Source organism: Nocardia sp. NPDC003482 (assembly GCF_053588115.1).
Window position 1 is genome coordinate 1 of record NZ_JBSFPI010000027.1, and the last position, 54,619, is coordinate 54,619.

The 54,619-nt window shown below is 70.8% G+C and carries 59 protein-coding genes and 1 pseudogene (1 of these 60 cut by a window edge); 30 read left to right on the top strand and 30 right to left on the bottom strand.

Going from position 1 to position 54,619, the window contains the following annotated elements:
• The 8 genes from ACWDSJ_RS32005 to ACWDSJ_RS32040 form a co-directional block, all read right to left on the bottom strand.
• Positions 1–1,487 (bottom strand): NADH-quinone oxidoreductase subunit G (locus ACWDSJ_RS32005; RefSeq protein ID WP_450036365.1); only part of this gene is annotated, 1,487 nt, incomplete at its 3' end.
• A complete protein-coding gene (gene nuoF / locus ACWDSJ_RS32010; RefSeq protein ID WP_450036366.1) occupies positions 1,487–2,791 on the bottom strand; it encodes an NADH-quinone oxidoreductase subunit NuoF in 1,305 nt (434 codons plus the stop codon). The genes ACWDSJ_RS32005 and nuoF, both read right to left, overlap by 1 nt.
• Positions 2,788–3,480 (bottom strand): NADH-quinone oxidoreductase subunit NuoE, encoded by a 693-nt coding sequence (nuoE, locus tag ACWDSJ_RS32015; RefSeq protein ID WP_387370050.1) that lies wholly within the window; start codon positions 3,478–3,480, stop codon positions 2,788–2,790. The genes nuoF and nuoE overlap by 4 nt, the downstream gene beginning before the upstream one ends.
• Positions 3,477–4,781 carry an NADH dehydrogenase (quinone) subunit D gene (nuoD, locus tag ACWDSJ_RS32020; RefSeq protein ID WP_450036368.1) on the bottom strand — a complete coding sequence of 435 codons (1,305 nt, stop codon included), beginning with the start codon at positions 4,779–4,781 and terminating at the stop codon, positions 3,477–3,479. The genes nuoE and nuoD overlap by 4 nt, the downstream gene beginning before the upstream one ends.
• The gene (locus ACWDSJ_RS32025) at positions 4,781–5,509 is read right to left on the bottom strand and encodes an NADH-quinone oxidoreductase subunit C (RefSeq protein WP_450036369.1); all 729 of its coding nucleotides are present in this window, start codon (positions 5,507–5,509) and stop codon (positions 4,781–4,783) included. The genes nuoD and ACWDSJ_RS32025 overlap by 1 nt, the downstream gene beginning before the upstream one ends.
• Entirely contained in the window at positions 5,506–6,060 is a 555-nt protein-coding gene (locus ACWDSJ_RS32030) for a NuoB/complex I 20 kDa subunit family protein (protein ID WP_387370044.1), read from the bottom strand. The genes ACWDSJ_RS32025 and ACWDSJ_RS32030 overlap by 4 nt, the downstream gene beginning before the upstream one ends.
• Positions 6,061–6,079: 19 nt before the next feature.
• Positions 6,080–6,460: an NADH-quinone oxidoreductase subunit A gene (locus tag ACWDSJ_RS32035; protein WP_387370042.1), complete on the bottom strand. Its 381-nt coding sequence runs from the start codon at positions 6,458–6,460 to the stop codon at positions 6,080–6,082.
• A gap of 276 nt (positions 6,461–6,736) precedes the next feature.
• The gene (locus tag ACWDSJ_RS32040; RefSeq protein WP_450036370.1) at positions 6,737–7,630 is read right to left on the bottom strand and encodes a LysR family transcriptional regulator; all 894 of its coding nucleotides are present in this window, start codon (positions 7,628–7,630) and stop codon (positions 6,737–6,739) included.
• 91 nt (positions 7,631–7,721) lie between these two features.
• Between ACWDSJ_RS32040 and ACWDSJ_RS32045 the strand changes: the two genes are divergently transcribed.
• Positions 7,722–8,906 (top strand): MFS transporter, encoded by a 1,185-nt coding sequence (locus ACWDSJ_RS32045; RefSeq protein ID WP_450036372.1) that lies wholly within the window; start codon positions 7,722–7,724, stop codon positions 8,904–8,906.
• A gap of 6 nt (positions 8,907–8,912) precedes the next feature.
• Here the strand turns inward: ACWDSJ_RS32045 and ACWDSJ_RS32050 are convergent, their stop codons facing one another.
• The gene (locus ACWDSJ_RS32050) at positions 8,913–9,323 is read right to left on the bottom strand and encodes an Rv3143 family two-component system response regulator (protein ID WP_450036374.1); all 411 of its coding nucleotides are present in this window, start codon (positions 9,321–9,323) and stop codon (positions 8,913–8,915) included.
• A gap of 179 nt (positions 9,324–9,502) precedes the next feature.
• On the opposite strand from ACWDSJ_RS32050, the gene ACWDSJ_RS32055 reads away from it, so the two are divergent.
• Both ACWDSJ_RS32055 and ACWDSJ_RS32060 read left to right on the top strand, forming a co-directional pair.
• Positions 9,503–9,931, top strand: a complete 429-nt coding sequence (locus ACWDSJ_RS32055; RefSeq protein ID WP_450036375.1) for a CBS domain-containing protein — start codon at positions 9,503–9,505, stop codon at positions 9,929–9,931.
• A gap of 366 nt (positions 9,932–10,297) precedes the next feature.
• Complete coding sequence (locus ACWDSJ_RS32060; protein ID WP_450036376.1) at positions 10,298–10,996, top strand: GAF and ANTAR domain-containing protein; 699 nt, start codon at positions 10,298–10,300, stop codon at positions 10,994–10,996.
• A gap of 164 nt (positions 10,997–11,160) precedes the next feature.
• Here the strand turns inward: ACWDSJ_RS32060 and ACWDSJ_RS32065 are convergent, their stop codons facing one another.
• Complete coding sequence (locus ACWDSJ_RS32065) at positions 11,161–11,922, bottom strand: ANTAR domain-containing protein (protein WP_450036377.1); 762 nt, start codon at positions 11,920–11,922, stop codon at positions 11,161–11,163.
• 177 nt (positions 11,923–12,099) lie between these two features.
• Between ACWDSJ_RS32065 and ACWDSJ_RS32070 the strand changes: the two genes are divergently transcribed.
• Complete coding sequence (locus tag ACWDSJ_RS32070) at positions 12,100–12,777, top strand: GAF and ANTAR domain-containing protein (RefSeq protein ID WP_450036379.1); 678 nt, start codon at positions 12,100–12,102, stop codon at positions 12,775–12,777.
• Between the two features lie 87 nt (positions 12,778–12,864).
• Positions 12,865–13,422, top strand: coding sequence for a sigma-70 family RNA polymerase sigma factor (locus tag ACWDSJ_RS32075; protein ID WP_450036380.1), 558 nt, complete (start codon positions 12,865–12,867; stop codon positions 13,420–13,422).
• A 239-nt stretch (positions 13,423–13,661) separates the two neighbouring features.
• Here the strand turns inward: ACWDSJ_RS32075 and ACWDSJ_RS32080 are convergent, their stop codons facing one another.
• From ACWDSJ_RS32080 to ACWDSJ_RS32090, 3 genes are all read right to left on the bottom strand, one after another.
• A complete protein-coding gene (locus ACWDSJ_RS32080; RefSeq protein WP_450036382.1) occupies positions 13,662–14,354 on the bottom strand; it encodes a hypothetical protein in 693 nt (230 codons plus the stop codon).
• Between the two features lie 10 nt (positions 14,355–14,364).
• On the bottom strand, positions 14,365–15,003 hold the full coding sequence (locus ACWDSJ_RS32085) for a hypothetical protein (RefSeq protein WP_450036383.1): 639 nt from the start codon (positions 15,001–15,003) through the stop codon (positions 14,365–14,367).
• 168 nt (positions 15,004–15,171) lie between these two features.
• A complete protein-coding gene (locus ACWDSJ_RS32090) occupies positions 15,172–16,128 on the bottom strand; it encodes an aldo/keto reductase (protein WP_450036385.1) in 957 nt (318 codons plus the stop codon).
• 101 nt (positions 16,129–16,229) lie between these two features.
• On the opposite strand from ACWDSJ_RS32090, the gene ACWDSJ_RS32095 reads away from it, so the two are divergent.
• Together ACWDSJ_RS32095 and ACWDSJ_RS32100 are read left to right on the top strand one after the other, a co-directional pair.
• Complete coding sequence (locus ACWDSJ_RS32095) at positions 16,230–17,120, top strand: helix-turn-helix transcriptional regulator (protein WP_450036387.1); 891 nt, start codon at positions 16,230–16,232, stop codon at positions 17,118–17,120.
• A gap of 115 nt (positions 17,121–17,235) precedes the next feature.
• Positions 17,236–17,631 (top strand): hypothetical protein, encoded by a 396-nt coding sequence (locus ACWDSJ_RS32100; RefSeq protein WP_450036388.1) that lies wholly within the window; start codon positions 17,236–17,238, stop codon positions 17,629–17,631.
• Position 17,632: 1 nt separating this feature from the next.
• On the opposite strand, the gene ACWDSJ_RS32105 is transcribed toward ACWDSJ_RS32100, so the two are convergent.
• Together ACWDSJ_RS32105 and ACWDSJ_RS32110 are read right to left on the bottom strand one after the other, a co-directional pair.
• Positions 17,633–18,616 carry an aldo/keto reductase gene (locus ACWDSJ_RS32105; RefSeq protein ID WP_450036389.1) on the bottom strand — a complete coding sequence of 328 codons (984 nt, stop codon included), beginning with the start codon at positions 18,614–18,616 and terminating at the stop codon, positions 17,633–17,635.
• Between the two features lie 95 nt (positions 18,617–18,711).
• On the bottom strand, positions 18,712–18,870 hold the full coding sequence (locus tag ACWDSJ_RS32110; protein WP_387370744.1) for a hypothetical protein: 159 nt from the start codon (positions 18,868–18,870) through the stop codon (positions 18,712–18,714).
• A 160-nt stretch (positions 18,871–19,030) separates the two neighbouring features.
• Here ACWDSJ_RS32110 and ACWDSJ_RS32115 point away from each other — a divergent pair, with 160 nt between their 5' ends.
• Complete coding sequence (locus tag ACWDSJ_RS32115) at positions 19,031–19,342, top strand: MerR family transcriptional regulator (protein ID WP_450036390.1); 312 nt, start codon at positions 19,031–19,033, stop codon at positions 19,340–19,342.
• Positions 19,343–19,346: 4 nt separating this feature from the next.
• Here the strand turns inward: ACWDSJ_RS32115 and ACWDSJ_RS32120 are convergent, their stop codons facing one another.
• The gene (locus ACWDSJ_RS32120; RefSeq protein ID WP_450036392.1) at positions 19,347–19,700 is read right to left on the bottom strand and encodes a VOC family protein; all 354 of its coding nucleotides are present in this window, start codon (positions 19,698–19,700) and stop codon (positions 19,347–19,349) included.
• Between the two features lie 4 nt (positions 19,701–19,704).
• Positions 19,705–20,304: a DUF4126 domain-containing protein gene (locus ACWDSJ_RS32125; RefSeq protein ID WP_450036394.1), complete on the bottom strand. Its 600-nt coding sequence runs from the start codon at positions 20,302–20,304 to the stop codon at positions 19,705–19,707.
• Positions 20,305–20,400: 96 nt separating this feature from the next.
• Between ACWDSJ_RS32125 and ACWDSJ_RS32130 the strand changes: the two genes are divergently transcribed.
• Together ACWDSJ_RS32130 and ACWDSJ_RS32135 are read left to right on the top strand one after the other, a co-directional pair.
• Positions 20,401–20,802 (top strand): GtrA family protein, encoded by a 402-nt coding sequence (locus tag ACWDSJ_RS32130; protein WP_450036395.1) that lies wholly within the window; start codon positions 20,401–20,403, stop codon positions 20,800–20,802.
• Positions 20,803–20,814: 12 nt separating this feature from the next.
• Complete coding sequence (locus ACWDSJ_RS32135; protein WP_450036397.1) at positions 20,815–21,540, top strand: ATP-binding cassette domain-containing protein; 726 nt, start codon at positions 20,815–20,817, stop codon at positions 21,538–21,540.
• An 85-nt stretch (positions 21,541–21,625) separates the two neighbouring features.
• Here the strand turns inward: ACWDSJ_RS32135 and ACWDSJ_RS32140 are convergent, their stop codons facing one another.
• Together ACWDSJ_RS32140 and ACWDSJ_RS32145 are read right to left on the bottom strand one after the other, a co-directional pair.
• Entirely contained in the window at positions 21,626–22,819 is a 1,194-nt protein-coding gene (locus ACWDSJ_RS32140; protein WP_450036398.1) for a lipid-transfer protein, read from the bottom strand.
• Complete coding sequence (locus ACWDSJ_RS32145; RefSeq protein WP_450036399.1) at positions 22,812–23,258, bottom strand: Zn-ribbon domain-containing OB-fold protein; 447 nt, start codon at positions 23,256–23,258, stop codon at positions 22,812–22,814. Before ACWDSJ_RS32145 ends, ACWDSJ_RS32140 begins: the two co-directional genes overlap by 8 nt.
• A gap of 81 nt (positions 23,259–23,339) precedes the next feature.
• Between ACWDSJ_RS32145 and ACWDSJ_RS32150 the strand changes: the two genes are divergently transcribed.
• Complete coding sequence (locus ACWDSJ_RS32150; protein WP_450036401.1) at positions 23,340–24,074, top strand: hypothetical protein; 735 nt, start codon at positions 23,340–23,342, stop codon at positions 24,072–24,074.
• Positions 24,075–24,086: 12 nt separating this feature from the next.
• Here the strand turns inward: ACWDSJ_RS32150 and ACWDSJ_RS32155 are convergent, their stop codons facing one another.
• Positions 24,087–24,791: a GAF and ANTAR domain-containing protein gene (locus tag ACWDSJ_RS32155; RefSeq protein ID WP_450036402.1), complete on the bottom strand. Its 705-nt coding sequence runs from the start codon at positions 24,789–24,791 to the stop codon at positions 24,087–24,089.
• A gap of 682 nt (positions 24,792–25,473) precedes the next feature.
• Entirely contained in the window at positions 25,474–26,433 is a 960-nt protein-coding gene (locus ACWDSJ_RS32160; RefSeq protein ID WP_450036403.1) for an NADP-dependent oxidoreductase, read from the bottom strand.
• 80 nt (positions 26,434–26,513) lie between these two features.
• Between ACWDSJ_RS32160 and ACWDSJ_RS32165 the strand changes: the two genes are divergently transcribed.
• A complete protein-coding gene (locus ACWDSJ_RS32165; protein WP_450036404.1) occupies positions 26,514–27,095 on the top strand; it encodes a TetR/AcrR family transcriptional regulator in 582 nt (193 codons plus the stop codon).
• Positions 27,096–27,605: 510 nt separating this feature from the next.
• Here ACWDSJ_RS32165 and ACWDSJ_RS32170 read toward each other — a convergent pair.
• From ACWDSJ_RS32170 to ACWDSJ_RS32185, 4 genes and pseudogenes are all read right to left on the bottom strand, one after another.
• Positions 27,606–27,998: pseudogene (locus ACWDSJ_RS32170) on the bottom strand (alpha/beta hydrolase); the annotation flags it as partial.
• A 214-nt stretch (positions 27,999–28,212) separates the two neighbouring features.
• Positions 28,213–28,917 carry an alpha/beta fold hydrolase gene (locus ACWDSJ_RS32175; RefSeq protein ID WP_450036406.1) on the bottom strand — a complete coding sequence of 235 codons (705 nt, stop codon included), beginning with the start codon at positions 28,915–28,917 and terminating at the stop codon, positions 28,213–28,215.
• Between the two features lie 40 nt (positions 28,918–28,957).
• Positions 28,958–29,401, bottom strand: coding sequence for a hypothetical protein (locus ACWDSJ_RS32180; RefSeq protein WP_450036408.1), 444 nt, complete (start codon positions 29,399–29,401; stop codon positions 28,958–28,960).
• A 16-nt stretch (positions 29,402–29,417) separates the two neighbouring features.
• Positions 29,418–29,897 (bottom strand): MarR family winged helix-turn-helix transcriptional regulator, encoded by a 480-nt coding sequence (locus ACWDSJ_RS32185; RefSeq protein ID WP_387370771.1) that lies wholly within the window; start codon positions 29,895–29,897, stop codon positions 29,418–29,420.
• 114 nt (positions 29,898–30,011) lie between these two features.
• Here ACWDSJ_RS32185 and ACWDSJ_RS32190 point away from each other — a divergent pair, with 114 nt between their 5' ends.
• Positions 30,012–30,929, top strand: coding sequence for an LLM class flavin-dependent oxidoreductase (locus tag ACWDSJ_RS32190; protein WP_450036410.1), 918 nt, complete (start codon positions 30,012–30,014; stop codon positions 30,927–30,929).
• Positions 30,926–32,161: an MFS transporter gene (locus ACWDSJ_RS32195; protein WP_450036412.1), complete on the top strand. Its 1,236-nt coding sequence runs from the start codon at positions 30,926–30,928 to the stop codon at positions 32,159–32,161. Before ACWDSJ_RS32190 ends, ACWDSJ_RS32195 begins: the two co-directional genes overlap by 4 nt.
• A 21-nt stretch (positions 32,162–32,182) precedes the next feature.
• Here ACWDSJ_RS32195 and ACWDSJ_RS32200 read toward each other — a convergent pair whose 3' ends face one another.
• Positions 32,183–33,070, bottom strand: a complete 888-nt coding sequence (locus ACWDSJ_RS32200) for a LysR family transcriptional regulator (protein WP_450036413.1) — start codon at positions 33,068–33,070, stop codon at positions 32,183–32,185.
• Between the two features lie 125 nt (positions 33,071–33,195).
• On the opposite strand from ACWDSJ_RS32200, the gene ACWDSJ_RS32205 reads away from it, so the two are divergent.
• From ACWDSJ_RS32205 to ACWDSJ_RS32225, 5 genes are read left to right on the top strand one after another with little or no spacing between them, the layout of a single operon-like run.
• Positions 33,196–34,632, top strand: coding sequence for a form I ribulose bisphosphate carboxylase large subunit (locus ACWDSJ_RS32205; RefSeq protein ID WP_450036414.1), 1,437 nt, complete (start codon positions 33,196–33,198; stop codon positions 34,630–34,632).
• Between the two features lie 26 nt (positions 34,633–34,658).
• Entirely contained in the window at positions 34,659–35,090 is a 432-nt protein-coding gene (locus ACWDSJ_RS32210) for a ribulose bisphosphate carboxylase small subunit (protein WP_450036415.1), read from the top strand.
• Positions 35,087–36,055 carry an AAA family ATPase gene (locus ACWDSJ_RS32215; RefSeq protein ID WP_450036417.1) on the top strand — a complete coding sequence of 323 codons (969 nt, stop codon included), beginning with the start codon at positions 35,087–35,089 and terminating at the stop codon, positions 36,053–36,055. Before ACWDSJ_RS32210 ends, ACWDSJ_RS32215 begins: the two co-directional genes overlap by 4 nt.
• Before the next feature lie 17 nt (positions 36,056–36,072).
• Entirely contained in the window at positions 36,073–37,137 is a 1,065-nt protein-coding gene (locus ACWDSJ_RS32220) for a class 1 fructose-bisphosphatase (RefSeq protein WP_450036418.1), read from the top strand.
• A gap of 25 nt (positions 37,138–37,162) precedes the next feature.
• Positions 37,163–38,041, top strand: a complete 879-nt coding sequence (locus ACWDSJ_RS32225) for a phosphoribulokinase (RefSeq protein WP_387370787.1) — start codon at positions 37,163–37,165, stop codon at positions 38,039–38,041.
• Here ACWDSJ_RS32225 and ACWDSJ_RS32230 read toward each other — a convergent pair.
• On the bottom strand, positions 38,033–38,746 hold the full coding sequence (locus ACWDSJ_RS32230) for a YoaK family protein (RefSeq protein ID WP_450036420.1): 714 nt from the start codon (positions 38,744–38,746) through the stop codon (positions 38,033–38,035). The genes ACWDSJ_RS32225 and ACWDSJ_RS32230 overlap by 9 nt on opposite strands.
• A 137-nt stretch (positions 38,747–38,883) precedes the next feature.
• On the opposite strand from ACWDSJ_RS32230, the gene ACWDSJ_RS32235 reads away from it, so the two are divergent.
• From ACWDSJ_RS32235 to ACWDSJ_RS32265, 7 genes are all read left to right on the top strand, one after another.
• The gene (locus ACWDSJ_RS32235; RefSeq protein WP_450036421.1) at positions 38,884–39,993 is read left to right on the top strand and encodes a winged helix DNA-binding domain-containing protein; all 1,110 of its coding nucleotides are present in this window, start codon (positions 38,884–38,886) and stop codon (positions 39,991–39,993) included.
• A gap of 82 nt (positions 39,994–40,075) precedes the next feature.
• Positions 40,076–40,672: a Uma2 family endonuclease gene (locus ACWDSJ_RS32240; protein ID WP_450036423.1), complete on the top strand. Its 597-nt coding sequence runs from the start codon at positions 40,076–40,078 to the stop codon at positions 40,670–40,672.
• 259 nt (positions 40,673–40,931) lie between these two features.
• The gene (locus tag ACWDSJ_RS32245) at positions 40,932–42,197 is read left to right on the top strand and encodes an MFS transporter (protein WP_450036481.1); all 1,266 of its coding nucleotides are present in this window, start codon (positions 40,932–40,934) and stop codon (positions 42,195–42,197) included.
• Positions 42,198–42,302: 105 nt separating this feature from the next.
• Positions 42,303–43,649 carry an MFS transporter gene (locus ACWDSJ_RS32250; protein ID WP_450036424.1) on the top strand — a complete coding sequence of 449 codons (1,347 nt, stop codon included), beginning with the start codon at positions 42,303–42,305 and terminating at the stop codon, positions 43,647–43,649.
• An 86-nt stretch (positions 43,650–43,735) separates the two neighbouring features.
• Positions 43,736–44,395, top strand: a complete 660-nt coding sequence (locus tag ACWDSJ_RS32255) for a response regulator transcription factor (protein WP_387370797.1) — start codon at positions 43,736–43,738, stop codon at positions 44,393–44,395.
• Entirely contained in the window at positions 44,392–45,795 is a 1,404-nt protein-coding gene (locus ACWDSJ_RS32260) for a sensor histidine kinase (protein ID WP_450036425.1), read from the top strand. Before ACWDSJ_RS32255 ends, ACWDSJ_RS32260 begins: the two co-directional genes overlap by 4 nt.
• A complete protein-coding gene (locus ACWDSJ_RS32265; RefSeq protein ID WP_450036427.1) occupies positions 45,792–46,706 on the top strand; it encodes a TAXI family TRAP transporter solute-binding subunit in 915 nt (304 codons plus the stop codon). Before ACWDSJ_RS32260 ends, ACWDSJ_RS32265 begins: the two co-directional genes overlap by 4 nt.
• Positions 46,707–46,712: 6 nt before the next feature.
• Here ACWDSJ_RS32265 and ACWDSJ_RS32270 read toward each other — a convergent pair whose 3' ends face one another.
• Positions 46,713–46,907, bottom strand: coding sequence for a hypothetical protein (locus ACWDSJ_RS32270; RefSeq protein WP_450036429.1), 195 nt, complete (start codon positions 46,905–46,907; stop codon positions 46,713–46,715).
• 220 nt (positions 46,908–47,127) lie between these two features.
• Here ACWDSJ_RS32270 and ACWDSJ_RS32275 point away from each other — a divergent pair, with 220 nt between their 5' ends.
• The gene (locus ACWDSJ_RS32275; RefSeq protein WP_450036430.1) at positions 47,128–49,077 is read left to right on the top strand and encodes a protein kinase domain-containing protein; all 1,950 of its coding nucleotides are present in this window, start codon (positions 47,128–47,130) and stop codon (positions 49,075–49,077) included.
• Positions 49,078–49,095: 18 nt separating this feature from the next.
• Here the strand turns inward: ACWDSJ_RS32275 and ACWDSJ_RS32280 are convergent, their stop codons facing one another.
• Positions 49,096–49,449, bottom strand: a complete 354-nt coding sequence (locus tag ACWDSJ_RS32280; protein WP_450036432.1) for a hypothetical protein — start codon at positions 49,447–49,449, stop codon at positions 49,096–49,098.
• Between the two features lie 887 nt (positions 49,450–50,336).
• Between ACWDSJ_RS32280 and ACWDSJ_RS32285 the strand changes: the two genes are divergently transcribed.
• Positions 50,337–50,507: an endonuclease VII domain-containing protein gene (locus tag ACWDSJ_RS32285; protein ID WP_450036434.1), complete on the top strand. Its 171-nt coding sequence runs from the start codon at positions 50,337–50,339 to the stop codon at positions 50,505–50,507.
• Positions 50,508–50,589: 82 nt separating this feature from the next.
• A complete protein-coding gene (locus tag ACWDSJ_RS32290; protein WP_450036436.1) occupies positions 50,590–51,531 on the top strand; it encodes an SMP-30/gluconolactonase/LRE family protein in 942 nt (313 codons plus the stop codon).
• Positions 51,532–51,583: 52 nt separating this feature from the next.
• Here ACWDSJ_RS32290 and ACWDSJ_RS32295 read toward each other — a convergent pair whose 3' ends face one another.
• Positions 51,584–52,327, bottom strand: coding sequence for an SCO6745 family protein (locus ACWDSJ_RS32295; protein WP_450036438.1), 744 nt, complete (start codon positions 52,325–52,327; stop codon positions 51,584–51,586).
• Positions 52,328–52,532: 205 nt separating this feature from the next.
• Here ACWDSJ_RS32295 and ACWDSJ_RS32300 point away from each other — a divergent pair, with 205 nt between their 5' ends.
• Positions 52,533–54,619: the 5' portion of a serine/threonine-protein kinase gene (locus ACWDSJ_RS32300; RefSeq protein ID WP_450036439.1), read on the top strand. 184 nt of this gene lie beyond the right edge of the window; the window shows 2,087 of its 2,271 coding nt (coding positions 1–2,087); the start codon lies at positions 52,533–52,535; its stop codon lies beyond the right edge, outside the window.

The following is a 54,619-nucleotide window of genomic DNA, read 5'->3' on the forward strand; positions in this document are numbered from 1 at the left end:
GTGGCGTCGGCCAGGCGCGCCGCCGCCGACAGCGCGCCCGGCGCGATGGCGAGGCGTTCGCCGACGAGGATGACCGCGCCGGGTTCGCGCAGCCGCCCGGCGAGCACGGGATCGGCGGTGAGCAGCTCGTCCAGGACGCGGGCCTCCTCGCCGGGCGCGGCGGCCAGCAGCCGCCCGGACATGCGTTCCAGGCCCCGATCCCCGTAGGGCGCAATCGAATACACCGGCAGGCCGCGGGTGCGGGCGGCCTTGCGCAGGCGCAGGTAGACGATCGGGGATTCCTCCTCGGGCGCGAATCCGGCCAGCAGCACCACCGGGGCGGCGGTGAGGGCGGCGTAGTCGACGACGGTGCCGCGCCCGGCGACGCGGGCGGCGAGGAAGTCGGCCTCCTCGCGCGAGTGGGGGCGGGCGCGGAAGTCGATGTCGTCGGTGCCCAGCGCGAGGCGCGCGAATTTGGTGTAGGCGTAGGCGTCTTCGACGGTGACGCGGCCGCCGACGAGCACGCCCGCGTTGCCGCGCGCGACGGTCAATCCGCGGGCGGCGCGGGCGAGGGCTTCGGGCCAGGACGCGGGGACCAGTTCGCCGGTGTCGTCGCGGACGAGCGGGGTGGTGAGCCGGTCGGGTTCGCTGGCGTAGGCGAACGCCCAGCGGCCCTTGTCGCAGTTCCATTCCTCGTTGACCTGCGGGTCGTCACCGGCCAAGCGGCGCAACACCTTTCCGCGGCGGTGGTCGGTGCGCTGGGCGCAGCCCGAGGCGCAGTGTTCGCACACGGCGGGACTGGAGACGAGGTCGAAGGGGCGGGCGCGGAAGCGGTAGGCGGTGCCGGTGAGCGCGCCGACGGGGCAGATCTGCACGGTGTTGCCGGAGAAATACGATTGCAGCGGTTCACCGTCGGCGATGCCGACCTGTTCGAGCGCGCCGCGTTCCATCAACTCGATGAACGGGTCCCCGGCGATCTGCTGGGAGAAGCGGGTGCAGCGCGCGCACAGCACGCAGCGTTCCCGGTCCAGCAGCACCGCGGGGGAGAGCGGAATCGGTTTGGGGTAGGTGCGTTTGACGCCCTCGAAGCGGGATTCGGCGCGGCCGTTGGACAGGGCCTGGTTCTGCAACGGGCATTCCCCGCCCTTGTCGCACACCGGGCAGTCGAGGGGATGGTTGATCAGCAGCAGCTCCATCACCCCCTCCTGCGCCTTGGCCGCGGCGGGGGAGGACAGCTGGGTACGCACGATCATGCCCTCGGCGACGGCCATCGTGCACGAGGCCACCGGTTTGCGTTGCCCCTCGACCTCGACCAGGCATTGGCGGCACGCGCCGACGGGGTCGAGCAGGGGGTGGTCGCAGAAGCGGGGGATCTGGATGCCGACGAGTTCGGCGGCGCGGATGAGCAACGTCCCGGCGGGGACGCTGACGGTGGCGCCGTCGATGGTGAGGCTGACCAGGTCGGCCGGGACGACGTCGTTGGGGTTGCTGCTCACGGTCCTGGTCATCACACACCCTCTGCAACATCGGCCCAGGCGGTGGACCGGGCGGGATCGAAGGGGCATCCGCCGTGGCGCAGATGCTCGAGGTATTCGTCGCGGAAGTACTTCAGCGAGGACACGATCGGGCTGGCCGCGCCGTCGCCGAGCGCGCAGAACGACTTGCCGTTGATGGTGTCGGCGATGTCGAGCAGCGTCGTCAGATCGGTGTCGGTGCCCGCGCCGGATTCGAGACGCTCGAGCAGTTGCACCAGCCAGTAGGTGCCCTCGCGGCAGGGGGTGCATTTGCCGCAGGACTCGTGGGCGTAGAACTCGGTCCAGCGCAGCACCGCGCGCACCACGCAGGTGGTGTCGTCGAAGATCTGTAATGCCTTGGTGCCCAACATGGATCCGGCGGCGATCACGTTCTCGTAGTCGAGGGGGACGTCGAGGTGCTCGGCGGTCAGCAGCGGTGTCGACGAGCCGCCGGGGGTCCAGAACTTCAGCGTGTGCCCGCGGCGCACCCCGCCCGCGTGGTCGAGCAACTCCCGCAACGTGATTCCGAGCGGGGCCTCGTACTGGCCGGGCCGGGTGACGTGGCCCGACAGCGAGTACAGGGTGAAGCCGGGGGATTTCTCGCTGCCCATCGACCGGAACCACTCCACCCCACGCGCGAGGATCGGCGGGACGCTGGCGATGGATTCGACATTGTTGACCACGGTCGGGCACGCGTAGAGCCCGGCGACCGCGGGGAACGGCGGCCGCAGCCGGGGTTGGCCGCGGCGGCCCTCGAGGGAGTCGAGCAGCGCGGTCTCCTCACCGCAGATGTAAGCGCCCGCCCCGGCGTGCACGATGAGGTCGAGGTCGAAGCCGGAGCCGAGGATGTCGTGGCCGAGATATCCGGCCGCGTAGGCCTCGGCGACCGCGCTCTGCAACCGCCGCAGCACCGGCAGCACCTCCCCGCGCACGTAGACGAACGCGTGCGCGGCGCGAATCGCGTAGGCGGCGATCACGATTCCCTCGATCAGCGCGTGCGGGGTGGCGAGCATGAGCGGGATGTCCTTGCAGGTGCCCGGCTCGGACTCGTCGGCGTTGACGACCAGGTAGTGCGGTTTGTCGTCGTCCTGGGGGATGAACCCCCATTTCATGCCGGTGGGGAAGCCGGCCCCGCCGCGCCCGCGCAGCCCGGCGTCCTTGACCGCCGCGATCACCTCGTCGGGCGGCATCCGCAGCGCGCGCGCCAAGCCCTGGTAGCCGTCGTGGGCGCGGTAGGTGTCCAGGGTCCAGGAGCGGGGCCGGTCCCAGGAGCGGGTGAGTACGGGGGCGAGAGTCATTGCGCGCCTTCCTCGTTGGTGTCGCGCGCGGCGCGCAGCCCGGCGAGGGTCGCCGCGCCGGGTTCGCCCTCGGTGGCGTCGGGGCGTTCGTCGGGGAATCCGGCGAGGATGCGGGCGGTGTCGCGGAAGGTGCACACGGGGGCGCCGCTGCGGGTGCCGGTGACCTGTTCGCCGCGGCGCAGCGAATCCACCAGGGCGCGAGCGGATTCGGGGGTCTGGTTGTCGAAGAACTCCCAGTTGACCATGACGACGGGGGCGTAGTCGCAGGCGGCGTTGCATTCGAGGTGCTCGAGGGTGACGGTGCCGTCGGGGGTGGTCTCCCCGGGACCGATGCCCAGATGCTCGGTGAGGTCGGTGAGGATGCGGTCGCCGCCGAGGATCGCGCACAGGGTGTTGGTGCACACCCCGACGTGGTAGTCGCCGGTGGGGGTGCGCCGGTACATGGAATAGAAGGTGGCCACGGCGGCGACCTCGGCGTCGGTGAGGCCCAATTGTTCGGCGCAGAAACCGATTCCGGTGCCCGAGACGTAGCCTTCGACGCTCTGCACCAGGTGCAGCAGCGGCAGCAGCGCCGAGCGCGGGTGCGGGTAGCGTTCGATGATCTCCTTGGCCTCGAGCTGGAGGCGGTCGCGCACGTCCTGCGGGTAGGGGATCGGGCGCGCGGACAGTTTCAGCAGGATCTCGGTCATCGATCCACACCACCCATCACCGGGTCGATGCTCGCGACCGCGGCGATGACGTCGGCGACCATGCCGCCCTCGCACATCGCCGCCACCGCTTGCAGATTCGTGAACGACGGGTCGCGGTAGTGCACCCGGTAGGGGCGGGTGCCGCCGTCGGAGACCATGTGCACCCCGAGCTCGCCGCGCGGGGACTCCACCGCCGAGTACACCTGTCCCGCGGGCACCCGCATGCCCTCGGTGACGAGTTTGAAGTGGTGGATCAGCGCCTCCATGGAGGTGCCCATGATGCGGCCGATGTGTTCGGGGGAGTTGCCCAGCCCGTCGGGGCCGAGTTTCAGGTCGGCGGGCCAGGCGATCTTCTTGTCCGACACCATGATCGGGCCGGGCCGCAACCGGTCCAGGCACTGTTCGACGATCTTCAGCGATTCGCGCATCTCCCTGACCCGGATGAGGTAGCGGCCGTAGGCGTCGCAGCCGGTGTCGGTGACGACGTCGAAGTCGTAGGTGTCGTAGCCGCAGTAGGGCTGGGCGGTGCGCAGGTCGTGCGGCAGCCCGGTGGCGCGCAGGATGGGGCCGGTGATGCCCAGGGCCATGCAGCCCGCCAGGTCGAGGTAGCCGATGCCGCGGGTGCGGGCCTTCCAGATCGGGTTCTCGTTGAGCAGCAGTTCCATGTCGCGCAGCCGGGACGGCATGAGCGCCAACAGCTCTCGGATCTTGGTGACGCCGTCGTCGGGCAGGTCCTGGGCGAGGCCGCCGGGGCGGATGTAGGCGTGGTTCATCCGCAGCCCGGTGATCAGTTCGAAGATGTCGAGGACCAGTTCGCGTTCGCGGAACCCGAACAGCATCGGGGTGAGCGCGCCCAGTTCCATGCCGCCGGTCGCGAGGGCCACCAGATGCGAGGAGATGCGGTTGAGTTCCATCAACAGCACCCGGATCACCGTGGCGCGTTCGGGGATGTCGTCGGTGATGTCGAGCAGTTTCTCCACGCCCAGGCAGTAGGCGGTCTCGTTGAAGAACGGGGAGAGGTAGTCCATGCGGGTGACGAAGGTGACCCCTTGCACCCAGTTGCGGAACTCGAGGTTCTTCTCGATGCCGGTGTGCAGATAGCCGATGCCGCAGCGGGCTTCGGTGACGGTCTCGCCCTCGATCTCGAGGATCAGCCGCAGCACCCCGTGCGTGGAGGGATGCTGCGGGCCCATGTTGACGACGATGCGTTCCTCGGCCGCGCCGCCCAGGGCCTGCCGCACGTCGGCCCAGTCCTGCCCGACGACGGTGACCGTGGTCGGGGACGTCTGTGTGTCGGTCATCAGCTGTATGCCCTCCGCTGGTCGGGCGGCGGGATGCGCGCGCCCTTGTATTCGACGGGGATGCCGCCGAGCGGGTAGTCCTTGCGCTGCGGATGCCCGCGCCAGTCGTCGGGCATGGTGATGCGGGTCAGCGACGGGTGACCGTCGAACAGGATCCCGAAGAAGTCGTAGGTCTCGCGTTCGTGCCAGTCGGTGGTCGGATACACCGCGTACAGCGAGGGAATGTGCGGATCGTCGTCGGGGGCGGCCACTTCCAGGCGCAGCCGCCGCCCGTGGGTGATCGAGGTGAGGTGGTAGACGGCGTGCAGTTCGCGGCCGGTCTCGTCGGGGTAGTGCACGCCGCTCACGCCCAGGCACAGCTCGAACCGCAGCGCGGCGTCGTCGCGCAGCGCGCGCGCCACCGCGGGCAGCTGCGCGCGGCGGATGTGCAGGGTGAGTTCGCCGCGGAACACCACGATCTTCTCCACCGCGGCGTCGAAACCGTTGTCGGGCAACGCCTCTCGCAGCCGGTCGACGAGGTCGTCGAAGTAGCCGCCGTAGGGGGGTGCGGTGCCGCCGGGCAGGGCGACGGTGCGCACGAGGCGGCCGTAGCCGGAGGTGTCGCCGGTGCCGGTGACGCCGAACATGCCGCGCCGCACGCCGATCACCTCGTCGCCGGGCACGGCGCGCTGGTCCTGTTCGGCGCGGGTGGCCTCGTCCTGGTCGGTGGGTTCGCGGTCCTCGCTCATCGCAGCAGTCCCGTCATCCGCACGGTCGGGGTGACCGCGAGCGCGGCGGCCTCGGCGGCGCGCACCGCCTCCTCGCGGTCCACGCCGAGGGGCATCTGCTGGATCTTCTCGTGCAGTTTCAGGATCGCGTGCAGCAGCATCTCCGGGCGCGGCGGGCAGCCGGGCAGGTAGATGTCCACGGGCACAACGTGATCCACGCCCTGCACGATGGCGTAGTTGTTGAACATCCCGCCCGAGGACGCGCACACGCCCATGGCCAGCACCCATTTCGGTTCGGTCATCTGGTCGTAGACCTGCCGCAGCACCGGCGCCATCTTCTGGCTGACCCGGCCCGCGACGATCATCAGATCCGCCTGGCGGGGCGAGGCGCGGAACGCCTCCATCCCGAACCGGGCGAGATCGAATCGGCCCGCGCCGGTGGCCATCATCTCGATCGCGCAGCACGCCAGCCCGAAGGTGGCGGGCCACAGCGAGCCCTTGCGCAGATAGCCCGCGAACTGTTCGACCGTGCTCAGCAGGAATCCGCTGGGCAACTTCTCCTCGAGACCCATTGTCGTTTCTTCCCTCGGCTCAGTCCCAGCTCAGGCCGCCGCGCCGCCACTCGTACGCGTAGGCCACCGAGACGTTGAAGATGAACAGCGCCATCGCGGCCAGCCCGAACACACCCAGCGCATCGAAGTGGATCGCCCACGGGTAGAGGAACACGATCTCGATGTCGAAGATGATGAACAGCATCGCGGTCAGGTAGTACTTGACCGGAAACCGTTGTCCGGCAGCGTTTCCCGGGCCGCCGCCCACCGCGTGCGGGGTGGGTTCGATACCGCATTCGTAGGCTTCGAGTTTGGCCCGGTTGTAGCGTTTGGGGCCGATGAAGGCCGCGAGCGCCAGCGAGACCAGCGCGAACGCCGCCGCGATCGCGCCCAGGACGAGGGTCGGCACCTCGGTGTTCACAACTGCAACCCCTCCTCGAGACCTGACGCGGACGGCAGCTGCCGAGGCGGGGCTGACATCGTCGTCGGCCGGGCCAGTCTCGCCCCTGGGCCCGCTCGGCACGCGGCACGGACGAGGGGGAGAGTCTGCGGCCAGACGTGATGTCGACGCCCGCGCTCGTGTGAGCTAGGGCACAGCCTACAACCGTTCCTTCTGAATACCGCGGGAATGCGGGGGGTGTTTGATCGATTTCCGTACTGCGATTTATGACCGAATCGACGCAATCGCCCCGATTCGTCACATGACGGCGGCGTCGGGAACGCGGCCGAGCACCGCGGCGAAGTCCAGCACCCGATGACTCTCGTGATCGCGCGCCCACACCAGCCCGAGCCGGGACTCGGGCACCCCGCGCACCGGCACGAACGCCACATCGGGGCGGCGATGGTAGTCGGCGGTGGTGCGGCACAACAGGAGTGCGCCGCGCCCGGCGGCGACCGCGGCGATCGCCTCCTGGGTGGTGCGCACGCGCGGACCCGCGGGAATCGGGTCCCCGGCCGGGGTGTGGGTGGGTGCTTGGGCCAGTCGCCAGTAGTCCGGTGCGGGAGCGGCGGTGGCGATGAGCGGGCAGGCGGCGAGCTCGTTGGCGTGCAGGGCGGGGCGGGCGGCGAAGGGGTGGTCGGCGGCGACGACGAGGACCTGCGGGCGGGGCGGCAGGATCTGCCCGAGCGCGAGATCGGGTTCGGCGACCGGCAGCAGCACCAGCGCGGCGTCGGTCTCCTGGCGGCGCACCGGGCCGAACGGGTCGGCGTAGGGGATTTCGACGAGTTCCACGGTGACCTCGGGGTGGTGGTCGCGAAAGGCGCTGACGGCGGCCATGATTCGTTCGTCGGCGCTGCCCTGGAACCCGATGCGCAGCACCCCGCGGCGGCCGCGAGCGGTGGCGCGGGCGGTGTCCACGGCAGCGCGCAGGTCGCGGTAGGCGGTGTCGAGGTCGGGGTAGAGCTGCTCGCCGAGCGGGGTCAGGCGCACGCGGCGGCTGGTGCGGTCGACCAGGCGGGCGCCGATGCGGCCCTCGAGGGCGCGCAGCAGTTGCGAGATCCGGCTCTGCGACAGGCGCAGCCGCGCGGCGGCCCGGCCGAAGTGCAGTTCCTCGGCCACGGCGAGGAACGCCTCCAGTTCGCGCAGCTCCATCGCGGCTCCTTCCTCGGTCGATGAGTCCCGCTCATAGAAGGATGAGGACTTCGCCGTTGTTCCCGCCGGTGGTCGCGGGTTGGCTGGGGGCATGACGGATGTGTGCGTTGATTCGGTTGCGCGGCAGGATGTTTCGGGTGGCTGGCCCGCGGTGGCGGTGGTGGCGGCGGGGACGTTCACGGCGGTGACCTCGGAGATGCTGCCGGTGGGGTTGCTGACCCCGGTCGGGGCGGGGCTGGGGATCTCCGACGGGCGGGCGGGGTCGGCGTTGACGATCACCGGGGTGCTGGCCATGACCGCGCCGCTGGTGCCGGTGGTGTGGGGGCGGGTGGACCGGCGGGTGGTGTTGTGCGTGATGCTGGGAGTGGTCGCGGTGGGGAATCTGCTGTCGGCGGTGGCGCCGGGATTCGGGACGCTGGTGGCGGGGCGGGTGCTGATCGGGGTGGGCATGGGTGGGGTGTGGGCGGTGTCGGGCAGTCTCGGGGCGCGGCTGGTCGGGGCGGGGTCGGTGGGGTGGGCGACGTCGGTGATCTTCAGCGGGGTCGCGGTGGCCTCGGTGCTCGGGGTGCCCGCGGGGACGTATCTGGGGTCGACGGTCGGGTGGCGGTGGGCATTCGGGGCGGCGGCGCTGCTGGCGCTGGGGGTCGCGGCGGCCGTGACGCTGGTCGTGCCGTCACTGCCCGCCGCGCGCGCCGCGTCGCCGCGGGCGTTGCCCGCGCTGCTGGCCCGGCCGTCGCTGCGCACCGGCATGATCGTGGTGGTGCTGCTGGTGACCGGGCATTTCGCCGCCTACACCTATATCCGGCCGTTCCTCGAACAGGCCACCGCCGCCACCGCGCCCACGATCGGCACGGTGCTGCTCGGTTACGGAATCGCCGGTGTCGCAGGCACATTCACCCTCGGCGCGCTCGCCGCGCGCGCCCCGCGCCGGGCGGTGCTGCTGATCACCCTCACCCTGCCCGCGGCGGTGGCCGCGCTCGCGCTCACCCACACGCTGCCCGTGGCGACCACGCTGCTCGTGGTGTGGGGCGTCGCCTACGGCGGTGTGTCGGTGACCTCGCAGAACTGGACCGTGGCCGCCGCGCCCGACGCCCGCGAGGCGGCCTCGGCGATCCTGGTCGCGGTGTTCAACGGCTCGATCGCGTTGGGCGCGTTGGTCGGTGGCGGTGTCGTCGACGGGTTCGGGATCCGCGCAGGGCTGTGGTCGTGCGTGGGGCTGGTGGTCGCGGCGGGCGTGGTGGCGGCGGTGGGGGCTCGGCCCGCCGCCACTCGGTGACCGGGGCTAGGCCGCCGGGCGGCCGCGCAGGGCGCCGGTGACGGCCTCGGTGAGGTGGAAGGGGTCGATGGGGTGGGAGCTGGCGGCGTCGGCGCGCGACCAGTTGGCGAGCCAGGCGTCGTCGGCGCGGGCGGTGAGCACGACCAGGGGCGGGCAGGCGGGGATCTCGTCCTTGAGCTGTTTGGCCAGGCCGAGACCGCCGGTGGGGGCGGCCTCGCCGTCGAGGACGGCCAGATCCACCTCGCCCGCGTCGAGGTGCGCGATGACGACGGGCGCGGTGGCGACCTCGAGGTAGTCGAACGCGGGCAGGTCGGGGTGAGGGTGCCGGCCCAGGGCCAGCATCACCTGGGCGCGGGTGTCGGCATCGCTCGAGTACACGAGAACCCGCAGCGTCGCGGGACGGATCGCATCGGCCACGGTTCGAATGCTACGTCCGCAAGGCGGCCGGGCGGGGCAGGTTGCGATACTCCGCGGCGCGTCGGCGCGGGGGACTTCACCGGCGGGTTGATCGTTCCTGCTGGAATCGTTGCTGGTCACCGGGGCGAAAACGCGAGATCCTGAACGACACAGAGGGCAACGACGGTAGGGCGGCAGATATGCGGATCTCGGAGATTCTGCGCAGGAAGGGCGCCGACGTGGTGACGATCGCGCCCGACGCGAGCGTGCGGGAACTACTTCAGATACTGGCCGAACACAATGTCGGCGCGGTCGTGGTGTCGGCGAACGGAATCGGCATCGATGGCATCGTGTCCGAACGCGACATCGTGCGCCGACTGCACGCGGTGGGCGCGGCGCTGCTGGATCATCCGGTGGCCGACATCATGACCGCGGTGGTGCACACCTGCGCCCCCGACGACCGGGTGGAAAGCCTGCGCGCCACCATGACCGACCACCGCATCCGGCACCTGCCCGTCCTCGACGCGGGCCGCATGGTCGGCATCGTCAGCATCGGGGACGTGGTGAAGAGCGCGATCTCCGAACTCGAGGACGAGCGCGAACACCTCGTGCAGTACCTGCAAGGGTGACCGGGCGGTGACTACGCCAGCCCCCAGGCGTGCAGCAGGTAGGTGATGTTGGCGGCGATCGAGGTGACGACGTTGGCCAGATTCAGGACGGCCGAGCCGAGATCGAACATGGGGCGGAACTCCTCACGACGGTAGTGCTCGCCCGCCACGGTAGGCCGGGGTACGCGGGCGCGGCAACCCGTATCCCGGTCGCGTGCGGGGTCGGGATATGGCAAGGTGGTCAGCGCTGAGACGTTCTCCCGCAGCGGGTTTCGACGCCCCTCGCGCGGGCGCGGCACGCGGGCGGGATGGCCGATCTCACGGACCCGAGGGCGCTGTGGTCGGGCTCACCGGGGCGTGGTCGGCACAGGTGGGCGGGGATACGGCGTGACAGGGTTCGAGCAGCTGACCGAGCGATTCCTGGCGGCCCTGCGGGCCGGCGGGGGTGGTGTCGCGGGTGCGTGCCGTGCCAGTGTGCGCGTGCTGCCGGTGCAGCGCGCCGCGATCGTGATCGATGAACAGCACGCGGGGGTGCAACCGTGGTGCAGCAGCGACGCCGTGGCCGCGGGCGTCGAGGCCGTGCAGGCCACCGTCGGGGAGGGTCCGGCCGTGGACGCCGTCGCCACGGGAGTGCCGGTGCCGGTGCGGGATCTGGCCGGGCCCGGGGACCGCTGGCCCGGATTCGCCGACGCTCTCGCCGGGACGCGTGTGTCGGGGGCGATGGTCGCGGTGCCGCTTCGGTTGGGGGCGTTGCGTTTCGGGGCCTTGGATCTCTACCGCGACGAGCCCGGTCCGCTCGACGCGACCGCCCTGTCGGCGGGTCTGCACATCGCCGATCTCATCACCGCGCAGCTGGTGCTGGCCCGCTCCCGCCGTTTCGGCACCGACCTCGACGACGACTGGCTCGAACAACCCATGGCGAGCCGGGCCATCCATCAGGCCGCGGGAATGGTTGTGGCGCAATCGAACGTGACGGTCCCCGACGCCTACGCGCGGCTGCGCGCCTACGCCTTCGGGCACGGGATGTCGCTGGCCGAGGTCGCGCACGCGGTGGTGGCGCGGCGGGTGCGGTTCGACGGGGAGTGAGTGCGGCCCGGCGCACGCTGCGATATCGCATGCGATGCCAGGGCGAGGGCGCGCGCGGTGATCATCGTGCGGCACGGCCAATTTCGCGTCGCCGCTCACCGGGGCGGCCCGGCCGATTCCGCGTCGCGGCTCATCGAACGGCCCGGCCGATTCCGCGCTGCGGCTCAGTCGAGGAGGGGGGCGGTGTCCTCGGTGCCGTCGACGACGGCGGCGGCGACCTCGGCGAGGCGGCGGCCGGTGCGGTGGGCGTGGGCGCGCAGGCGGCGGAACGCGTCGGCCATGTCGAGGCCGCCGCGTTCGGCGAGAACGCCTTTGGCCTGTTCGATGACGATGCGGGTGCGCAGCACGGCGGGCAGGTGGGCGGTCAGGTCGTCCAGGCGCGGCAGCGCGACCCGGGCGGTGATGCCCAGGCCCGCGAGATCGGCGAGGGCCTGTCCGGTGCGCAGGGCGGCGGCGTCGGGGCCGCCGAGGGTGGCGGTGAGAATGGTGAGGGCGCCGACGCTGCCGCCGCGCGCCCGCAGCGGCAGCGCGCACGCCGCGCGGTAGCCGAAATCCAGTGCGCGCTGGCAGAATTCGGGCCAGCGGTGGTTGGTGCGGGCGAGGTCGGCGACCACGGTGGGCGCCCCGGTGCGGAAGGTGTGCCGGCCGGGGCCGTCGAGCGCCTCGACCTGCAACAGCTCCAGCAGGTCGGGTTCCTCGCTGGTGGAGGCCATCAGTTGCAGGTCGCGGCGGTGGTCGGCGAGGAACAGTCCGGCGTCGGCGCCGCCGGTGAGCGGCGGGCAGGCGTCGACCAGGTGCTGGGACAGGTCGACGACGTCGAAGTCGTGGGCGAGCACCTCGAGCCCGGCGATCAGCGCCGTCAGCAGGGGGTGCTCGTCGTCGGGCCGCATAGCGCCTCCGGGCGGGACGAAGGGAGTCACGCGCATACGGGATTCCATGGTGGCATCTGTGCGCCACTGTTGTCGACGGCCGTTGACACCGCAACAAAGTTGAATCAGCCACGCCGGTGGGGTGTTTCGGGGACGGTCCGGCGGTCATACCATCGAGGGGTTCGGCGCAGCGCGGTGTCGGGCGAGGTGTCGGCACGGACGAGGGCGAACCGGATGGGTGAGGGTGAGCGAGCGCGGCCGGTTCCGCTGCCCGACGCGGACGGCCGCGACGCGGTGGTGACCCGGCTCATCGGCACCGCGACCGAGGCGTTGGGCGCGGCGGGCGCGTCGGTGCTGCTGGTCGAGGACGGGACGTGTACGGTCGCGGCGGCCACGGCGGCGGGGCTGCTCGACCTGGAGGCGACCCAGTGCGCGTGCGGTCGCGGGCCCGGGGTGCAGGCGCTGCGGCGCGGGGAGGCGGTCGTGGCCGCCGATGTGCGCGGGCGTCGGGGGGAGTGGCCGGAGTACGCCGATGCGGCGGTCGGGCAGGGGTTTTCGGCGGTCGCGGCGATCCCGATGCGGTGGGGGGAGGCGGTGCTCGGGGTGTTGGGGGTGTTCGCGGCGCGGGCGTGGACCGCGTCGGAGGTGGCGGTCGGTGCGTCGCTGGCGGGGATGGCGGCCGGGCATCTGCTGACCGCGGACCGGTTGCGCCACCAGGAACGGGTGACCGCGCAGCTGCGGCACGCGTTGTCCTCGCGAATCGTGGTCGAACAGGCCAAGGGGGTGTTGGCGGGGACGCGGCGGATCACCCCCGAGGCGGCCTACGAGCTGATCCGCGCGCACGCGCGGCGACGGCGGATCGGGGTGCACGAGGTGGCGCGCGCGATCGTCGAACACGGTCTGCGGCCCTGACCGACCCGGTACCATCGCAGAGCGGGTCCTGAAACCCCTGCCCCCGGACAGGATCTCGTACTCCTTCGTCTGTTTCTGGGGGCTCTCGTGGCCGGACACGTTCCCGACGCCGAACTGGTGCGTCGCGTCGGCCGCGGCGATCGCGACGCGTTCGCCCAATTGTATTCCCGCACACACGGTTTGGTGTTCCGCCGGGTCCTGGCGGTGCTCCGCGACCCCGGCTACGCCGAGGAAACCTGCCACGACGTGTACCTCCAGGTATGGCGCAGCGCCGCCGGATTCGACGAGACCCGCGGCTCGGCGGCGACCTGGCTGCGCACCCTGGCCCACCGCCAGGCGGTCGACCGCGTCCGACACGAACGCGCCACCGCCGAACACGATCACGCGTGGGGCGTCATCGACTACCGCCCACCCCTGGACATCGTCGAGGAGGAGGCCCTGCGCCGCCACGATCTGCGCTGGGTGCGCCGCGGATTGGGTGTGCTGACCCCACTGCAACGGGAGACGGTACTGCTGGCCTACTACCGCGGCCTGACCTATCCGCAGGTGGCCGCGCAGTTGGGAGTGGGGTTGTCGACGGTGAAGGCCCGGATCCGGGCGGCGTTGGCGCGGTTGGAAACGGTTCTCGCCGAACCCGATTCATGATCGCGCCGAAACACGGCGATATGCTCTTTTCACCGCTTCGTAACAGCGAAACCGCCCAGTACCCCCGGGCCCCGGGTGCACAATTCCATGCGGGCGGATTGTTCGATCGCCACCCCCGCGGTACACGACACCGCTGCCCGGGTGGGGCCCGGGATGTGCCTCGACCCCCGAACCTCACCCCCGCCCAGCCGCCCCACCGTGTGAACAATCCGCCCATCCAACGTGCGCGTGTCGGTGGGTCATCGCCGGGCGGGGCCGAGCCAGGCCGTGATGTCGATGACGGCGTCGCAGTAGTCGTCGGTGGCGTCGAGGACGGGTCGGTCGTCGAGGTCGCCGGTGCGGGCCAAGGGTGCCAATTCCTGTGTGAGATAGGCGTATCCGGTCTGTCGGCCCGAACCCGCGGTGACGTCCAGGTCGATGCCGTAGGTGCGGGCGCTGCGGATGACCTTGATGTAGATGCGGCAGGTGTCGGCGTCGCGGTGGAGGAATCCGGCGAAGGCGAAGTCGTCGGCGAACCAGGGTATGCCGCCGCCGGTGAGCAGGCTGAACAGACCGAACAGGCGTTGATCCCCCGGATCGGTCACGATCGTGGCGTCGAATCCGAGGTCGGCGGCGGCAACGATGATGTCGCCGTGGCTGTCTCGGGGCTGGTTCGAGTGGTCCGCCAGCACGCGATCGAGAACGGGCGCGACGACGAAACGGGCATGATCGAGGGCACTGGGAACGTCGAGTTCGTTGCCCAGGTCATACTCGACCGCGACCCCGGGCCGCATATCCGCACTGTCGCACAACACAATCCGCGCGCGTCCGGCCCCGCCGCGCACCACCCCGCGAAGCCGGGGGCCGTCGCCGGAACCGATCGGAGCGAGCACGAACGGAATCGCCCGAGAGAGCAGAAAATCGAACCGCGCGTCGGCGTCGGACAACCGCATTCCTCCTCGGTCAGCGAACCGTGTTGACCCACCCGGGACACACATCCATGCCCTCACAGTATGCCGTGATAACTCCGATGTTCTTTCCGTCGGTCGTCCGGTAAATTCGGTCGTCGGTGGCGGTCGCCGCTTGGACAATCACCCGCACCGTCAAGCGAACACCACCCTTCTGGTCGACGGCCAGGCTGGTGTACTCGACTCGCGCACCCAGTTCCTTGTCGGGCTTGTGCGTCTGAAATGCCGCGTGAATCGGGACACCCGACGTCAGGTTGTGGGTGAACGCGTAGTGGGCGAAGCCGAGTACGTCATTCCCTTCTCGAACCGGCGTGCTCACCCCGCGCAGATCGTGCTCGTCCCACTTGATGACTGCCCAACCGTCACCTTGTCGGTGCAGGGGTGCCCGTGTCACGTCGGGCCGGTCACCGGTCGGTGCGGGCGCGATGGTCTCGGTGATCGGCGCGAGCCGCCCCCAGCGGGCCTGGTACTGCTCCGGGGACAGGAATACGAACTCGGAGTTCACCTGTGCTGCTGCGGCAGTACCGGCTGTGGCGAGGAGAAGCAGACCTGCGCCTGCCAACCCCTGGAGAAGCGCGGCTTCGTCGCGAGCGTAGCGGCCTCGAAATACCGTACGGCACAATCCGATTGCCATCGATGAACCCCCCGATTTTCAGATCTGCGACCTCGACCGAGGTCCCCCCTCGTCTGTTGGTCGGCAGTTTACCCGTCTTTCGGCGGACTTGTCCTGCTACTTGACGACGCACAGGGTGGTCCCAGGCGCGGCGAAACCCTGTGCGTCGCACCGAGATCCGGTCGGATGCTACATAACCTGCTCCCAGCTGCCGCGTGTGTCGATGTGGGTGGCGTCGGCGAGGGCTTCCAGTTCGGTGATCTGCTCGGTGGTGAGTTCGATGGCGCGGGCGCGGCGGAGGCCGTCGATGTGGGCGGGCTTCGTGATGCCGATGAGAGGGGTGGTGCCCTTGGTGAGGGCCCAGGCGGTGGCGATGTCGGCGGCGGAGGCGCTGTGGGGGGCGGCGAGGGCTGTCATGCGGTCGGTGAGGGTTTGGAGTTGGGGGAGGACGGGGTTGTAGACGGCGGCGCGGGCGCTGCCGGGCGGGAGCGGGTGGGTGGGGGTGTAGGTGCCGGTCAGGGCGCCTTGTTCGAGGACCATGTAGGAGAAGAACGGGATGTCGTGGGTGCGGCAGTGGGCGAGGATGCCCGCGTGTTCGGAGTTGCGGTAGAGCAGGCTGTAGTGGTTCTGGACGGCCTCGACGCGGTAGCCGGCCGTGCCGAGGATGCGGTCGGCGAGGGTGATCTGTTCCAGGTTGTGGTTGGAGACGCCGACGTGTCTGATCTTGCCGCTGCGCAGCAGCGGGATCAGCGCCGGTGTCCAGCGGGCCACGTCGGCGGGGTTGTGGATCCAGTACAGGTCGACATAGTCGGTGTCGAGCCGGTCGAGGCTCTGGTCGAGCATGGCCGCGACCGGATCGTCGTCGTCGCCCGCGATCTGCGGGGTGAACTTCGTCGACAGCTGGAACTCGTTGCGGGAGTGGCCTTTCAGGGCCTGCGCGAGGGCCGTCTCGGAGTGGCCCATGCCGTACACCGCCGCGGTGTCCCACAGGGTGAATCCGTGGGCGTGTGCCTTCTCGACGACCTCGCGCAGGCCGGAGGGGGTCAGCGGGCTGCCGAAGTAGCCGTCGCCCGGCGCGCCGCTGTCTCCCCAGGCCCAGGTGCCGAGCGCCACCGGCGCGATGGTGCCGAATACGTCAGATGTCATGTCTCCAGCAGACCGCGCGCGCCGCCGCCGGAGAAGGTCGCGTTCATCGGGGTATCGTCTCGACCCCCCTCGGGCCGTGACCGGCGGCTAGCGTGGAGGTCATGGACCCGCAGCCCGGCAACCGCGACGACATCCGGCATTTCCTTGCCAGTCGGCGGGCCCGGCTCAGCCCGGCGCAGGTCGGGCTGCCCACGGGGCCGCGGCGTCGGGTCGCGGGGTTGCGGCGTGAGGAGGTCGCGGTGCTCGCGGGGGTGAGCACGGATTGGTATGTGCGGCTGGAGAAGGGGCACATCGCGGGTGTGTCCGAGGACGTCCTGGACGCGGTCGCTCGCGCGCTGCGACTGGACGACGACGAACGCACCTACCTGTTCGACCTGGCCCGGTCGGCGCGGCCCGCGGGTCGCGCACGGTCGCGGCGGCGGGATGTCGAGGTTCCGCCGCAGGTGCGGTGGCTGCTCGACGCGATGACACTGTCCGCGGCGTTCGTGCGCAACGGCCGCACCGAGGTGGTCGCCAGCAATGCGCTGGCCCGAGCGGTGTTCTCGCCGATGTTCGCCAGCGCCACGGTCGATCGGCGCGGCCGCCCCAACCTGAGCCGCTACATCTTCCTCGACCCCGGCGCCCGGGAGTTCTTCCCCGACTGGGACGCCGCCTGCGCCGCCACCGCGGCCCTGCTGCGCGCGGAGGCCGGGCGCGAGCCCCGCGACCGTGCGCTGCGCGAACTCGTCGGCGAGTTGTGCACGCTGAGCCCCGAGTTCCGTTCCCGGTGGGCCGCCCACGATGTCCTGATTCGCCACGACGGCGGTAAACGGCTGCGGCATCCCGAGGTCGGGGAGCTGGAACTGACCTTCCGTGACCTCGACCTTCCCCTACCGGGTCCGGCGGTGCACAACCTGATCACCTACACCGCCGAACCCGGCACGCCGTCGGAGGACCGGCTCAAACTCCTCGCCAGCTGGGGTGTCACGCCGTCGGGGATCGACCGGACATAGCGCCGCCCACCGGTCCCGTGGCCGCCGCGAAGGCGGACCCCGGACGCGCGGTGGGCGGGCGCGTATTAGGGTTCGAGCGCGTTCGGATCATCGGCTCGATCACGGAGGAAACCTTATGCGTCGCACCGGGATCGGTGTCTCGATGTTCGTTCTCGTATTGGGCATCGCCGGGTGCGGGGGGTCGGAGTCGCACGAGGGCCACGGCGGGCACAGTTCGACGGTAGCGACGACGGCGACGTCCGCACCGGCGGCGGGTGGGGATTGCGCGACAACCCAGTGGCCGCAGGTGATGCCGGACTTTCGCGGCAAGCGGTTGGGCGAGACGGTGGTGGGCGCGGCGTTGTGTTACGACATCGCGGCGGTGACCGCGCCCGACGGGAGCGATGTGCGGCAGGATCCGAACGCGATGACCACACCGTGGGTCATCGCCGAGCAGTCGCCCGCGCCGGGCGCGTCGCTCACCGCGTCCACTCCGGTGACGTTCGAAGTGCAAGCGGCGCCGCGCAATTGAGTCAGCGGCCGGTGGCGCGCTGCATGTCCTCGGGGTAGCGGGCGCCCGCGACGGCGGTGGCGGGGGCGGCGGACTCGATGCGCGCGAGGTCCTCGGCGGTGAGGGTGAGGTCGGCGGCGGCGACGTTCTCCTCGAGGTAGGCGCGGCGTTTGGTGCCGGGGATGGGGACGACGTCCTCGCCTTGGTGCTGGACCCACGCCAACGCCAATTGCCCTGCGGTGACGCCTTTTTCGGCGGCGAGGGTGCGCAGCGCGTCGACCAGGGCGAGGTTGCGCTCGAAGTTGGCGTCGCTGAAGCGGGGCAGGCGGCGGCGCATGTCGTTCTCGGGCAGGTCGGCGACGGAGGCGAGCGCGCCGGTGAGCATGCCGCGCCCCAACGGGGAGAACGGGACGATGCCGATGCCCAGTTCGCGGCAGGTGGGCACGATCTCGGCCTCGATGTCGCGGGTCCACAGCGACCATTCGCTCTGCAACGCGGTCACCGGGTGCACGGCGTGGGCGCGGCGGATGGTGTCCGCGGACGCCTCGGAGATGCCGAGGTGGCGGACCTTCCCGGCGCGCACGAGGTCGGCGAGCGCGCCCCAGGTCTCCTCGACGGGCACGGTGGGGTCGACGCGGTGCTGGTAGTACAGGTCGATGTGGTCGACGCCCAGCCGGGTCAGCGACTCGTCGAGGCACTGCCGCACGTAGGCGGCGTCGCCGCGCGTGCCCGCCGGGCCGCTGTCGCCCCACACGATGCCGAATTTCGTTGCGAGCACGACCTTGTCGCGGCGGTCGGCGATGGCGCGGCCGACCAGTTCCTCGTTGACGCCCGCCCCGTACACGTTGGCGGTGTCGAGCAGGGTGACGCCGAGGTCGAGCGCGCGGTGGATGGTGGCGATGGATTCGCGGTCGTCACCGCGGTCGCCGTAGGCGTGGCTCATGCCCATGCAGCCGAGCCCCTGCGCGCCGACGGTCAGCGTGCCCAACGTCCTCGTTGCGATCATGGAGTGCGGTCCTCCTTCGTAGCGCGAATGGGTGAATCGTGGTCACCGGCACCGACGCTACGGCTTGGAGTGCGCTCCAGGTCAAGAGGAAAAACCTAGACGGGGGCGGCGCCGCTCCGGCGATCGCCGGGAGTCTGCATGATCTTGGTCCACCACGCGGCGAGCGGACTGGGATCGGGCCAGACGACGGCCTCGTCGGCGCTGTCGCCGTCGTCGCGGGGGGATACGGGGGCGGCTTGCGGTCGAACGGTCATCACGGATCTCCTCCGGAAACACCTACGGCTCCGGCTCGCGGTGGCGAGCGGCTCGGATCTATATCGTCAGTGTTAGATTTTGTATAGCAGATCGCGGGAATCGAGCTCAACCGAACCGGTCCCTATAATGCCGTTGTCGGATCGGAGGTGAGGTGTGGAAATGGGTCCTGACCAGGGGCAGCCACTGCCCGACCCGACGGTAGGGGTTTACGCGATCTCCGTCGCGGCCGATTTGTCCGGTATCGGGGTGCAGACCCTGCGGCTCTACGAACGCCACGGTCTGGTCACCCCGGCGCGCAGCGCGGGCGGCACCCGCCGCTACAGCAGCGCGGATCTGGCGCGGCTACGGCGGATCGTGGCGTTGGTGCGCGACGGGGTGAATCTGGCGGGGGTGCGGCGGATTCTGGAGTTGGAGGACGACAACGCCGCGCTGCGGGCCGCGAACGGGGCTGGGGCGCAGCGGGATTCGTAGGTTCTCAGGCGGGTTGCCACAGCTCGATACGGTTTCCCTCCGGGTCGGTGACCCAGCCGAACCGGCCGATCCCGTCCATGTCCTGGATCTCCTCGGCGACATTCGCGCCCTTGTCCCGGAGCTGGGTGAGCATGGCGTCGAGGTCGCGGACCCGGAAGTTGAGCATGGTCTGCTGGGTGCGGGAGCCGAAGTAGTCGGTGTCGGCGGGGAAGGGCGCGAAGACGGTGGGGCCGGGCTGTTGCTGCCACACGGCGTTGTCGGCGGCGTCGAGGCCGAGGCAGTCGCGGTACCAGGCGGTGAGGGCGGCGGGGTCGGCGGCGCGCAGAAAGTAGCCGCCGATGCCGAGGACTCGTTCCATGGCGTCAGTCTGGCACGGCCGCCCGGCGCGCGCGCCGGGCGCGGACCCAGCGCCGGGCGCGAAGGGCCAACCACCACACCACGATCAGCAGGATCAGGACGGCGACGAAAGCCAGGATCGGGACGGCCAGGGCGAGGACGGTCAAGACGAGGGAGGTGCCGTCCTCGGCGGTGGAGACCACCGGGTTGCCCGCGCCCGCGGTGGTCGCGGTGACGAAGGGCCGGGCGACGGTGCGGCCGACGTGCACACTGCCCGCGGTGAGGGCGCCCAGGACGACGGCGACGGTGGGCGGCAGGTGGGAGTTGAGGCTGGTGTCGGCGGCGAAGAGGATGGCGCCGGAGGTGGGGGCGATGAGGGTGCCGACGGCGTGCACGGCCGAGTCGAGGGCGGGGATCTTGTCGCCGATGAGGTCGAGGACGAACAGCACGGCGAGCCCGAGCAGCGCCGGGGTGGACGACAGCCAGGAGTAGGAGTCGCCCAGATCGATCCAGCCGAGACGGTCCGCGCCGCCGACGACGAGCAGGGGAAGCCAGGCGTTGAGCCCGGCGGCGCCGGACAGACCGAAGGCGCCGAGGATGGCCGTGAGGGCCGCTGAGATCTCCACCCCACCAGTGTGCAGTCCGCAGGCGTCGGTGCGGTGTGAGTACGGCGTCAGTGCGGTGTCAGCGCGGCGGGCGACGGTGGCGGGGTGAACGGTCTTGTGACACAGCTTGTCCGAGGGGAGCGCGCGCTGGCCCAGGTGCTGCGCTTCGCCCTCGTCGGCGGATCGAGCAATATCGCCTATGCGCTGGTGTTCTGCGCGCTCGACCGGTCGGGGCCGATGCTGGCCAATATGGTGGGGTCGATCGTGAGTACGGTCCTGGCCAACGAACTGCACCGCCAGCTCACCTTCCGCGCGGCGGGCCGGGTCGGCTGGTTCACCGCGCAGTGGGAAGGCGGGGGGCTCGCGGTGGCCGGATTGTTCTGCAGCACAGCGGCTTTGGTGGGGCTGGCGCGGTGGGCGCCGGGTCTGGGCGCGACCGGGCAGGCGGGCGCGGTGCTCGCGATCACGGCCGCGGTGGGCGCGCTGCGGTTCCTCGCGTTGCGGGGGTTGGTGTTCTGAGAGGGTGGGTACATGAGTGCTGAATTGCGTTCGGTCACAGTCCGGGTCGAGAACGAGCGCTGCCGCCAGACGGTGCTCGCGGCGGTCGATCTGGTCGCGGAACCGGGCCGGATCACCGCGCTGCTCGGCGGGCCGGGGGCGGGCAAGACGATGGTGGCGCTGGCGCTGACCGGGCAGTTGCCCGCCGCCGCGCGGGTGCGGGGGCGGGTGCTGATCAACGGGTCGGTCGTCGGCGCCGGGCAGTGGCCGCGGCTGCGGGGGCCGGTGGTGGGGTATGTGCCGCAGGACGGTGTGCGCGCGTTCGACCCCGAGCAGACGGTGGGCGCGCAGTTGCGCCGCCACCACGACAGCGCCCGCGTCGAACAAGCCTGCGCCGCGGCGTATTACCCGCGCGAGGCGCTCGATCTACTGCCGCATCAGCATTCGGGCGGCCAGATCCAGCGGGCGGCCCTGGCCGCCGCCCTGCTGCCCGAGCCGTCCGTGCTGGTCGCCGACGGCCCGGCGAATTCCCTCGACGCGGGAACGGCGTTCGGGGTGTGGATGTCGCTGCGGAGGTACGCCGACGCGGGCGCGACCGTCGTGGCCGTCAGCAACGAGGTGTCGCTGCTGACCCGGCGGGGTATCGCCGACCGGCTGGTGATCCTGCACGAGGGCCGCGTCCTCGCCGCGGGCTCCGCCGACGAGCTCTCCCGGTCGAGCGACCCGTTCGTGCGCGCCCTGCTCGCCGCGCCGTGGTGACACCGGTTGGGCGCCAGCGGGTTTCGCCGCGTCGGCCTCCCCGCGTGGTGTGGGCGAGCCGACGGACGCTGCCCGCCACCGTGTCTCAGCGCACCGCGATGGTGGCCGACCCGTGCCCGAACAGGCCTTGGTTCACCGCGATTCCCGTGCGGGCGCCCTCGACTTGGCGGCCGTCGGCCTGGCCGCGTAGTTGCCAGGTCAGTTCGCAGATCTGGGCGATGGCCTGGGCGGGGATGGCTTCGCCGAAGCAGGCCAGGCCGCCGCTGGGGTTGACCGGGACGCGGCCGCCCAATGTCGTTGCGCCGCTGCGCAACAGCTGCTCCGCGGCGCCGGTCTCGCACAGGCCGATGTCTTCGTACCAGTCCAGTTCCAGCGCGGTGGACAGGTCGTAGACCTCGGCGAAGGACAGGTCCGCCGGGCCCAGCCCGGCCTCCTCGTAGGCGGCGTGCGCGATGGCGGCGCGGAAGGGGCGCGGCGGCGGGTCGACGGCCACGGCGGAGTCGGTGGCGAAATCGGGCAGGTCGAGGACGGTCTTGGGGAACGTCGGGGTGATCGTGGACAGCGCGCGGATCCGTACCGGGTCGGTGCTGCCGTGGCGGCGGGCGTAGTCCATCGAGGTCAGCACGAGGGCCGCGCCGCCGTCGCTGGTGGCGCAGATGTCGAGCAGCCGCAAGGGATCGGACACGATCGCCGAGGCCGAGACCTCCTGCGCGGTGACCTCCTTGCGGTAGCGGGCGTACGGGTTGTGCAGGCCGTGGCGGGCGTTCTTCACCTTGACCGCGGCGAAGTCGTCGAGGGTCGCGCCGTGCAGGGCCATGCGGCGGCGGGCGTAGAGCGCGAAGTAGATGGGGTTGGTCGCGCCGAGCAGGTGGAACCGCAGCCAGTCCGGATCGTCGCGGCGCTCCCCGCCGACGGGCTGGAAGAACCCCTTGGGCGCGGCGTCCGCGCCGACGACGAGGGCGACGTCGGTGAGTCCGGCGAGGATCTGGGCGCGCGCGGTGGCGATGGCCTGGGCGCCCGAGGCGCAGGCGGCGTAGCTGCTCGAGATCCGCGCGCCCGACCAGCCCAGCGCCTGGGCGAAGGTCGCGCCGGAGACGAAGCCGGGGTAGCCGTTGCGGATGGTGTCCGCGCCCGCGATGTAGCCGACGTCGCGGTGGTCGATCCCGGCGTCGGCCAGCGCGGCCCGCGCGGCGACCAGGCCGTATTCGACGAAATTGCGTCCCCACTTGCCCCATGGGTGCATGCCCGCACCCAGGACGGCGATATCGCGGTCAGGCATCGACGGGCCTCCACATCCACACGGTGTGCTCGGTGTCGGCGTCGGTGTAGAGCACGCCCACGGTCAGTTCGACCGGCACGCCGACGGCCAGGTCGTCCACGCTGAGCCCGCGCACGACCTGCCCGAGGACGACCATCCGCTCGACGTCGAGTTCGACCGCGGCGACGAGGTAGGGCTCGAACGGGTCGGGGGAGACGTAGGGCGGGGGCGGCTGGTAGCGGGCGTCGGCGTAGGACCAGATCCGTCCGCGCGAGGAGAACCGGTACTCGGCCAGTTCCGACCCGTCCTTGGGGCTGTCGCACTGCGGGTTGCGGCACGCGAGGGTGTTGCGCGGGAAGTACGGCGTACCGCAGACGCCGCAGCGGCTCCCGATCAGGCGCGGCGTGCCGTCCTCGGCGGTGAACCAGTCGGCCACCGCGGGGCGTTGTTGCTTCTGCACGCCACCGACGTTATAGGAACACGTTCTATTTTGGAATGGGAACGGTTCCGTGAATCCGTGCCAACCGGTACGGTTCGGTCGGTGGGCACGAATGACATTGACCCGCAGGCGATCCGCACCGTGACGATCGCCGGGGACCCCGGGGACACGCGGCGGATCGTGCGGCGGCTGGTGGCGACGGGATCGGGCACGGCGGCCGCGCTGCGCTGGCACGAGCACACGATGCACCTCACCGAGCTGTCCACCCGCGCCCCGATCGCCCACGTCGAGCGCGCGATCCCGGTCGCCGACGGGCTGATCGTGCTGGCCGGCGCGGCCGACGCCGATCCGCGGCTCGAGACGGTGCTGCGGGTGGCCGACGACCATCAGGTCGCGAGGCTGTGCCTGGTGACCGACCTCGCCCACCCCGCCGCCGATTTCGGCCGCGCCCTGCGGGTGATCACCGCCGCGCGCGGCGCGGTCCCGGTGCCGGTGCAGATCCCGGTGGGGGTGGGGCCGGGGTTTCTGGGGATCGTCGATCTGGTGACGATGTGGTCGCGGGCGCCGTTGGAGAGCGAATTCTTCGGGGGGCGTTGGGAACTCGCGCGGCGCTGGTATCGCGGTTTGGTGGCGGCGGTGTCGGACGCGCCGGAGGCGGGGGTGCCCGACGATCTGCCCGACCGGATCCGTGCCCGCACGCTCGTCGGGGAGGTGGTGCCGGTGCTGTGCGACGCGGCGCCGCGCAGCGCGGACCTTGCGGCGCTGCTCGACGCGGTGGTGCGGTATCTGCCGTCGCCGATGCAGGTGTGTCAGCCCGAGCACGTCTTGGATTACTGATCCGGGTGTGGGTCAGTCGGCGGCGTCGGGGAGTAGGTTCACGCAGCCGGCGATGACGTCGGCGGCGGTGCAGGAGAGGGTTTGGTCGGTGGCGAAGGCGTGGGCGCGGAGGCGGGCGAGGGCGTCGGCGAGGGTGTAGTCACTGCGGGCGGCGAGCATGCCGCAGGCGGTGTCGACGTCGTGGTAGACGACCTCGGAGCGGATGCGCCAGGGGGCTTGGTCGTTCTCCTCGGCCAGTGCGCGGCCGGTGAGTGCGGTCAGGGTGGTGGCGTCGTCGTGGGTGCGGTCGGAAATCGCTTGGGCGCCTGCGGAGTACAGGTCGAGCGAGCCGAAGTGGGCGGCGCCGAGTCGCAGTGGGAGGGCGGTGACGGCGCCGGCGTTGACGGTCGCGGCGTAGGCGCCGAAGATGGGCCAGCGGGGGTCGCTTTCGATCTGTACGGATTTGACCGGTTCGCCCGCGCGCAGGGCGTAGGCGTCCCGTGCCGGTCCCTCACCGAATCCGTACTGGGCGTCTTCGAGGTTCTGGCCCCAGTCGCAGCTGCTGCCGAAGATCTCGAGGCTGTCGATGTCGGCGCGCAGGGTGACCGCGACGGCGTCGACGCCGGGCAGGCAGGTGACGCAGGCCGCGCAGATGCGGTGTCCCCAGGTCGCGGCGGGGACGGGTTGCCCGATCGCCGCGATCGCGGCGTGCAGGCGGGTGTGGGTGCGCCCGTTCATGGGTCGCTCCGATCCGTGTGGGTGTGCCCGCTGGCCTGGAGATCGTGAGGACCCTCGCGACGCCCGCCCCGGGCGCCTGCTCAGCGTGTTCGTGCCGCGGTCAGGGGAGCGCGACGACATCATCTCGATCGGAGCAGCCGAAACCCGCTTGCACCGCGGGCCGCGTCTCCTGGGCGTGGTCGAACCGAACCCCACGAGGAGTCGGGGGTCGAGGCAACTCGACCGATCGGGCGGGCCACCGGATACACCGGCTTCCCCAGTTTCCCACGAACGGTTCCCGGGCGCATCCCCCGGAATTCGGCCGTGCGTGTCGGGTGGGTGAGGTCGGCTCGAAAGTTCTTGCGAACCAACGAGTTTCACCACTGATGCCGTTTCGGCCACCCGCGGCGGCGTGTCGACATCGGCGGGCGAGGACGACGGTGGGTGATGTGTCCAGCAGGTCGGGGTTGCCGGAATTCGCAGGGCGGGGAGGCATTCGGCGATGAGGCGGCAATTCACACTGGGCGCGCTCGGTACGCGTGTGCGGACCTGTTGTGCGCCAACAATTTTGGTGTTGGTCGTCGTCCGAGCTCGGCGCTCCGCTGGGCGATGCCACCCCCGCGCCGGAGTCTCGATCCCGGCCGGGGCTGAGGAAGACGTGGCTCGCACCGATCGCCGTACCACAGGCGCTCAGGGATCACCCCTACAGTTCGACGACGACCTTGCCCTGCACGTGCCGTCCTGCCTGGAGCTCGACCGCGGCGCGGATCCGCTCGACCGGGAAGGTGGCGGCGATCGGAACCCGCAGCTCGTCCGCGGCGACCAGGCGGGCGATCTCGTCGAGAGCGCCGGGGGCGGCGTCGGCGCCGTTGGCCGGGGTGATGCCGTCGATCTGCCCGGCGATGGTGGTGATGCGCGCGTCGGGGACGCCGAGTTCTCGTGCGGCGTAAGCGGTTTCGGTGCCGTGCAGGTCGATGGCGGCGGTGATGCCGTCGGGGGCCAGGGCGCGGACGCGGTCGGGCAGTCCGTCGCCGTAGGTGACCGGGTCGGCGCCGAGGTCGCGCAGGAACCGCGCGGAGGTCGCCGATCCCGTGCCGAGGACGCGCGCTCCGGCGCGACGGGCCAGTTGGACGGCGAATACGCCGACCCCGCCCGCGGCGCCGCCGATGAGGACGGTGTCGCCGGGTGCGGGGGCGACGACGGTGAGCGCGGCGGCGGCGGTGCAGCCCGCGATGGTGAGGACGGCGGCGGTGCGGTCGTCGACCCCGTCGGGGGTGTGGTGGGCCTGGCCGCCGTGCGCGATGGTCCCGGCCGCGTCGATGATGACGTGGTCGGCGATCGCGCGGGACAGGACGCCGCCGAACACGCGGTCGCCGGGCGCGAAACCGGTGACGCCGTCGCCGACCTGGTCCACCACGCCCGCGTAGTCGGTGCCGAATCCGCACGGCAGGCTCAGACCGAATCGGGCGGCGGTCTGCTCGTCGGAGGTCATGAACCAGTCCATCGGGTTGAGCCCGGCCGCGGTGACGCGCACCCGGATCTGCCCCGGACCCGCCTGCGGTACGGGAACATCTTGGAGCGCAAGGACTTCCGGGCCGCCGAACGATTCGAGCCGCACCGCTCTGCTCGGGCTCGCCGGTGTCGGGGTGCTGCCGTCGGGCATGCTGGCCTCCTCGGGGTCGGGAGAAACGGACTACGCTCCTGTTCCGTGCGCCACGATAACACAAACGGAGCGTGATCCGTTTGACCGAGAGGGAGATCCGGTCCGCGCGCTCGGACGCGGCCCGCAACCGTGACCAGGTGCTCGCGGTGGCGACGCGGTTGTTCGCCGAGGCGGACGCCGAGCCGTCGATGCGGGCGATCGCGCGGGAGGCCGGGGTCGGCATCGCCACGCTCTACCGGCACTTCCCCACCCGCGAGTCGCTGGTGGACGCCGTGTATCGGGGGCAAGTGGAGCGGTTGACGACCGGTGCTCGCGAGTTGCTCGAGCGCCTGCCTCCGGCGGCGGCGCTGCGCGGGTGGATGGATCTGTTCGGGGAGTGGATCGCGACCAAGAACGGGATGCTCGACACGCTGCGCGCGATGGTCGAGTCCGGGGAGATCGCTCATGCTCGCACCCGGGCGGAGTTGTTGGCGGCGGTGGGTGAGATCCTCGCGGCGGGTCGCGCGGCGGGTGAGTTGCGCGCCGATGTGACCGCGGAGGATGTCGCGGCGCATCTCATCGGCGTGTTCACCGTGGCGCGCCCGCCCGCGCAGGCCGCGCAGGCGCATCGTCTGCTGAATGTGGTGCTGGACGGTTTGCGTCCGCCCGCGGGGGGCGAATGAGGCTGGGCGCGTGGGGGTTCGGCGCGAGTGGGTGACGAGCAGGGCGGCGAGGGCGCGGGCTTGGAGGATGACGCCGACGTGTCCGGCGGCCAGGGTGTGGACGGTGAAGGGGTTGGCGGGGGTGCGCTGGTCGGCGTCGGTGATCATCTTGGTGGCCAGGGCCGGGGTGATGACGTGGTCGAGGGTGAGGCGGATGTAGGTGTGGGGGACGCGGCCCCAGGTGGCGGGGTCGATGCGGGCGTCGGCGAGGCTGGTGTGGGCGGCGTCCTCGGGTTGCATGCCGTAGTTGAGGACGGTGAGGGTTTGGTCGAGGGTGGCCTCGGGCATGTTGGTGCGGCGGAAGTCCTCGACGGCCGCGAGATCGGGGGAGCGCAGGTTGAACCGGATCAGGCCGCGCGACACCGGTTCCGGGCCGAGGAACAGGGAGTGGTGGGGGTCGGGGACCGGGACGCCCGTGGTGGCTTCGGGGGTGCGGCTCAGGGCCATGGCGCTGGGGGCCTCGGGGGTGGAGGGGCAGAACGCCGACAGGTAGATCAGGCGGTCGAGGGCGTCGGGGATGGCGTTGGCGACCAGGCCGAGGGTGATGCCGCCGAGGCTGTGGGCCACCGCGACGACGGGGCCGTGGTGGCGGACGCGTTGGACGACGTCGATGACGTGGGAGACGTTGTCCTGCACGGTGATCGAGGCCAGGGGTGAGGGGGCGGTGAGGAATTCGGGGATGTTCTGGGTGTGGTAGGCGGGTGGGATGGGGGCGGCGTCGAGGCCGTGGCCGGGGAGGTCGCTGGGCAGGCCGCGGTGGCCGAGGAGGGCGAGTTCGCGGATGACGGGGGTCCAGTAGTAGCTGGTGCTGGTGAGGCCGTGGATGAAGAGGAAAGTGGGTGTGGGCGTGGTGGTTTCGGGCATGGGTCCCCCCGGGTGTGATGGCTGTGGCTGGTGGGTTCCTTACCCGTGGGGGGTCGCGGTCAATCTTTTCGCAGGCCCGGGGGACGACCGAGGCCCCGCGATGGTTCGGGATGTGCGTGTTGCCGCGATTCTCGTGGTCGAGTCGCGATGTGTGTGCGACCGATCGTCCAGCCTCTCGAATCTCACCCGGTCGGAGAGGGAGGTGTGCGGGAACTCAATCGCTTGTGTCGCAACGGTTTTCGGCGGGAAGCGCCGGAATGTGGTGGTGGAGGCCGTATTCGGCGGCGTAGTTTTCGAGGCGGTCGGCGAGGTCGGTGGGGCGGCTGAGGGCGGGGGTGTGGCCGCCGTCGATTTCGTCGGGGGTGAGGTGGAGGCGGTCGTGGGCGACGCGGCGCAGGTAGGGGGGTGGGAACAGGCGGTCGTCGCGGCAGAGCAGGACGCGGGTGGGGGTGGTGGGCCAGGCGCGCAGGGGGGACGGTTCGCGCATGCGGGTCTCGGATTGGGTGCGTCCGCGGGCGCGGGCCGCGGCGGCGAGGTCGGGTGGGACGTCGTGGTAGAACACGTCGTCGAAGGCTTCGCGGGGTTCGTCGTGGTAGCGGGTGTGGGTCCAGTAGTCGGCGGGCGCCTCGCCGGGTGCGGGGATCATGGGCGCGAGGAGGATCAGCAGTTTCACCGCCGCCCGCTCGCACACCAGGGGCGCGACGAATCCGCCGAAGGATTGCGCGACGACGATGACGTCGCCGCGGTCGCCGAGGGCGTCGAGCACGGTGTCGGCGTACTCGACGAGCCCGGCCGAATCGTCGTCACACGGCAGATCGGGTGCGACGGTGTCGTGGCCGCGGGCCCGGAGTTCGGTTTCGACGAGGTGCCAGTGCCAGCCGACGTCTCCGGCGCCGTGGATGAACGCGAAGGTGGCCATGGGGGCAATCTACGCGGCGCGCCGAGGGTTTCGGAGTGCCTCAGGAGGAGGGTGCGCCCCACGCCTCGAGCCGATGGACCGCCCTGCCGTGCGGGCCATCGAAGTCCCCGTGGGTGACTCCCGCTCCCCGTGGCGTGCGGATACGCCAGGCGACCCCGGTCCATCGCCCGTCGCTGTCGAGGAACGCGTGTTCCTCGGCTCCCCCCAGGCAGATCGCGTCGATGAGGCTCGCCACGAAGGACAGGCGGCCGGGTTCGGCGATGGTCAGGTCGGCGAGACTGTCGATGCACCACCCTGTCCGGATCCGGACCGTCTCATCGTCGAAGCGTGTGATGACGATGCTGCGCGCGGAGTGGTCGGTGGGGACGAACTCCTTCGCCGAGACGATCACCTGGCCGTCGCTCAAATATGTTGTCCCGCCGTGTTTCACGGCGACGTCGCAGAGTTCGGGAACCAGGTCCTCCCATGTTCTTTCCCCCGCCACGGGTCTCCTCCCTCCCTCACACCCGACGCGAACCGCCGGGATTATCCGGCTGTTCGTCGAGCAACTCCACCAGCCGAGTCAGCGCCCGGGTCAACACTTTTCGGTCTTCGGCGTCGATGGTGTCCAGGGCGGTGGCGAAGCGGTGGATGCGGGCGGAGGTGAGGCCGTTGACGAGGTCGCGGGCGGGGTCGGTGGCGACGAGGAGTTGGGCGCGGCCGTCGACGGGGTCGGCGAAGCGTTCGAGGTAGCCGAGTTTCTCGAGGGCGGTGACGATGCGGGACATGGTGGGGGCGGTGACGCGTTCGGCGGCGGCGAGGTCGCCCAGGCGCATGGCGCCGCCGCGGACGAGGGTGGCCAGGGCGGCGGCCGCGCCGGGGCTGAGCGAGCCGAGGTCGCCGGAGCGGCGCAGCAGGCGGGTGATGCGGCCCAGGGCCAGGTAGAGATCGGCGGCCTCGGCGAGTTCCTCGGCGCTGCGGGTGTGCGCGTCGTGGATCATGGGGGGTCGCTCCTGGTCGAGTCGGGGCCGCTGGGGCCGTTTTCCGTGACGACCAGTATGCCTGGCGTTCGCGGGGCGGGAATGCGACGCGGCGGGGGTCGTGTTGGGGCTGGTATGCGCTACGCGATCTCGATTCCGCAGTTCTACGCCGACGGTGAGTTCGACCCGCGCGCGTTCGGGGCCTATGTGCGCCGCGCCGAGGAGCTGGGTTTCCACAGTGGCTGGACCCAGGAGCAGGTGCTCACGATGAACGCGATGCCGCAGTTGGGGGCGGTGGAGACGATGACCTACGCGGCGGCGCTGACCGAACGGTTGCGGTTGGGTTGCGCGGTGTTGGTGACCCCGTTGCACAGTCCGGTGCATCTGGCGCGGTCGCTGGCGACGCTGGATCAGCTGTCGGGGGGCCGGGTGGAGGTGGGGGTGGGCAGCGGCGGCACGCGGCGGCCGTTCGCGGCGTTCGGGATCGACCCGGAGGGGTTGATCACCCGGTTCACCGAGGGGATCGAGGTGATGCGCGCGTTGTGGTCGCGCCCGCGTGTGGATTTCGAGGGCCGGTTCTGGCAGTTGCGGGACGCGCGGATCCTGCCGGGCCCGGTGCAGAAGCCGGGCCCGCCGGTGTGGTTCGGCGGCGGGCATCCGAACGCGCTGCGGCGCGCGGCGCGCTTAGGGGACGGGTTCTTCGGGGCCGGGTCGGCCACGACCGCGGCGTTCGCCGAGCAGGTGCGCACGCTGCGCGCCGAACTCGCCGCGGCGGGCCGGGACGCGGCGGGGTTCCCGATCGCCAAACGCGTCTACATCGCCGTCGACGAGGACACGGACCGGGCGCGGCGACGGGTGGAGGACGCTCTCGAAAAATTGTATGGCACAACCGCTTTCGCGCCGGTGGCGGTGACGGGGACACCGCAGCAGTGTGTGGCGGGGGTGCGGGAGGTGATCGCGGCGGGCGCGGAGCTGGTGTTGTTCACGCCGTTGTTCGACGAGGCCGAGCAGATGGAGCGGGTGGCCGCGCAGATCGTGCCGGGGCTGGCGTGAGCGGGCGCGGGTATTCGGCCGCGCTGCTGGTGTACGCGTTCGCGGTGGTGATGCTGGGCACGACGCTGCCGACGTCGATGTACGGGTTGTACGGGGCGAAGCTGGGGTTCTCGGTGCTCACCACGACGATCGTGTTCGCCACCTACGCGGTGGGGGTGATCGCGGCGCTGGTGGGGGTGGGGCACTGGTCGGATGTGGTGGGGCGCCGCCCGATGCTGGCGGCGGGGCTGGGGTTGGCGGCGGCGAGTTCGCTGGTGTTCGTGACGGCGGGCCCGGTGTGGCAGTTGCTGATCGGGCGCGGGTTGTCGGGGTTGTCGGCGGGCGTGTTCACCGGGACGGCGACGGTGGCGATCGTGGAGGCGGCCCCGCCCGCGCGGCGCGAGTTCGCGGCGGTGGCGGCGACGATCGCGAACATGGGTGGGCTGGGGTTGGGGCCGGTGCTGTCGGGGGTGTTGGTGCGGTACGCGCGGTGGCCGTTGCAGTTGTCGTTCGTGGTGCATCTGGTGTTGCTGGCGGTGGCGGCCGCGGGCCTGTTGGCGGTGGCGGAGACGGTGCCGGTGACCTCGCGCAGACCGCCCGCGCCGCAGGGGCTTTCGGTGCCGTCGTCGGTGCGGGCGGTGTTCGTGCCCGCGGCGATCGCGAGTTTCGCGGGGTTCGCGGTGCTGGGGTTGTTCACCGCGGTGGTGCCGACGTTCCTGTCGGGGATTCTGGGGGTGTCCGATCACGCGGTGGCGGGGCTGGTGGTGGGGGTGATCTTCGCGGCGTCGGCGGTGGCGCAGGTGCTGGTGCGGCCGGTGCCCACGGCGGTGGCGTTGGTGGCGGGCTGTGGGGTGCTGGTGGTGGGGATCGGGGGGATTCTGGTGGCGTTGCTGGCGGGGTCGTGGGTGTGGCTGGTGGCGGGGGCGGTGGTGGCCGGGGCGGGGCAGGGGGTGACGTTCTCCAAGAGTGTGCGCGCGCTGGCGGAGGCGGCTCCCGCGCAGCGGCGCGCGGAGGTGATCTCGACGTTGTTCGTCGTTGCCTACCTGGCGATCTCGGTGCCGGTGGTGGGTGAGGGGTTGGCGGTGCGGTGGTGGGGGCTGCGCAGCGCGGGGATCACGTTCACCCTCGTGGTGGGGGCGCTGGCGGTCGTGGCGTTGGTGGCGTCGTGGGTGGTGAACGCGCCCGCGGTGCGCGCGGCCGGGACATCGAAGGTCGGCGGTGACCCGTCCCCCGGGGTGCGCGAATCACGCTGACCGGCAACGGTTTTCGACGGGTCAGGTGCGGGGTCCGCAGGGGTGGAAGGCGTGGGCGCCGACCTGGTCGGGGTCGATGATGTGGGCGATGAACAGTCGCGCGGCGGGGGTGGGGGTGCGGGTGGTGACGGCGTGCCAGGGGCGGTCGAGGGGGGTGCCGTCGACGGGGCGGGCGACGAGGGTGCCCTCGGCGAGGTCGGTTTCGACGGCGTCGCTGTGGATGAGGGTGACGCCCAACCCTTCTCGCGCGGCGGCGAGCACCGCGCCGTGGGTGCCGAGGGTGAGGGTGGGTGGGCGGATCTGGAGGCGGTCGAGCAGGGCGAGGGTGGTTTCCAGGGTGCCCGAGCCCTGCCCGCGCAGCAGCCAGGTGGCGGTGCGCGGGTCGGGGCAGCGGTGCGGGGCGCCGACGACGACGAGGCGGCTGGGGCGGCGCGCGCGCACGATCAGCCCGGTGTCGCGCGGCGGGCGCCCGGCGATGACGAGATCGGTTTCGTGGTGCTGTAATTCGATGAACAGCAGGTCGCGGGGGTGGATGGACAGCCCGACCTCGATATCGGGGTAGCGGTCGCGAAACGACGCCAGCAGCCGCAGCAGCACGTATTCCCCGGCGGTGGCGACGACGCCGATGCGCAGCCGCCCGGTTTCGGCGCGGCGCACCGCGGCGTGGGCCTCGTTCATCAAACCGAGGATGCTGCGGCAGTATTCGGCGTAGACGCGGCCGGCTTCGGTGAGGGTGATGCCGCGCCCGGATTTGGCGATCAGCTTGGCGCCCAACTGTTTTTCGATGTGGGCGACCGCGGCGGAGGCGGCGGCCTCGGTGATGTGCAGTTGGGCGGCGGCGCGGCGGATGGAGGCGTGGCGGGCCACGGCGAGGAAGGTCTGCATGCGGACCGCGCTCACGGTTCCCATCCACAGACGGTAGCAAACTCAACGATTCGGTTGAGCGAGACGAGGAACAATCGGATTGTCCCCCCGACCGGTGCGCCCGCATGCTGAATCGGCACGGTGAGGCGACCCCAGCTCCGGGAGGAACGATGGCCGAGGGAAAAGACCGGTGGGATCCCGGCGTTCAATCCTATGCGTCGATGGGATATTACGATCCGGACTATCAGCCGTCGGACACCGATGTGCTGGCGGTGTTCCGGGTGACCCCGCAGGCGGGGGTGGATCCGGTGGAGGCCGCGGCGGCGGTGGCGGGCGAATCGTCCACGGCCACTTGGACTGTGGTGTGGACCGACCGGTTGACCGCGCACGACCGGTATCGCGGCAAATGCTATCGGGTGGAGGAGGTGCCCGGCCGCGCGGGTGAGTACTTCGCCTATGTGGCTTACGATCTCGATCTGTTCGAGGAGGGGTCGATCACGAACCTCACCTCGTCGGTGATCGGGAACGTGTTCGGGTTCAAACCCCTGGCGGCGTTGCGGCTCGAGGACATGCGGATCCCGATCGCGTATGTGAAGACCTTCCCCGGTCCCCCGCACGGGATCGTGATGGAACGGGAGTATCTCAACAAGTACGGGCGGCCGTTGCTGGGGGCGACGGTGAAACCGAAACTCGGTCTGTCGGCGCGCAACTACGGGCGGGTGGTGTACGAGGCGTGCAAGGGTGGGCTGGATTTCACCAAGGACGACGAGAACATCAACTCCCAGCCGTTCATGCGCTGGCGTGATCGCTACCTGTTCGCCATGGAGGGCGTGAACCGCGCCGCCGCCGAAACCGGGGAATTGAAGGGCCATTACCTCAATGTCACCGCGGCGTCGATGGAGGACATGTACGAGCGCGCCGAGTTCGCGAAATCGCTGGGCAGCGTGATCATCATGATGGATCTGACCGTCGGCTACACCGCGATGCAGTCGATGTCGCACTGGGCGCGCCGCAACGGGATGCTGCTGCATCTGCATCGGGCCGGGCACAGCACCTATACGCGGCAGAAGACCCACGGGGTGAGTTTCCGGGTGCTGGCCAAGTGGTGCCGGTTGATCGGGGTGGATCATCTGCACGCGGGCACGGTGATCGGGAAACTCGAGGGCGACCCGCACACGGTGCGCGGGTTCTACGACACGTTGCGCGACAACCACATTCCCGCGAACCCGGTGAACGGGATCTTCTTCGATCAGCAGTGGGCGAGCCTGCCGGGGGTGATGCCGGTGGCCTCGGGCGGCATCCACGCCGGGCAGATGCATCAGTTGCTGGATCTGTTCGGCGATGATGTGATCCTGCAGTTCGGGGGCGGCACGATCGGGCATCCGCTGGGCATCGCGGCGGGCGCGGAGGCCAACCGGGTGGCGCTCGAGGCGGTGGTCAAGGCCCGCAACGAGGGCCGGGATCTGCTCGCGGAGGGGCCGGAGGTGCTGCGCCGCGCGGCGGCGGTGTCGCGGCCGCTGGATGTCGCGCTGGCGACGTGGGGGGATGTGACCTTCGACTACACCTCCACCGACGCCCCGGACGCCGTGCCCACGGCGAGCCGCTGAAATCCGCTGAAACTCGAGGAGCCGCAATGTTTCTGCGTCAGGGCACGTTCTCGCATCTGCCCGCGTTCACCGACGACGAGATCGCCGCGCAGGTGCGCTACGCGTTGCTGAACAACTGGCCGGTGTCGATCGAGTACACCGACGATCCGCATCCGCGCAACGTGTACTGGGAGATGTGGGGGCTGCCGTTGTTCGATCTGGACGAACCCGACGGGGTGCTGGCCGAGATCGCGGCCTGCCGGGCCACGTTCCCGCGCCACTACATTCGCCTCACCGCCTACGACGCCCGCTACGGGCGCCAGACCACGGCGTTGAGTTTCCTGGTGGCGCGCCCGCCGACCGAGCCGGGGTTCCGGCTCACGCGCACCGACGGCGACGACCGCCGCCAGCGCTACCAGCTGCACGCCTACGCCACCGACGCCCCCGCGGGCGCCCGCTACGGGCAGGACCCGTCGTGAGCGGGAACGCCATGTCCGACACCGGATTTCGCCTGCACCGGCCGGGCACCGCACCGGCCGCTGCGGAGGTGGAGGCGCCGCCGCCGCTGGGTGAGGACGCGGAGCTGGATCTGGCCGCCGACGACGCCGCCACGGAGGTGGAGGCGACCCTGGCGCGGTTGGACGCGGAGCTGGTGGGGTTGGCGAATGTGAAGCGGCGGGTGCGTGAGATCGCGGCGCTGCTGCTGATCGATCGGGCCCGCGCCCGCTTCGGGCTGTCCTCGACGCGTCCGACGATGCACATGAGTTTCACCGGCGGCCCGGGCACGGGCAAGACGACGGTGGCGTTGCGGATGGCGGAGATGCTGCACGCGCTGGGCTATCTGCGGAAACCCAAGGTGCACACCGTGACCCGCGACGATCTGGTGGGGCAGTTCATCGGGCACACCGCCCCGAAGACGAAGGAGGCGCTCGCCAAGGCCGCGGGCGGGGTGTTGTTCGTCGACGAGGCGTACTACCTGTTCCGGCCGGAGAACGAACGCGACTACGGGCAGGAGGTGATCGAGATCCTGTTGCAGGAGATGGAGACCGAACGCACCAGCCTGGTGGTGATCTTCGCGGGCTATCCGGATCGGATGGAGACCTTCTTCTCCGCCAATCCGGGCCTGTCCTCGCGGGTGGCCCATCACATCGAGTTCCCCGACTACAGCCCCGAGGAGTTGCTGGCGATCGCGGAACTGATGGTGGCGCACCAGAATTTCCGGTTCGACGCCGACGCGAACGTGGCGTTCGCGCAGTATCTGCGGTTGCGGATGGCGCGCCCGCGCTTCGCCAACGCGCGCAGTGTCCGCAACGCGCTGGACCGGTGCCGGTTGCGGCAGGCGAAACGGCTGATCGAGTTGGGGCGGCCGTTGCGCCGCGCGGACCTGATGACCCTGACCGCGGCGGATGTGCACGGTTCGAGCGTGTTCGCCGCGTCGGGCTGAGCAGAAAGGCACACGTCATGCCCGAGGGCCTGGTGACGTTGACCCGCTACACCATCGATCAGGAGCATCGCCATCCCGGGTCGTCCGGGGAGTTCTCGGCGTTGATCAACGTGGTCGCCACCGCCACCAAGATCGTCGCGAATCGGGTGACGCGCGGGCGCATCGCCGGGTCCTTCGGCGAGCGCGACGACGAGGATGCGTCCGCGGCGGGGCGGCGGCGGTTGGACGCGATCGCCAACGACATCATCATCGCCGAATCGCAGTGGACCGGGCCGTTGGCGGGGTTGTTGTCCGAGCAGATGGACGGGTTTCATCCGGTGCCCGCCGAATTCCGGCGCGGGAAGTACCTTTTGGTGTTCGATCCGCTGGACGGGTCGTCGAACATCGACGTGAATCTGCCGGTGGGCACGATCTTCAGTGTGTTGCGGGCCCCGGAGGGGCGGGAGGTGCGCGCGGCGGACTTCCTGCAACCGGGGGCGGCGCAGGTGTGCGCGGGGTTCACCCTCTACGGTCCGGCGACGATGCTGGTGTTGACCACCGGCAGCGGGGTGGACGGGTTCACCCTGGATCGGGAGGTGGGGGCGTTCGTGCTCACCCATCCGCGCATGCGCATCCCGCCGGAGACGTCCGGGTTCGCGATCAACGCCGCCAACGAACGGTTCTGGGAGCGGCCGGTGCGCCGGTATGTGGGCGAATGCCTGGAGGGCGCCGAGGGGCCGCGGGGGCGTGATTTCAACATGCGGTGGGTGGCGTCGCTGGTGGCCGACGTGTTCCACATCCTGACCCGCGGCGGGGTGTATCTGTACCCGTACGACACCCGCGCTCCGGGGCGGGTGTCGTTGCTGTACGGGGCGAATCCGATCGCGTTGGTGGTGGAGCAGGCCGGTGGGGCGGCCAGCACCGGGCACGAGCGGGTGCTGGAGGTGACCCCGACCGCGTTGCATCAGCGGGTGCCGTTGATCGTGGGGTCGCGCCACGAGGTCGAGCGCATCGAGCGCTATCACCGCGAACCGGAGGAGGGGCCGAGTTTCGACGCGTCGCTGTTCGGGACGCGGTCGTTGTTCCGTCCCGCCCGTCATTGAATCGTGTTGCCGCAGTGGAGGTTCGATGTCGTTCAAACATCCCGTCGTCGCCATCACCGGATCCTCGGGTGCGGGCACGACCAGTGTCACCCGCACGTTCTGTGAGATCTTCCGCCGGGAGGGGCTCACCGCGGCGATCGTGGAGGGGGACGCGTTCCACCGCTACGACCGCGGCGAGATGAAGGCGGCGATGCTGGCCGCCGAGCAGAACCGGGATCTGCATTTCTCCCATTTCGGGCCGGAGGCGAATCTGCTGACGGAGTTGGAGACGTTGTTCCGCGACTACGGCCAGTCCGGGGTGGGGATGGTGCGCCGCTATCTGCACGACGAGGCCGAGGCGAAACCCTATGGGCAGCAACCGGGGACGTTCACCCCGTGGGAGGAACTCGCGCCGGGCAGCGATCTGCTGTTCTACGAGGGGTTGCACGGGGCGGCGGTGTGCGGGGAGGTGGATGTGGCCCGCTACACCGATCTGCTGGTGGGGGTGGTGCCGATCATCAATCTGGAGTGGATTCAGAAGGTGATCCGCGACAAGACCGAACGCGGCTACTCCTCGGAGGCGGTGATCGATACGATCCTGCGGCGGATGCCCGATTACGTGAACTACATCTGCCCGCAGTTCTCCCGCACGTATGTGAATTTCCAGCGGGTGCCGACGGTGGACACGTCCAATCCGTTCATCGCGCGGTCGATTCCGACGGCGGACGAGTCGTTCGTGGTGATCCGGTTCGCCGATCCGAAGGTGATCGACTTCCCGTATCTGTTGTCGATGCTGCACGATTCGTTCATGTCGCGGCCGAATTCGATCGTGGTGCCGGGCGGGAAGATGGATCTGGCGATGCAGTTGATCTTCACGCCGTTGATCCTGCGGTTGATGGACAAGCGGCCCAAGCGGTTACGGTAGCCGCGCGTTGGCGCGGCGCGACCAGCGCAGGTCGGCAAGCCAGGTGTAGACGGCGACGATGAGGGAGCCGACGACGGCGGCGTAGAGCATGTCGCGGCCGGCGACGACGACACCGACGAGGCCGCCGAGCAGTCCGCCGAGCATGAACGACCCCCATTGCACGGCGTAGCCGAGCCAGTCGCGGTGGGTGCCGCCGGCGAGGTGGCGTTCGATGCCCTGGGCCATCTTCACCAAAGTGCCGGTGACGTAGGTGACGGGGATGGACACCTCGCCGCCGCGGACGAAGGAGGTGTTGAGCGCGCCCATCCCGAACGCGACGAACAGGATCGGGGTGAGGCCGAGGTCGTTGTCGTTCCAGTACAGCACCGAGTCGACCAGGGCGGCGGCGATGAGCGCGGCGGTGGTGAGCACGGTCGCGCCGTGCGGGTGGTTGCGCCACCAGTGGCGGCGGCACAGCGAGGCGACCACGACCCCGCCGAGGAAGCACGCGATGAGCCCGGCCGCGCCGATGGCCAGGGCCGCGTCGCCGAGGAAGCCGCCGAGCACGGCGCGTTCGGAGTTGCCGGTCATGAAGGTGACGAAGTAGCCCGCGGAGTGGGTGTAGGCGGCGGCGCCGATGAATCCGGCCAGGATCAGCAGGGCGGACGCGAGCCGGGTCTCCAGATTCCAGAACGGCTCGGGGGAGTCGGTGGGTTGCGGAGTCACAGCGACAGGCTAGCAACGCCTCGGTCGCGTCGCAGGGTGGGCGACGGGGCTGTTCGAGGGGTTTCGGGGTCGCCTGGTCTCGGCTGCTGTCTGATTGCTCTGGTCGTGGTGTCGGTGCCGGGTTCTACAGTGGCCGGGTGCGGGTGAGTTGGGATCAGGTGTTCGCGTGGCGGTTGCGGCGGCAGTTCGTGGCCCCGCGCGGCGACGCGGACGCGGTGGCGGTGGCCGACCGGTTGTGCGGGGTGCAGGCCCAGGTGGCCTCGGCGGCGGAAACGGCTGTGGCGCTGCGGCATTCGAGCGCCGCGCCGGGCGGGGTGGCGGCGGCGCTGCGGGCCGGGCGGCTGGTGAAGACGTGGGCGATGCGCGGCACCCTGCACGCGATGACACCCCCCTTCGCGGCGGCGGTGCTGTCGCTGCTGGCGTCGGCGCGCATCTGGGAGAAGCCGTCGTGGCAGAAGAACTTCGGGGCGAGCCCCGCGGAGGTGGCGGCGCTGACCGACGCGGTCGGCGCGGTCCTCGACGGCCGCGCCCTGTCCCGCGCGGAGCTGGTCGCCGAACTGCTGGCCGACTCGCGGTGGCATCGGCTGGGCGCCGAACTCGGGTCGGGCTGGGGCGCGCTGCTCAAACCCCTGGCCTGGCAGGGCGTCCTGTGCCACGGCCCGCTGCGCGGCGCCACCGTCACCTTCGCCCGCCCCGCCGACCTGCTCCCCGGCTGGCCCGGCCTCCCCGACCCCGCCGACGCGGGCCCCCGTGTGCTCGCCGCGTACCTGCGCGCCCACGGCCCCGCCACCGAGGACGCCTTCACCGCCTGGCTCGCCCGCGGCGCCCACCCGAAAAAGACCGTCCGCCAATGGTTTTCGGACCTCGGCCCCGACCTCACCGAAGTCGACGTCGAGGGCCGCCGCGCCTGGTGCCACACCGCCGACGCCGACACCCTCGCCACCACCACCCCCACCGACTCGGTGCACCTGCTCGGCCCCTTCGACCAATACCTCCTCGCCCCCGGCACCGCCGACACCGCCCTCCTCCCCGCCGCCCACCGCCCCGCGATCAGCCGCACCGCGGGCTGGATCTCCCCCCTCGTCCTCGTCCGCGGCCGCATCGCGGGCACCTGGGAGGTCACCGACACGACCCTCACCGCCACACTGTTCGACGGGGCACGCCCGGACCAGGACGCGCTGCGCGACGAGGCCACACATGTGGCGCGGGCGCTCGGGGTGCCGTCGCTGACGGTGGCGCTCGCCTGACCCGCCGCTCGCGCGCCGGGCTCCTCGGAACGTCTGCCCGTACGATGATGCCGACCAGTGACTTCTCTCCGAATGAGGGCCGATGACCGAACTGCCGGTGTGGGCGGAAGATCCGCGTGCCTTGGAGATCAGCGAAGAGGAGTACGACGGACTGCCCGACCATCTGCGCAAGATGATCGAGGTCATCGACGGCAAAGTGATTCTGTGCCAAAGCGGTTCGGCCGAGCACAGCGATATCGCCCGGCGGCTCGCCAACCGATTGGAGGCCGCCAAACCCGATGAGCCGTGCACACGGGTGTCCACGGACGTCGACGTGCATTTCACGCGGCGCCGCAAACGTGACCGGCCGCTGTCGTTCCGCCGCCCGGATGTGACCGTGTACCGGTGCGTCGAGCGCGGCACGAAACTGACCACGGCCGAGGCGCTGCTGGTCGTGGAGGTCGTCTCGCCGGGATCGGGCTACACCGATACCGTCGACAAGCTCGCCGAGTACGCCTACGAGGGCATCGCGGTCTACCTCATCGTGCACCTGGACAGCGAACTGTACGTGAAGATGATCCAGGAGTACCGGCTGGATTGGGCGAGCCGGGTGTACCGGTTGGCCGAGACGCACGAGGCGACGTTGTTGCTGGAGAGTCCGTTCCCGGCCGTGGTCGATTTCGCCGAGTTGGACGGGTAGCGGCCCGGCCGTCCTTGTACACGATCCCCCCGATTCCCGCTACTGTGACGACCGTCACAATGGCGGGTGTTGTCGCAGTTGGGCGGGTTGTAAGGGCGGTCGCGGGGGTTCACGCCTTGTTTGCCCGGTGCGGCGGCCGGGTACATGCCCTTTCCGTGCCGGTGTGGACGAATCGCACCGGCCCGGATCGAAGGGGTAAGCCGTGGAGGACCACGAACCACAGCCCGTTCCGCAGCGGCGGTCGGTGGCCGCGGCCGCGATGGGCAACGCGACCGAATGGTACGACTACGGTGTGTACGCGGCGACGGCCGGATATCTGACCGACGCGTTCTTCCCCGGGCATCTCGGGACGCTGGGCACGTTGCTCGGGTTCGCGATCTCGTTCCTGCTGCGCCCGCTGGGCGGGATGGTGTGGGGGCCGCTGGGGGACCGGGTGGGCCGGAAAGCGGTGCTGGCCACCACGATTCTGTTGATGGCCGCCGCGACCGGGTTGATCGGGGTGCTGCCCACCCACGCGAGCGTGGGGGTGTGGGCGCCGATCCTGCTGATCACGCTGCGGGTCGTGCAGGGGTTCTCCACCGGCGGCGAATACGGCGGCGCCGCAACCTATATCGCCGAGTCCGCGCAACGCGAGCGGCGCGGGTTCTTCGGCAGCTTCCTCGAATTCGGCACCCTCGCCGGATTCGTCGGCGGGTCGGCGGTGGTGCTGCTGTGCCAGGTGCTGCTGTCCGATCACGCGATGGACACCTACGGGTGGCGCATCCCGTTCCTGCTGGCGGTGCCGTTGGGGCTGATCGGCTGGTATCTGCGGGTGCGGTTGAGCGAGTCCCCGATCTTCACCGAGGTCGCCGCGGACGACAACCAGCCCACCGGCAGCCTGATCACCCTCGTCCGCGACTACCACCGCGAACTGCTCACCCTCGGCGGACTCGTGGTGGCGCTCAACGTCGTCAACTACACCCTGCTCGCCTACCAGCCCACCTACCTCAACAAGACCATCGGCCTGTCCGACACCACCACCACCGCGATGATGCTGATCGGGCAGCTGGTGATCATGCTGCTGCTGCCGCTCGGCGGCGGCCTCTCCGACCGGATCGGGCGCCGCCCGATGTGGCTGGTGTCGCTGATCGGGCTGGCGGTGCTCGCGGTGCCGATGTACTGGCTGATGGGGCAGGGCACCGGCTGGGCGATCCTCGGATTCGTGGTGCTGGGCGTGCTGTACGTGCCGCAGCTGTCGACGATCTCGGCGACCTTCCCCGCGATCTTCCCCACCCATGTGCGGTACGCGGGAATGGCGTTGGCCTACAACGTGTCCACCGCCGCGTTCGGCGGCACCGCGCCCCTGGTGAACGAGGCCGTCATCGACCGCACCGGCTGGACGCTGTTCCCCGCCTTCTACACCGTCGGCGCCTGCGTCGTCGGGATCGTGGCGTGGCTGTACCTGCGCGAGACCGTCGGCGCGTCGCTGCGCGGCACGACGGTCCCGCGCACCGACGAGATCCCCGCGGTGTCCCCGGCGTCCTAAGCGACTGTAAGGAATCCGCGACAAGCCTGTCGCCGCCGCGGCGGGCCCGGCCACAGTGATCGGATCGGCGACGCGAGCCGCGCGCCGCGATCCGAGGGAGGTCACGTGAGTTCGGGCCAGCCGGTGAGCGAACGCCGCGTCGTCGCCAACGTCCTGCGCGGATCCCTCGGCAACCTCATCGAATGGTACGACTGGTACGTCTACACCGCCTTCAGCGTCTACTTCGCGAAAACGTTCTTCCCGCAAGGCGATTCGACCGCGCAACTGCTGTCGACCGCGGCGGTGTTCGCGGTCGGATTCCTCATGCGGCCCCTCGGCGGCTGGCTGCTGGGCCGCTACGCCGACCGGTTCGGCCGCCGCGCCGCCCTCACCCTGTCGGTGACGGTGATGGCCGCGGGATCGCTGCTCATCGCGCTCACCCCCGGCCACCACAGCATCGGCGTCGCCGCACCCACCCTGCTGCTGGCGGCGCGACTGCTGCAAGGACTGTCCGTCGGCGGCGAATACGCCACCAGCGCAACGTATCTGTCGGAGGTGGCCGCGCCGGGCCGGCGCGGCTACTACTCGAGCTTCCAGTACGTGACCCTCGTCGGCGGGCAACTGGTCGCGCTCGCGGTGCAGATCGTGTTGCAGCAGCTGCTCACCGACACCCAGATGACCGACTGGGGATGGCGCGTCCCGTTCGCCGTCGGCGCGCTGGGCGCGATCATCGTCATGCTGCTGCGCCGCGGCATGGACGAATCCGCGGCGTTCGAGGCCCAAACGACCACCGAAAACCCTTCGCGCACACCATCATCGGAAACCCGCGGATCGCTGCGGGTGCTGGTGCGCTACCCGCGTGAATGCCTGCTCGTGGTCGGCCTCACCCTCGGCGGCACCATCGCCTTCTACACCTACACCACCTACATGCAGAAATTCATGATCAACACCTCGGGGATCGCGAAACCGACCGTCGCGTGGATCAACTTCCTCGCCCTGCTCGTGTTCGTGGTGCTGCAACCCCTCGCCGGCGCGCTCAGCGACCGCGTCGGACGCCGCGCGCTGCTGCTGTTCTTCGGCATCGCCGGCACCCTCGGCACCGTCCCGCTGATGACCGTCCTCGGCCACACCCGCAACCCCCTCGCCGCGTTCGCGCTGATGATGCTCGCCCTGATCGTCATCACCGGCTACACCTCCATCAACGCCGTCGTCAAAGCCGAACTGTTCCCCACCCGCGTGCGCGCCCTCGGCGTCGGCCTGCCCTACGCGCTCACCGCCGCCCTCTTCGGCGGCACCGCCGAAACCCTCGCGCTGCGCCTCAAACAGATCGGCCACGAATCCTGGTTCTTCTGGTACGTCTCCGCCGCCATCGCCATCTCCCTGCTCACCTACGGGTTCATGCGCGAAACCTCCCACCGATCCCCCCTCGACGACACCGACCCCGCCACCCACCCCGCGCGAGCACACTCGTGAACCCACCCGGTTACCGCTCGGCCACCCCGCCGGGACGCTACCATCGCCCTTCGGACGATTCGCCGACGATGTGGAGACCTGGCGCGGTGCGGTTGGCAGTGGTGGAGGACGACGACGGGGTGGGCGACGCACTGGTGGAGGCGCTGACGGTCCGCGGCCACCACGCCAAACGCCTCCGCCGCGGCCAGGACCTGCTCATCGCCCACCGCGGCTACGACGCGGTCATCCTCGACCTCGGCCTGCCCGACGGCGACGGCCTGCACGTCCTGCGCCAACTGCGCGAGGTCAGCCCCGTGCCGGTGGTCATCCTCACCGCCCGCAGCGACGAACGCTCCATCGTGCGCGGACTACGCGGCGGCGCCGACGACTACGTCATCAAACCACCCCGCATCGCCGAACTCCTCGCCCGCCTCGAGAACGTCACCCGCCGCGCCCAGGCCGCCACCGAACCCGCCCCCCGCCTCGTCGTCACCGGCGACGTCCGCGTCGACCTCGCCGCCCGCCGCGTCGAGGTCGCCGGGCAACCGATCGCGTTGACCGCCAAGGAATTCGAACTCGTCGAAGCCCTCGTCGAACGCCCCGGCGCCGCCGTCAGCCGCCAACAACTCATGGACCGCATCTGGGGCGACGCGTTCGTCGCGGTCTCCCGCTCCCTCGACGTGCACATGGCCGGACTGCGCCAGAAACTCGACCGCCCCGGCCTGATCACCACCATCCGCGGCTACGGATACCGCTGGGGCGAATGAGACGACGCCTGCTCGTGGCGTTGACCGCGTTCGCCACCATCGCGGTCCTCGCCTTCGCCGCACCCCTGTGCTCGATCGCCGCCACCAGCCGCACCCAGCAACTCGTCGCCGGCCGCACCGGCGACGCCGACCGCTTCGCCACCCTCGCCGACACCGCCGCCGAAAGCGGCGACACCCACGCCCTCGCCGCGGAAGTCGGCCGCTACCACCAGCTCTACGGCGAACCCGTCCTCGTCGTCGACGCCCGCGGCCAACCCCTCGTCAACGCCGGCGTCGACCCCACCGACACCGGCGTCCAAGCCGCGCTCGCCGCCGCCCGCCGCAACCAACGCCCCGCACCCATCGCGCAACTGCTGCCGTGGACACCCACCACCGTGCTCATCGCCCGACCCATCGGCACCGGCGTCCAGGTCCACGGCGCGGTCCTCATCGCCGCCTCCACCGCCCCCGCCCGCGCCGACATCCTGCGCACCTGGGGCATCGTCGGCGGCGGCGCCCTCGTCGCCATGACCCTGTTCACCGCGCTCGCGCTCCTGCTCGCCCGCTGGGTGCTGCGCCCCCTCGCGGACCTGTCCACCGCCGTCGCCGCGCTGACCGCGTCACTGCCCACCCCCCGCCCCGGCCCCGCCACCCCCAGCACCCACCCCCACAGCGGACCCCCGGAAATCCTCGCCGTCGCCGCGTCCGTGGACACCATGGCCGCCGCGGTCCTCGACTCCCAACGCGCCCAACGCCAACTCGTCGCCGACACCGCCCACGCCATGCGAAACCCCCTCGCCGCGTTGACCATTCGACTCGACTCCCTCGAACCCGCCATCCCCGCCCACGCCGCCGCCACCTTCCACGGCGCCGTCACCGAAGCCGAACGCCTCACCGGCCTGCTCGACGGCCTGCTCGACCTCGCCGTCGCCGAAGGCAGCCACGACCACGACCGCCCCGGCGCCGACGACCACTGCGACGCCGCCCGCGTCATCGACGACCGACTCGACGCCTGGCACACCGCCTTCGACCACGCCGGACAACACCTCACCGCCGACACCACCCCCACCGGCATCGACGTCGCCGTCCCCGCCGACGTCCTCGCCCAGATCCTCGACGTCGCCCTGTCCAACTCCTGCCGCTACGCCGGACCCGGCGCCCACACCCACCTCACCCTCACCCCCACCGACACCACCGTCACCCTCACCGTCAGCGACGACGGCACCGGCGTCCCCGCCGACGAACTCGACCACCTCACCACCCGCTTCTTCCGCGGCTCCACCGCCACCGCCGGCGGCTCCGGACTCGGCCTGCCCATCGCCGCCGCCCTCACCACCGCCCACCACGGCCACCTCACCGTGCGACCCGTCCACCCCCACGGGCTCGCCGTCGTCGTCGAACTCCCCAAGGCCCCCGCATGACCCCGAACCGCCGCCGATTCCTCACCGCCGCAACCGGATTCGGCGCCGCCCTGCTCACCGGCTGCGGACCCGCCACCCCACCCACCGTCCGCGTCGCCGCCGGCGAAATCGGCGGCTTCTACCACGCGTTCACCGCCATGCTCGCCGACGTCGCCGCCGAAACCGCCACCATCCGCATCCACCCCGTCACCACCATGGGCTCGCTGGCCAACCTCGACCTGCTCACCCGCGGCGACGCCGACGCCGCCCTCACCCTCGCCGACGCCGCCCAACACACCCCCGACCACCTCACCGCCATCGGCCGCGTCTACGAGAACTACCTGCAACTCGCCGTCCGCGCCGACGCACCCCTCACCGACATCCGCCAACTGCGCGGCGCGCGCCTGAGCCTCGGCGCACCCGGCTCCGGCGCCACCTTCACCGGCGAACGCCTGCTCCGCGCCGCCGACCTCGACCCCGACACCGACCTCACCGTCACCCACCTCGCCCTGCGCGACGCCGTCACCGCCCTCACCGACCGCACCGCCGACGCCCTGCTGTGGGCCGGGGGAGTACCCACCGCCCTGCTCGACGTGCCCCGCTCCCTGCGGCTGATCGACATGGGCGCCCTCGCCCAACCCATGCGCGACCGCTTCGGCTACCTCTACGACCGCGTCATCATCCCCGCCGACGCCTACCCCGCCACCCCCGCCGTGCAAACCATCGGCGTCGCCAACCTGCTCGTCACCACCCCCGCCCTGCCCGACGACACCGCCGACGCCCTCACCGAACTGCTCATCACCCACGCCGACCGCCTCGTCCCCGCCGTCGCCGCCGGCACCCAATTCCTCGACGTCCGCTCCCTCATCGGCACCGACGGCATCGGCCTGCACCCCGGCGCGGCCCGCGTCTACCGCCGCTACCACGGCTGAGCACCCTCACATCGGCGACGGCCCCGACGGCGCGCTCATCCACGGCGACACCACCACCGGCAACGGCACCACCGGATCGTAGGCCGGCCGCGTCCCCCGCCCGCCCAACAACACCACTGCCGCCACCACCAACCCCACCGCGACCAGAACACCCACCACCAACCGCACCCACCCCCAGCGCCTTTCCCCACCGACCACCATCGCGCCCCCTCCGCACCGAAAGACCTCACCCCGCGAATCGCTTTGCGGCAGCGAACGTTACGGGGCGAGTCCCCGGAACGCCGGAATCCACTCCGGCCCCAGCCGGCCCGACACCCGCAGGCGCAGCGGGCCGCGCGGCCATACTGGACTCCCGCGGGGTTGCCGAAGTCCCGGCGCTCGTGTGGGATCGGCAGGAACGCGGTAGCGGAAGGACACACCAATGCGCCCGTTGGGCAACGACGATCCGGTGGCGCTCGGCGACTACCGGCTGCTGGGCATCCTCGGCGCGGGCGGCATGGGCCGGGTCTATCTGGGCCGCACCCGCGGCGGGCGCACCGTCGCGGTCAAGGTTGTCCGCCCCGACCTCGCCGACGACGGCGAATTCCGCATCCGGTTCCGCCGCGAGGTCGCCGCCGCCCGCCGCGTCGGCGGCCGCTACACCGTCCCCGTCCTCGACGCCGACGTCGACGCCGAACACCCTTGGCTGGCAACGGCATTCGTCGCCGGACCCGACCTCGGCACCGCCATCGCCAACCACGGGCCGCTGCCCGAACCGTCGCTGCGCGCGCTCACCGTGGGCCTGACGCGCGCCCTGATCGACATCCACGCCGCCGGACTCGTCCACCGCGACCTCAAACCATCGAACGTGCTGCTGACCATGGACGGGCCCCGCGTCATCGACTTCGGGATCGCGCGCGCCGCCGACGACGTCAACCTCACCACCACCGGACAGGTCATCGGATCACCGGGCTACCTGTGCCCCGAACGCATCACCGGCACCGCCCCGGTCGGCCCCGCCGCCGACATCTTCGCGCTCGGAGCCGTGCTCGCGTTCGCGGCCACCGGGACCGGACCGTTCGGCGACGGCGACCCGGTGGCCCTGTTGTGGCGGGTGGTCGCCCAACCCGCGCAGCTCGACGGGGCCCCCGAGACGATGCGTGGGCTGCTCGAGGCGTGCCTGGCCAAGGAGCCGGGGCAGCGGCCCACCATCGAGCAGGTGCTCGAGCGGGCGCTGGCATGGGGACCGGTCCCGGCGCGGGGATGGCTGCCCGGGGCGATCGCCGAGGACATCGGGCGGCTGGCGGTGGAACTGCTGGATCTCGATGGCGGGGCGGGGCCCGGATTCGACACGGGCGGCCAGGGATTGGGCGGCGAAGTGGGGGAGTCGGGCGCGGTCGAGAGCGGGACCGGCGCGCACGAGGACACGGGCGGCGGGCAGGATCGGCGGGCCGCGCCGACGGTGCGGGCTCCGGGGGAGCCCGCACCGACCGTGGTCCGGCCGCAGGACGCGTCGGCGGATTGGTGGAATCGGCCGTCGGAAACCGTTGTCACGCAACCGGATACGGGCAATCCGGCGGGGGAGCAGGGGAGTGGGCCGCGACCGGTGCCCACCCCGTCGGGACCGCGTCCCCTCCGCAGCCCGTCGGGACCTCTCGCGGAACCCGGCGACGAACCGACGATCCAGGCACCGCCCTCGGATCCGCGGCACCCGTTCGCCGCCTCGCCCCCCGGGTCGCAGCACTCCGGACCGCACGCCAATATCGCTGGGGGCGTTCGGGATTCGGGGGAGCATCGGTACCCGCCGCAACGACCGCACACCACCGGCCCGCACGACGCGCGCGAACCGCAGCCCCCGCAACCGGTGCGGCGATCCCGTAGACCGTGGCTGTGGGCGGCGGCGGTCGTGCTCGTCGTGGCCGTGGCGGGCGGCAGCGCGTACGCCGCGTACTCCCTCACCGGCGGGGGCGGTGACGCAGCGAGCAACTCCTCCTCGGCCTCCTCGGAGACGGAATCGGCGACCGAGAGCTCGGCCGGGGAATCGGGCGGCCAGGCGCTGCCCGAGGGCTATATCGGCACCTGGACCGGAACCGGGAGCGATATGCTGGCGAGCTTCGATATCACGGTCACCCTGCACGGCGGCAACGTCGGCGAACAGGTCGGCACCTCACGCAACACGGGCAAGGTCTCCAAAGGCACGTGTGAGCGCGCCGAAACCCTCGTCTCGGCCTCGGGCGGTCAGGTCGTGCTCCAGGCCCGGCTGACGACCCCGGGCGCCTCGTGCACCGACGACGGCGAGATCTCCACCCTGACCCTCAACGGCGACGGCAGCATGAAATACGAGACCGCCGGGGGAGTCGGCGCCATCAACGGCACCCTGCACCGCCACTGAACCCGTTGTCGCCCAGCCTCATTCGCTGTCGGCGGCCGAATGCGGTTCGCACCGTCGCGCCAGATCCGCCACCCGCGCCCGATACTCGATCGGCGTGATCTGCCCCGAGATCCGCGCCGCCAGCAACGCGTTCTCCGCGTTGAGGGCGGGCCACACCTGCGCCGGATCGGCCCACTCCACGGTCAGGTCGTGATCGAGCACCGCCGGGGGACCGTCATCGATCACCGGCCGCGCCGCCACCCGAGGCCGGGCCTTCCTGTCCCGCCACCACGCCGTGGGCCGCACCCGTCGCTCGAGACACGCCGCGATCGCCCACCACAACAGAAACGTGGCCGCCACGCACACCAGCAGCAGCATGATCTCCATGCTCATCAGCGGGTCTCCTCACGCTCACTCGAGCCCACCTTTACTATTCCCCGCCACCGCGACCCGAACCAGCGCACCGGCCCACCCGACGACGAAGCATGCGAATCAGAGTACGTCCGTGAACGCCTGCCCGAGAACACAATCCGATCACCGATTCCCATCCCGGCACCGAACCCCGATGATCATGACGAGTATGTCCAGAGGGCTGGGCAGGACGAAACACCCTTCGTTTCGTCACTGTGACGAAAAGAAGGGTGTTTCGTCCATCGAGGGGAAGAGGGGCTGAATCGACCCTCCGAGCGTATATGGACAATTTCCCGCGAAAGGGCGAAAACGGAGAAATATCTACATCGCGGATTCGGCCAACCAAGCCGACGCCGACCCGACGAACCGACTGCCATCCGGACACCCACGGAGTCCACGGCAGGACCGGAAGGCCGTGCCCACCAACGAAAAACGTTGCGCAACACCATCTTCAAGATCACCAACAGCCGTAGTTGTTACGCCGATAATCAACACTATGTAAAGTAAAACCTGTCGTACCCGCCTGGCACACTCACGCAATGACCCCGATAAACCCTCCCCTTCGCAGCAAGGGCTGATTCAGTGTTCTGTGTCCAAAGGCTGCGGTGAGTGGAAGCCCCGATCGCTCATGGCTCAGCCCGGGCCGCGGGCTCCCCTCTGTTGGGCGTGCTATCAGCGGGGCCGCCGGGCTCGGCAAGGCCCGGCGGTGGCTCGACGCGCCAACCTGTGGGCGAAGTATCGGATACGCCCTGAGGAATACGACGCCAGGCGCGCCCAGCAGCGGTATCGCTGCGCCATCTGCGGTGTTCACGAGTCCGCGCTCGCACGTGGGAGGACGGCCGCGGAAGGACGGGAACGCGCTCGAGAAGATGCCCTTGGCGGTCGATCATGATCATGCCACCGGAAAGGTGCGAGGACTGTTGTGCCCCTCGTGTAATGCGGGACTGGGCCGATTCGGTGACGACGAAACTCGACTGCTGGCGGCGATCGAATACCTCCGGAAAGCCGCGGCCGAACTTCCGACTCTCCCTCCCGAATAAGCGCGCGTAGGGGTTGAGAATAAGGCCGACGTGCAGGGTATGTCTCGTACACGCATCAACAGACCCGACCGGAAGGTATGCGATGAACAGCAGGCGAATGGCGGCCGTGGCAATGGCGGCCCTGGCGGTGGGCGGATTGACGGTGTTCGGGGCGCCCTCGGCTCAGGCGGCGGCCGTCTGTCCCGGAGCCGGACAGCCCACCGCGGTAGTGGCCAGTGTGCCGGGGGCCGCGTTCGAAGGGTTGACCGTGGACGCGGCAGGGCGGGCGTATACGACGGATCTGGTGACGGGGCGGGTGTATCGGTTCGACTCCCCCGGGGCCGCGCCCGTGGTGGTGGCCACCGTGCCCAGTGGCGGGGCGGGGGCGTTGGCGTGGACGCCCGATAGGCAGTTGTTGGTGGGGTACGGGGCCGATCCGCGGGTGATCGTCGGGGACGGGTTGCGGCATGCGGGGATCGTGCGGGTGGATGTGGGGTCGGGGGCGGTGACGCCGTTCGCGGCGGGGTTGAGTGCGGCGGACGGGTTGGCGGTCGCTCGGGACGGGACGGTGTACGCCACCAATGATTTCGGGGCATTGGTGGGACGGGTGACGCCGAACGGGGCGACGCAGGCGGACTGGGCCCGGTTCCCCAGCGCCAACGGGGCCGTGCTGGGCGGCGACGACGGATACCTGTACGTGTCACGGACATTCGTGAATCCGGGGGTCAGCCGGATCCCGGTCGCCGATCCCGGTGCGCCGCAGTCGTTGCTGGATCTCGGCATCGGTGACGCGCCCGACGGGCTGACCCTCGACTCCCGGGAACGGCCGGTGGTTCCGTTCAACCCCTCGGGCACCGTGGTGCGCGTCGACTCCCCCGGCTCGTACTGCGTGCTCGGATCCGGCCCCGGCACCACCAGCGTGGTGAGCTACGGCCGTGGCGCCCAAGGCTTCTCAGCCGGGCGGCTGTTCGCGGCCACGTTCACCGGCGTCGTGTACGAGGTGCCGGGCGGATTCGACCCCGCCGCCACCACGGCCGCGCCCTGACCCCGAGCCTTCCGGCACTCGAGGCCACGGGCCGACACCCCACGACAGCGCCCTACTTCCGCCCGAGCGCGAAATCGTGTGCGGCGTGGACCAATTCGACCAGTTCCTTCCCGTCCCGCTCGTCGAGCACCGCGAACGCCGGGGCGACGAGCCGATCGGTGAGCTCCTCGGCCGCCTCCCACCGCGCCCGGATCTCGGGGCCGATCTCCTCGAACGGCTCCGGCCACCCGTAGAGCCGCGCCTGCGTCGGCCCGTCGCTGAGCGGTGACCCACCGACCAGCACCGCCTGCACCGGGCTGATCCCGCTGGCGCGGACCGCGAGCAGATGCGATCCGCCCCGGTGCTCGCGCAGCACGTGCGTCAGTTGCAGGACCCGGCCGGGCGCGTCCGCGGCCAGCGGCAGCGCCCGCCAACCGGCGAACAACGGCAACCCGGCCACCTCCGCCGCGCGAGCCACGGTCTCGAGCAGCTCGGCCAGTCGCTCGGCGGCGTCGAAGTCGGCGAGTTTGCGGCGCCCGAAGTCCTGCGCCACCCCGAGATACGCCGCGGCGGCCTCGGCGGCGGGCATCGCCACCGATTCCCAGGCGGCGCGGATGGTTTCGGGCCGGAAGAAGCCGAACGCGGCGGTGACGACGTCCGCGTCGACCTCCCCGAGTACACCGCCGCGGCCGCGGGTGTAGGGGCCGATGAATCCGTCCACGCCGGTGCGCGCGCCGTACGCCTTGGCCTCGCGGGAGAACATGAACGCTCCCCCGAGCTGCTGGATGTGGGTCTTGACCGCGGCGGGCACCGACACGGGCCAACCCCTTTCTCTGCGAACCTGTTTCACCGCGAGCATATCTCGCTATCGTCCACTAAGGCCAGCACTGGAAACCGGACAGCGGAATGCAAAATAATGTCACCCGGAGGTAACGGCTGCCAGCGAGCGGCGATTACCCGCACGAGCGATGACATATTCTCGGGGCCGGGCCCGGGACACCACAGCTGCGAAGCGAGCGACGATGGAACATGACCTCGGCGCGACCGCACCCGAACCCGGTGCCGACCGCGCGACGGCGACACGCACCGCGTTGACGAGTCTCGTCGCGCGCTTCTCCGACCACTGGCACCACGACGGCGAACCCCCCGACCTGTCCGCGCACCTGCCCACCGAACCCGCCCTGCGCCGCACCGCGCTCATCGAACTGATCAAGGTCGACCTGCACGAACGCTGGCAACGCGACCCCGACGCCCCCCGCCTCGCCGACTACCGCGACCGCTTCCCCGAACTCGCCGCCCACCCGCTGCCCCCCGACCTCATCTTCGAGGAGATCACCGCCCGCAGCCGCCGCGACGACGTCGACCTCACCGAATACCGCAACGACTACCCCACCCAGATGGCGCGCATCGACGAAAACCTCGACGCCACCGGCGAATACGCCAGCACCGGCTTCACCCGCGGCATGCGCTCCACCCTGCTCGCCGACCCCACCGCCCTCGACGCGCTCGACACCATCAACCCCGGCGCCACCGTCGACGACTTCGACCTGCTGCTCCCCCTCGGCCAAGGCAGCTTCGCCCGCGTCTTCCTCGCCCGCCAACGCTCCATGAGCCGCCTCGTCGCGGTCAAGATCTCCCACGACCGCGGCACCGAACCCCAAACCCTCGCCCAACTCGACCACGACCACATCGTGCGCGTGTTCGACCAACGCCAGATCACCGAGCACCGCCTCAAACTCATGTACATGCAGTACGTGCCCGGCGGCACCCTGCTCGGCGTGCTGCGGCTGCTGCGCCGCACCCCCACCGCCCGCCGCGACGGCAACCTGCTGCTGCAAGCCACCGACGCCGCCGCCTCCACCGGCGGCGTCTTCGAACCCCAACCCTCCCCCACCCGCAGCCACCTCGAACGCCTCACCTGGCCCGAAACCGTCGCCTGGCTCGGCGCCCGCCTGGCCACCGCCCTGGACTACGCCAACCGCCGCGGCGTGCTGCACCGCGACATCAAACCCGCCAACGTCCTGCTCACCGCCGACGGCCAACCCAAACTCGCCGACTTCAACATCAGCTTCAGCCGCCACCTGCCCGGCGCCAACCCCGTCGCCTACTTCGGCGGCTCCCTGCCCTACATGTCCCCCGAACAACTCGCCGCCTGCCACCCCACCCTCACCGCCAGCGCCGCCGACCTCGACACCCGCAGCGACCTCTACGCCCTCGCCGTCGTACTGTGGGAACTGCTCACCGGCCGCATCCCCTTCGACGACGAACACGGCGCCGGCGAATCCGAACAGTCGTTGCAAGCCATGATCGACCGCCGACGCCGCGGCATCGACCCCCGCTACGAGGCCGACCTCCCCCACGACACCCCCGCCGTCCTGCGCCACGCCCTGCTCACCTGCCTGTCCCCCGACCCCGCCGACCGCTACCCCAGCGGCGCCGACCTCGCCCACCAACTCGAACTGTCCCAGGACCGCGCCGCCCGCGACCTCGTCGACCCGCCCACCCGCTCCCTGCGCGCCCGGCTGCGCAACCGGCCCGTCCCGTTCGTCATCCCCTCCAGCCTGTTCGGGCAGCTGCTCGGCGGGGTGTACCTCGCCGGACACAACCTCACCCTCATCCGCGACACGCTCGGCGCCCACGCCGCCACCCAGATCGCGCGACTGGGCCTGCTGCTGATCGTCATCGGCTATCCCCTCGCCACCGCCGCGCTGCTCTACTGGTGCCGCGCGATGTTCCTGGTGCCCAACGGATTACGCCGCGGCAAGCAGTTCGACCCCGACACCCTCGTCCGCGCCCGCGCCGACACCCTCGCCTGCGGCGACCGCATCGCCCTGGCCACCTTCACCGGCTGGATCGCGGCCCTGGCGCTGTTCCTGTGGCGGCTGCACAGCCTCGGCGACCTGCCCCTCGGCCTCACCGTCGACCTCGTCGGCTCCAACCTCGTCGCCGCCGCCGTCGCCGTCGTCTACACCTACTTCCCCGTCACCTTCTTCGGATTACGCTGGTACTACCCGGGATTGGTCGCCGCCGGACACACCGTGCCCGCCGACGCCGTCCGGCTGCGCCGCCTCATCCGTCGCATCCGCGTGTATCTCGGTGTCGCCGCGTC

Coding starts and splice junctions, on each gene's coding strand:
- ACWDSJ_RS32080 (WP_450036382.1), bottom strand. CDS start 14,354: ATGCGGTTGTCCGACGCCGACGCGCGGTTCGATTTTCTGCTCTCTCGG.
- ACWDSJ_RS32120 (WP_450036392.1), bottom strand. CDS start 19,700: ATGGAACGAGTCCTCGGCATCGGCGGCTACTTTCTGCGCGCCGCCGAC.
- ACWDSJ_RS32245 (WP_450036481.1), top strand. CDS start 40,932: ATGGGCAACGCGACCGAATGGTACGACTACGGTGTGTACGCGGCGACG.
- ACWDSJ_RS32205 (WP_450036414.1), top strand. CDS start 33,196: ATGGCCGAGGGAAAAGACCGGTGGGATCCCGGCGTTCAATCCTATGCG.
- ACWDSJ_RS32025 (WP_450036369.1), bottom strand. CDS start 5,509: ATGAGCGAGGACCGCGAACCCACCGACCAGGACGAGGCCACCCGCGCC.
- ACWDSJ_RS32175 (WP_450036406.1), bottom strand. CDS start 28,917: ATGGCCACCTTCGCGTTCATCCACGGCGCCGGAGACGTCGGCTGGCAC.
- ACWDSJ_RS32110 (WP_387370744.1), bottom strand. CDS start 18,870: ATGACCGTTCGACCGCAAGCCGCCCCCGTATCCCCCCGCGACGACGGC.
- ACWDSJ_RS32030 (WP_387370044.1), bottom strand. CDS start 6,060: ATGGGTCTCGAGGAGAAGTTGCCCAGCGGATTCCTGCTGAGCACGGTC.
- ACWDSJ_RS32200 (WP_450036413.1), bottom strand. CDS start 33,070: ATGGGAACCGTGAGCGCGGTCCGCATGCAGACCTTCCTCGCCGTGGCC.
- ACWDSJ_RS32085 (WP_450036383.1), bottom strand. CDS start 15,003: ATGGCAATCGGATTGTGCCGTACGGTATTTCGAGGCCGCTACGCTCGC.
- nuoF (WP_450036366.1), bottom strand. CDS start 2,791: ATGACTCTCGCCCCCGTACTCACCCGCTCCTGGGACCGGCCCCGCTCC.
- ACWDSJ_RS32275 (WP_450036430.1), top strand. CDS start 47,128: ATGCGCCCGTTGGGCAACGACGATCCGGTGGCGCTCGGCGACTACCGG.
- ACWDSJ_RS32190 (WP_450036410.1), top strand. CDS start 30,012: ATGCGCTACGCGATCTCGATTCCGCAGTTCTACGCCGACGGTGAGTTC.
- ACWDSJ_RS32140 (WP_450036398.1), bottom strand. CDS start 22,819: ATGCCTGACCGCGATATCGCCGTCCTGGGTGCGGGCATGCACCCATGG.
- ACWDSJ_RS32135 (WP_450036397.1), top strand. CDS start 20,815: ATGAGTGCTGAATTGCGTTCGGTCACAGTCCGGGTCGAGAACGAGCGC.
- ACWDSJ_RS32055 (WP_450036375.1), top strand. CDS start 9,503: ATGCGGATCTCGGAGATTCTGCGCAGGAAGGGCGCCGACGTGGTGACG.
- ACWDSJ_RS32105 (WP_450036389.1), bottom strand. CDS start 18,616: ATGATCGCAACGAGGACGTTGGGCACGCTGACCGTCGGCGCGCAGGGG.
- nuoE (WP_387370050.1), bottom strand. CDS start 3,480: ATGACCGAGATCCTGCTGAAACTGTCCGCGCGCCCGATCCCCTACCCG.
- ACWDSJ_RS32160 (WP_450036403.1), bottom strand. CDS start 26,433: ATGCCCGACGGCAGCACCCCGACACCGGCGAGCCCGAGCAGAGCGGTG.
- ACWDSJ_RS32090 (WP_450036385.1), bottom strand. CDS start 16,128: ATGACATCTGACGTATTCGGCACCATCGCGCCGGTGGCGCTCGGCACC.
- ACWDSJ_RS32115 (WP_450036390.1), top strand. CDS start 19,031: ATGGGTCCTGACCAGGGGCAGCCACTGCCCGACCCGACGGTAGGGGTT.
- ACWDSJ_RS32210 (WP_450036415.1), top strand. CDS start 34,659: ATGTTTCTGCGTCAGGGCACGTTCTCGCATCTGCCCGCGTTCACCGAC.
- ACWDSJ_RS32100 (WP_450036388.1), top strand. CDS start 17,236: ATGCGTCGCACCGGGATCGGTGTCTCGATGTTCGTTCTCGTATTGGGC.
- ACWDSJ_RS32285 (WP_450036434.1), top strand. CDS start 50,337: ATGCCCTTGGCGGTCGATCATGATCATGCCACCGGAAAGGTGCGAGGA.
- nuoD (WP_450036368.1), bottom strand. CDS start 4,781: ATGACCGACACACAGACGTCCCCGACCACGGTCACCGTCGTCGGGCAG.
- ACWDSJ_RS32155 (WP_450036402.1), bottom strand. CDS start 24,791: ATGAACGGGCGCACCCACACCCGCCTGCACGCCGCGATCGCGGCGATC.
- ACWDSJ_RS32095 (WP_450036387.1), top strand. CDS start 16,230: ATGGACCCGCAGCCCGGCAACCGCGACGACATCCGGCATTTCCTTGCC.
- ACWDSJ_RS32265 (WP_450036427.1), top strand. CDS start 45,792: ATGACCCCGAACCGCCGCCGATTCCTCACCGCCGCAACCGGATTCGGC.
- ACWDSJ_RS32040 (WP_450036370.1), bottom strand. CDS start 7,630: ATGGAGCTGCGCGAACTGGAGGCGTTCCTCGCCGTGGCCGAGGAACTG.
- ACWDSJ_RS32045 (WP_450036372.1), top strand. CDS start 7,722: ATGACGGATGTGTGCGTTGATTCGGTTGCGCGGCAGGATGTTTCGGGT.
- ACWDSJ_RS32290 (WP_450036436.1), top strand. CDS start 50,590: ATGAACAGCAGGCGAATGGCGGCCGTGGCAATGGCGGCCCTGGCGGTG.
- ACWDSJ_RS32280 (WP_450036432.1), bottom strand. CDS start 49,449: ATGAGCATGGAGATCATGCTGCTGCTGGTGTGCGTGGCGGCCACGTTT.
- ACWDSJ_RS32270 (WP_450036429.1), bottom strand. CDS start 46,907: ATGGTGGTCGGTGGGGAAAGGCGCTGGGGGTGGGTGCGGTTGGTGGTG.
- ACWDSJ_RS32225 (WP_387370787.1), top strand. CDS start 37,163: ATGTCGTTCAAACATCCCGTCGTCGCCATCACCGGATCCTCGGGTGCG.
- ACWDSJ_RS32220 (WP_450036418.1), top strand. CDS start 36,073: ATGCCCGAGGGCCTGGTGACGTTGACCCGCTACACCATCGATCAGGAG.
- ACWDSJ_RS32260 (WP_450036425.1), top strand. CDS start 44,392: ATGAGACGACGCCTGCTCGTGGCGTTGACCGCGTTCGCCACCATCGCG.
- ACWDSJ_RS32240 (WP_450036423.1), top strand. CDS start 40,076: ATGACCGAACTGCCGGTGTGGGCGGAAGATCCGCGTGCCTTGGAGATC.
- ACWDSJ_RS32070 (WP_450036379.1), top strand. CDS start 12,100: ATGGGTGAGGGTGAGCGAGCGCGGCCGGTTCCGCTGCCCGACGCGGAC.
- ACWDSJ_RS32185 (WP_387370771.1), bottom strand. CDS start 29,897: ATGATCCACGACGCGCACACCCGCAGCGCCGAGGAACTCGCCGAGGCC.
- ACWDSJ_RS32065 (WP_450036377.1), bottom strand. CDS start 11,922: ATGCGCGTGACTCCCTTCGTCCCGCCCGGAGGCGCTATGCGGCCCGAC.